This window comes from Chromohalobacter sp. 48-RD10 (genome assembly GCF_029889785.1).
Taxonomy (GTDB): domain Bacteria; phylum Pseudomonadota; class Gammaproteobacteria; order Pseudomonadales; family Halomonadaceae; genus Chromohalobacter.
The window spans coordinates 1-56798 of record NZ_JARANX010000005.1 but is presented as its reverse complement, the minus strand read 5'-3'; the positions used below and the strand labels follow the sequence as shown (position 1 = coordinate 56798).

Genomic DNA, 56798 nt, shown 5'->3' with positions numbered 1-56798 from the left:
AGCAGGTACGCTTCACCGAGCCCTACGCCATGTCACCCAAAGTGTGGGTCGCACGACGTGGCAGCGACATCGACATCGACGATAGGGAGACATTAAAAGGATTGTCCGTCGGCGTGCAGCGCGGAACGACACAAGATAACTATGTCACCGAGCGCTACGCAGATACTCTTGATATCCAGCGATATGCCACGGCGGCAGATGTGGCACTCGACCTGCAGTCGCAGCGCCTCGAGCTAGCATTCATCAACTATCCGGTCGCGCTGGATACGTTGGAAGTCGATAACGCTGACAGCGATTTTGTCCAACTCGGGCCGCGTATCAATAGCCCCGAGTCGATCTTCGGCAAGGGCAACGCCATCGCCGTTCAATCACGCGACAAGGAACTAGCCAACACCTTCAATCAAGCGCTGGATAGCGTCTACGCCGACGGCACTTTCGTCGAACTGATGGAAAAGTATTTCGACTACGATCTACGGCCCGCATCGCGGAGATGAAAAAACGCCGCCGGAGAGCCCCCGGCGGCGTTTTAGTGTTCCATTTACTGGCAATCAAATGCTGACAATCAGAACTCCAGGCAGATCTTGCCGAAGTGACGCCCCGCTTCCTGGTGACGAAACGCGTCGGCGATCTCATCGAGGTCAAAACGCCGGTCGATGATTGGGTGCAGGTCGCTGGCGTCGATGGCACGAATCATCTCGATCTGATCGCGCCGGCTACCCACGATCAAGCCCTGCAGGCGTGCCTGCTTGGCCATCAGCTTGGCGGTGGGGATCTCGCCGCCGCGTCCGGTGAGAACACCGATCAATGAGATGTGTCCGCCGATGCGCACGGCATCGATGGATTGCGGCAGTGTGCCAGGGCCACCCACTTCGATGACGTGATCCACGCCCCGGCCATCGGTGAGCGCCTTGACGCGCTTGCCCCATTCCGGCTCGGTCTTGTAGTTGAGCGTGTGATCGGCGCCCAGCTCCTTCAGCCGGGCGATCTTCTCGTCCGAGGACGAGGTCGCGATCACCGTGGCGCCCATCAACTTGGCGAACTGCAAGGCGAAGATCGAGACGCCGCCGGTGCCCAGCACCAGCACCGTGTCACCCGCCTTGAGATTGCCGTCCACCACCAGCGCGCGCCAGGCGGTCAACCCGGCCGTGGTCAAGGTAGCGGCTTCGGCATGGTCATAATCGCGCGGCGCATGGGTAAACCATGTCGTCGGACGCACGACCTGCTCGCGGGCGTAGCCATCGACGCCATCACCAGGCGTGGTGGTGAAGTCACCGATCCGCGCCGGCCCTTCAAGCCACTCGGGGAAAAACGTCGAGACCACGCGGTCACCCACGGTGAATTCCTCGACGCCTTCCCCCACGGCTTCGACGACACCGGCCCCATCCGACATGGGAATGCGACCGTCCTCGGTCGGCATGGCGCCGGCGACGACACCGTAGTCATGATAATTGAGCGAGCTGGCATGCACGCGCACGCGCACCTCGCCCGGCCCCGGTTCACCCGGCGCTTCGCATTCGTGAACATCGAGCTTATCCAGCCCGCCCGGACTACGTAATGTAACGACGTTCATCGTACTCTCCTGTGCTGTCATCCTATGCCTGCGAAGCGCGTCCAACATGACGCGCCCCTCAAGCATCCTCCCTAGATGATGGTGACGAATCGACGCGAGGCAAGGAGCGCTTACTCCAGCACGACCAGACGATTGGGAAGTTCGTTGCGCTCGTGCGTGGCGGGCACGTGCTCTCGAAGATGCTCGCCGCATGCTTCGATACAGGAGAGAAAGCCCTGCAGCGTCTGGCCTTGCTTCACCTGCTGGGTGAAGGTCGAGACGATACCCTGCCAGGTCTCGTCATCGAGCCGGCTGGAAATCCCGCGATCGACCAGGATCTCCACGTAGCGCTCAGCCTCGGAGACGAAGATCAGCATGCCGGTGCCAGCTTGGGTGTGATGCAGGTTCTGTTCGAGAAACTGCCGCCTTGCCAGATTCGCGGCCCGCCAGAAGCGAACGCGACGCGGGATCAGCCGCGTCGTCACTGACGGCAGCCGAAACACGATTGCGAGCACCGCGAAACACGCCCACTGCACGATCAAAAGCTCCGAGGCCCCCAGCCATTGGGGGAAATAATTGATCGCCCCCGGAATCAGCAGGGACAGAATCCCTGCCCAAAGCAACGGGATGTAGGTGTAATCGTCGGCCTGCGGCGCGAGTACGGTCACCAGTTCGGCGTCGGTATCGCGCTCGATGTGCGTGATTGCATCGCGCACCTGCTGCTGCTCGCTGTCGCTCAATAATGCCATGGTGATGTCCCTTGCGTTGATCTACCAGCCACCGGAGGCGCCGCCCCCGCCGAAACCACCACCGCCGCCGCCGAAGCCGCCGCCTCCGAGGCCGCCACCGCCGCCTCCGAAACCGCCGCCCATGGCGCCGCCGAGCAGGATACCGCCGAGCAAGCCGCCACCGCGTCCGCGACGACGCCCACCGCGTCCGCCACCACCGATACCGCGTACGATGCCCATGACGATCATCAGCATGACGAAGAACGCCACCGATGCGCCGCCGACATCGCGCGATTTATCGTGCCCGGACGCCGATCCGGCAGGAGGCGCATCAGCCATCGGGTCGCCACCCAGGACCTGGATGATCGCTTCGGTGCCTTGGGTAATCCCGGTCGCGTAATCGCCCTCACGAAACGCCGGAGCGATCTTCTGCGTGATGATCGCCGAGGACTGTGCGTCGGTCAGGCGACCCTCGAGGCCATAGCCGACCTCAATGCGGATGGCCTGCTCTTCCATGGAGACGATCAACAAGGCGCCGTTATCTTCGCCTTCCTGACCGATACCCCAATGGCGCCCCAGCTGGTAGCCGTATTTCTCTATCGGCGCCCCCTGTAAATCGGGCAGCGTGACGACCACGACCTGCTCGCCGGTATCTTCCTCGTGCGCCGCGAGCATGCCGCTCAGCTCATCTCGCGTCGACGCATCCAGCAGATCGGCCTGATCGACCACGCGCCCGGTCAGCTCGGGAAACTCGATATCCTGGTTCTGGTCTTGGGCCTGAACGCTGAGGGCACAGGCCCACAGCAACAGCAAGCATGTCAGACGGATGCAATGCCTCATTAGAACTCCACCTCAGGCGCCTGATCGGCGTTCTCGGCTGTCGCTTCGAAGTTTTCGCGAATCGGCATGTCACTATACAAAAGGCCATGCCAGAGTCGCCCGGGGAAAGTACGAATCTCGGTATTGTATTGCTCGACCGCCTGGATGAAGTCGCGGCGCGCCACGGCGATGCGATTCTCGGTGCCTTCCAGTTGCGATTGCAGCGCCAGGAAATTCTGGTTCGACTTCAGCTCTGGATAGCGCTCGGACACCGCCATCAGGCGGCTAAGCGCCCCGGTCAGCTGGCCCTGAGCCTGCTGGAATTGCTTCAGCTTCTCGGGATTGTCCAGCGAGTCGGCGTCGATGTTGATCGAAGTCGCCTTGGAGCGCGCTTCGATCACGGCCGTCAGCGTTTCCTGTTCCTGATCTGCGAAGCCTTTGACGGTTTCCACCAAATTGGGTACCAGGTCCGCGCGCCGCTGATATTGATTCTCGACCTGCGACCAGGCCGACTTCACTTTCTCGTCCAGCGTGGGAATATTGTTGATGCCGCAGCCCGTCAGCAAGACGGCAAGACACAGCCACAGCATGACGTGCCAGACGGAGCGAGCTGTAAACGGCATTGGCATGGATCGCATCGACATACGCATTTCCGATGAAGGTGGGGAAATAGAGACTCCCTAAGCTACAGGTGAGCGCGCATTAAGCATAGCGTCGACTGAAGGGAACGGCGTATCGTCGAAGATCAAACGCCAGCAGCGCAAAATTAAACCTGCCTCGACCGACGATGTTGCGTAGAATCTTGTGCGTTGCGAACTATTTGATAGGGCATGACATGGGTAGGGCTTTTCCAGAACCGCAAGGAATCCATGGCCAAGACGGCCGACGCCAAGACCAAGCAGGCACGCGCCGAGGCCTTCGGTGAGCTCAAGTTCGAGGCCGACGAGGTCCAGCTCCTGCCGCAGACCACGACCCCCGTCGCCGGCGATGACGTGGTCATGCTCGACAAGTTGCTCGCCACCCTCAACGACCTCGACGATGTGCAGAACATCTACCGTAGCGCCGAGCCGCAGGACTGACCCGGCCCGACCGACGATGCACTCGCCGAAGATGCACTCGCCGACGACATACTTACCGATCAGGTGAGCGCCGGCCACGACATGCCGGCGCATGCCTATACTGATCGGCCCATTCTCCACGGGAGCCCGGTATCGCATGAGTCATGACACCGCAGACGCCACTGCCACCGACACTCGCCCCGCCGCGCGCGCCCACACCTTGCAAGCCACGCTCTCGGTGATCGACGTTCGGGGGCTGACCAAGCGTTATGCCTCGGGCTTCGAGGCGCTCAAACGCATTGATCTGGATATCCAGCGTGGCGAAATCTTCGCGCTGCTGGGCCCCAATGGCGCCGGTAAGACCACCTTGATCAGCATCATCTGCGGGCTGGTCAACGCCAGCGACGGTCAGGTCCGTGTCAATGACCATGACATCGTCACCGACTACCGTGCCGCGCGCAAACAAATCGGCCTCGTCCCGCAGGAATTGACCAGTGACGCCTTTGCCACGGTCTGGAACACGGTCAGCTTCAGCCGTGGCCTGTTCGGCAAGCGCGCCGACGCTGCGCACATCGAGCGTGTGCTCAGGTCATTGTCGCTGTGGGACAAGCGTCGCAACAAGATGATTACGCTCTCGGGCGGCATGAAACGCCGGGTACTGATCGCCAAGGCGCTGGCGCACGAGCCGCAGGTCCTGTTTCTCGACGAGCCTACCGCCGGGGTCGATGTCGAGCTGCGCCGCGACATGTGGGACGTGGTGCGGTCGCTACGCGATCAAGGCGTCACCGTCATACTGACCACGCACTACATCGAAGAGGCCGAGGAGATGGCCGACCGCATCGGCGTGATCAACGATGGGGAAATCGTGCTCGTCGAAGAGAAAGCCGCCCTGATGCGCCAGTTGGGCCGTAAGCGACTCCGCCTCGATCTGCAGACGCCACTCGCGGCCATTCCCGAGACGCTGGCGCACTATCCGCTGAGTCTCGCCGACGACGGTCATGTACTGGTGTATACCTACGCTGCGTCATCTGACGAGCACTCGACGCCAGCCAGCATCAGTGCCCTGCTCAACGATATCGAAGCGGCAGGCGTTCGTTTCAAAGACCTCCATACCGAGCAAAGCTCACTGGAGGAAATTTTCGTCAACCTGGTGAGGAAGGACGCATGAATTTCCGCGCGGTCGGCACCATTTACCATTTCGAATTAGCACGCGCGTGGCGTACGTTGCTGCAAAGCCTGGTCTCGCCGGTGATCTCCACCTCGCTGTATTTCGTGGTCTTCGGCGCTGCCATCGGCTCGCGCATTCAGGAGGTCGAAGGCGTCAGCTACGGCGCTTTCATCGTGCCGGGACTGGTCATGTTGATGCTACTCACCCAAAGCGTCTCCAACGCCTCGTTCGGGATCTTCTTCCCCAAGTTCACCGGCACCATCTACGAAGTACTCTCGGCGCCAGTCTCTTATCTCGAAATCGTCCTCGGGTATGTGGGCGCGGCCGCCACCAAATCACTTATCCTGGGATTTATCATTCTGGCCACCGCCAGTTTCTTCGTGCCCTTGCGCATCGATCATCCGGTCTGGATGGTGCTGTTCCTAGCGCTCACCGCCATCACCTTCAGCCTGCTGGGCTTTATCATAGGAATCTGGGCGGAAGGCTTCGAGAAGTTGCAGATCGTGCCGCTGTTGATCATTACGCCGCTGACCTTCCTGGGGGGCAGCTTCTACTCCATCGACATGCTGCCCCCTGTGTGGCAAACGGTGACGCTGTTCAATCCGGTGGTGTATCTGGTCAGTGGCTTTCGCTGGAGCTTCTACGGCATCAGTGATGTGAGTGTCGGCGCCAGCCTGCTAATGATTCTGATATTTCTGGGCCTGTGTCTGGCCCTGGTCGGCTGGATCTTCAAGACCGGCTACAACATCAAGCCCTAGGCCTTAGAAGCCAGCCCATACTGCGCGTTACTATGCTCATTTTCGTTTTCACCAAGATGTCGCCATGCCGATTCTGACCAGTACCATCCACCGCATCGACAAGCCCGATACCGAGACACCCGCCACGCTGACCTGCGCCGAGCATGCACAGTCATCGACGGTATCTCTCGAGGCGCTGCTGGCGAGCGTCAATGACAGCTTTCATGCCAAGCCCAAGGCGTGGGGTCATTTCGGTGAGACCGGTAGCAGCGCCTTCGCCGCAGGACTCTCCGAATATCTTGCCGGAACGATCGATTTCGTCACCTGGAGTGCGCGGATGGCGGAGCGCGTCAATGCCTTGATCGACGCCCACCTCTCGGTGGGCGGCCACCTGCTGTTCGTACATTATCAGCGCGGCGAAGCGCAGTACGTCAGCGTGGCACTCCTCCATCATCGCCAGGGCTTCGCCATCGACAATGCCCTCGAAGTGACCGAATCGCCGCAGCTCAATCTCGGTCAATTGATGCTCGCCGTGCGTATCGACCTCGACCAATGGCAGGGCGGCAATTCGCAGCAGTATGTGTCGTTTATCAAGGATCGCGGCGGCAAGAAGTTCGCCGAAGGCTTCCGCGAACTGCTCGGCGTCGAGGAAGGCGTGGATGCCAACGGTGAAACCCGGACCTTGCTCAAGGCATTCAGCGACTATGTCGAGCGCGAGGACTTGCCCGACGACGAGAGCCGCGAGAAGACCGATGCCGTGATCGACTACGCCAGCAACCAGGCCAAGAATGGCGAAAAGGTGACCCTCGACGAACTGTCCGAACTCATCGACGAACAGCAGCCCCAAGCGTTCTATGACTACATTCGCCATCAGGATTACGGGCTCTCCGAGGAGATTCCGCCGGACAAGCGAGCGCTCAATCAATTCCGGCGCTTCGCTGGGCGCGCCAGTGGCGTCTCGATCAGCTTCGACTCTCACCTGCTCGGCAACAGCATCGAATTCGACGCGGAGCGCGATCGCCTGATCATCAAGCAGGTGCCCGGCCCCCTGAAGGAACAGCTCAAGCAGCGCCGGGACTAGGTATTAGCGGAACGCACTTGAAAATCAGCGCTCCAGATAGCGCGGTTTGATGATCCCTTCGAGCGCCTGGGCAGGAATACGTAGCTCCGGTTGCCCATAGGAGTACGGCGCGATGTCATAGGCGTTGTAGCGTACCCGCCATTCGTCGGCAAACGGTGCCACGTTGCGGCTCATGCTCAGTGGCCAGGATTCAGCGAAGTCGGCACCCGCCTGCTGTTCTTCCAGCCAACGTCGATGCGCGCGCGACAGCGCCTCGCGATAGGCCGGCGTCTGCCCCTCGCGCAGCATGTCATCGAGTGTCACCACGCGTCGCTCGCGTTCGTCGATGACCATGAATTCCGTCAGCGGCATACCGTGTGCCCCACCGGTGAACACATAGCTATCGAGTTTGACGGTGGTTAGATCGGCATGCCGGTCATAGACCTCCGCCTTGAAGACCGCCTGGTAACCGGGCAATTCAGGTACGCGCTCCCGCGTCGCCTTGGCCTCGTCGAAAAACGTCTTCGCGTATGTCTCCCAGGAGGACGCCATCGTTTCGCTTTTGCCATTGGTAATACCCGAGCCCATGCTCAGCAACTCGTCTCGTAGCTGCTCGCTAAGCCCTGGTGCGCCGGGAAAACGCAGCGAGTCGACCTCGACGGTCGCGCAACGCTCTGCCGGGCAATCACGCTCGACGAAGCTTTTCTCCACGCGCTCGGCATCCAGCCTTTCAGGCGACGATGACAATGCTTGGCAACCTCCCAACATCGCCAGGGCACCCAACATGACGCCACCGCCCGCCAGACGGCATGCGATCGTTACATTAGCCTCACAGAACAAGATTCTTCCTCCCTGATACGCCGGGGCCGGCCCGGCTATTACTCCTGACACGGTTCCACCGCGTTGCGCATGCCCCACTATAGACGATATCCAGTGATGAAGGCGTGAGTCCGCACTGGCCCTGCTTGCCATACTGCCCCCCTTTGCCATCCATTGGGCGGGAAGACGCAACGAAAGCGCTGACGAGCTGACGAGCTGACGAGCTGACGAGCTGACGAGCTGACGAGCTGACGAGCTGACAACAGGATCGGGCATGAACTCGACAGAATCGCGCATTTTGTCTGTAATTATAGGGTCCATACTGAAAAGAGGCCGGGCGGTTACCTGCGAGGGTCGATTTCATCACCGTCAGGAGTGTTTCATGCGTTATCAACCATTCGGCAATACCGGTTTGTTCGTCTCAGAACTGTGCCTCGGCACCATGACCTTCGGAGGCCAGGGCGAGCGCTGGAGCCAGATCGGCGATCTACAGCAAAGCGACGCCGAGCGCCTGATCGGTCGCGCGCTGGATGCCGGCATCAACTTCATCGACACCGCCGATGTATATTCCCAAGGCCAGTCCGAGATCATCACCGGCCAGGCAATCAAGAACCTGGATGTCCCGCGCGACGAGCTCGTCGTCGCCTCCAAGGTGTTCGGCGAAACCGGCCATGGCGGCGTCAACGCCCGTGGCATGTCGCGCTACCACATCATGGAGGGCATCAAGGCCAGCCTGAAACGGCTGCAGCTCGATCATCTCGACGTCTACCAGATACACGGCTTCGATCCCGCCACGCCCATCGAAGAAGCCGTCCGTGCACTCGACACCCTCGTACAACATGGTCATGTACGCTACGTCGGGGTCTCCAACTGGGCAGCCTGGCAGATCATGAAGGCACTGGGTATCGCCGAGCGTCACGGCTTGGCGCGTTTCGAGTCACTACAAGCCTATTACACCCTTGCCGGGCGCGATCTCGAGCGCGAGTTGATCCCCATGCTGCAGAGCGAAAATCTCGGACTGATGGTCTGGAGCCCGCTCGCGGGTGGCTTCTTGAGCGGCAAGTACACGCGCGACAGTCAGGGCGAAGAGGGCAGCCGTCGCCTCACCTTCGACTTCCCACCAGTCGATAAAGAGCGTGCCTTTGACTGCATTGATGTGATGGGCAAGATCGCCAAGGCACACGGCGTTTCCGTAGCCCAGGTCGCACTGGCTTGGTTGCTGCATCAGTCGGCGGTAACGAGTGTCATCGTCGGGGCCAAACGCGTCGATCAGCTCGACGACAATATTGCCGCCACACAGGTCGCGCTGAGCCACGAGGAACTCGCCGAACTCGACGCCGTCAGCGCGCTCCCCGCCGAGTATCCCGGCTGGATGTTCGAACGCCAGGGCGACTATCGTCGCCAGCAACTGGCCGACGCCAAGCGCTGAACCGACGCCTGCGCACGCCCATGACGAGCAACCCCCGCCACTAACGATGACCTTGCAAAAAGCACGGTCCGCTTCCCTGAAAGGAAGCGGACCGTGTAGTGATAAAGTAAGTAGGTAAAGGCTAAAGTGGGCCGTGCGTTACAGTCCCTTGTTTGCCTTCACGCCTTCTTCGATACGCCGACCGATCTCGGCATCGATGTTCTTCCAGTACTCGAATACGCGTGACAGCACCGGCTCCTCGACACCATCGGAGGCATGCCCGACCACGTTGTTGACCAGGCGATCCCGCGCGGCATCGTCCATGACCTTGTTGATCAGTTCATTGGCCTGACTGTAGTCATCGTCGTCCTTGCGCAGGGCGTAGGGCGCGCGCACCATCTGGCCGTTGGATTCCCAAGTGGAGTCAGTGGGATAACGCTCGCCATCCGCTGCCGGACCACCCTTGGAGTTGGGTGCGTAGACCGGATCGGAAACCTTGTTGACGCGCATCGACCCGTCCTTGCTATAGCTGTGCACGGGGGCCTTGGGCGCGTTGACCGGGATCTGCTTGTAGTTGACCCCGAGGCGCGCACGGTGCGCATCGGCGTAGGAGAACACACGCCCGACGAGCATCTTGTCCGGGCTGATACCAATGCCGGGCACGAGATTGTTGGGCTCGAAGGCCGCCTGCTCGATCTCGGCATGGTTATCGGTCGGGTTACGGTTCAGCTGCAGCTTGCCGACCTTGATCAGCGGATAGTCGTCATGCGGCCAGACCTTGGTCAAATCGAACGGATTGATGCGGTACGTATCGGCATCCGCGAACGGCATGACCTGCATGTAGAGCGTCCAGCTCGGGTAGTCGCCTTGCTGGATGGCGTCATACAAATCGCGGGTATGGTAGTCACCGTCCTCACCGGCCAACTGGTCGGCTTCTTCCTGGGTCAAGCATTCGATGCCCTGGTCGGTCTTGAAGTGGTACTTGACCCAGAACTTCTCGCCCTGAGCGTTGGCCCACATATAAGTATGGCTGGAATAGCCGTTCATGTGGCGCCAAGTCTTGGGAATTCCGCGATCCCCCATCAGCCAGGTCACCTGATGCGCGGATTCCGGCGACAGCGTCCAAAAATCCCACTGCATATCGTGGTCGCGCAGATTGTTGTCGGCGCGACGTTTCTGGCTGCGGATGAAATGCTGGAATTTCATCGGGTCGCGGATGAAGAACACCGGCGTGTTGTTCCCCACCATGTCGTAGTTGCCTTCACTGGTGTAGAACTTGATCGAAAACCCGCGCGGATCGCGCCACGTATCAGGGCTACCGCGTTCGCCGGCTACCGTGGAGAAGCGAATCAGTACGTCCGTCTTGGTGCCAGGCTGGAAGACGGCCGCCTTGGTGTACTTGCTGACGTCCTCGGTCACTTCGAAATGACCGAATGCCCCGCTGCCCTTGGCATGCGGTTGACGCTCAGGAATCCGCTCGCGGTTGAAATTCGCCATCTGCTCGATGAGATAGTGATCGTGCATTACGATCGGACCGTCAGGCCCCACTGACAGCGAATGCTCATCACTGGCCACCGGAATTCCGGCATCTGTCGTTGTCGGCTTGCGATTGTCTTGCGTCACGATAATATCTCCCCATCATTTTCGTATGTGGCACAGCATGCCGCCACGCCCTTTCCCTGGGATCGAACCGCTGGCCTTGGGATCGAACCGCTGGCGCGATAGTGCAATCTGGCGGGGGATCTCCCGTCTCCCCACTCAATGTATAGGAAATAATCGCAGGAACTGTCTACCTATATACAGTTGCCCAGGCGGCCAGAAAGGCCATTACCAGCCTCTCCCCGACCACCGTCGATGAGGCACAGAAGCCCGCCAAGCCCCGCATGACAAGGAGTCACCATGAACCAAAATCAATCAAAGCGATCCTCTCGATAGTATTAAGCAACCTTTCTCATCAAGAAGTTTCATAGCACGTGACACGCGGCGTGTTAATGGATAACGCAAGCCTCACCGCGTCGAGCATCACGCCACCGAGGAAAAACTCATCGCCATGGGCTGCGACATGGGGCAAGGCTTTCTTTACAGCCCCGCCTTACCCCTCGGTGAAGCTTTGGACTGGGCGACGTACTACGCGCGCCCCTGACCTCGCTTAGCTGTCATCACCCTGCGTGGTAAAGCGCCATACCGTGCGCGACTCATACGCTTCGCCAGGCTTGAGGATCGTCGACGGGAAATCCGCCTGGTTGGGAGAATCCGGAAAGTGCTGAGTTTCCAGTGCGAACCCGCCGCGCTTTTCGTAAGAATCACCCCCCTTGCCGGTTAGCGTGCCATCGAGAAAATTCCCCGAGTAGAATTGAACCCCAGGCTCGGTCGTGGCGATCTCCAGCACGCGACCACTGTCCGGTGCGACAACGCGGGCAGCTTGTATCAGTTCGTCTGCGTCGGCGTCATCACGCGCCAGCACGAAATTGTGATCGTAGCCCTGACTGTACTCGAGCTGGGTATTGTCATCGCCGATGCGTGAACCGATCGCCGTGGCCTCGCGGAAATCGAACGGCGTACCCGCTACTCGACGGATCTCACCCGTCGGAATCAATGTTTCCCCGACCGGCGTGAAAGCATCGGCATTGAGCATCAAACGGTGGTCGGTGATCGGGCCGCTGCCTTCGCCCTCGAGATTGAAGTAACTGTGTTGCGTCAAATTGAGCGGCGTCGCCTTGTCGGTGGTAGCGTGATAGTCGATGATCATTTTATCGTCAGTGGTCAGCGTATACCGCACGCGGGTTTCCAACGTGCCGGGATAGCCTTCCTCTCCATCTTCGCTGGTATAGCGCAACTCGACACCGACGCCGGTGTCGTTCTCGAAGGAATGCGCCTGCCAGAGCCGCTTATCGAACCCTTTATCGCCCCCGTGGAGATGATTGGGGCCATCGTTGGTCGCCAGCTCATAGGTCGTGCCATCGAGCGTGAAACGCCCCTCGTCGATACGGTTGCCATAACGCCCGATCAGGGCACCGAAATAAGGATTGGACTTGCGATATGCCTCGGAACGATAGTCTTCCAGGGAATCGAAGCCCAGCACGATGTCGTCGACGTTACCCTGCGCATCCGGCGTGCGCAGGGACGTAATGATGCCGCCATAGGTAATCACCTGCATGTCGATGCCATGGCCGTTGCGCAGGTGGTATGCCTCGACTTCTCGGCCATCGGGAAGTTGGCCGAAGCTATGCTTTTCAACGGAAGGAGTTTGTGTGGTCATCTCGTCTGCCTGTGCCGCATTCAACGCTAAGCACGACATTCCCATGCCCAACGCCAAGCGCGGAATCGTCTGAAATCGTGTCATCCCCGGTCTCCCGATAACGCATCTGCAAGCACGTCGCCCCATGCGACGCCTCATATTTCACGCTAGTCGGGCAGTCTTTTCTTCACCAATAACCGAGTGACGACATCCTCATGTCCTAATGGATATCGCCGCAACACAAGCCACGTCGTTGGCAGCGATCTCGCTACCGACCACTGCGTGCCATGCTAGACCAACGTCGGTTCATCGTTCGCCCTCTCTGTTTTGATGGCCTACTGCAAATGCACTGCCTTGAAGCGCGCGAGTTCCTGGTCTTGCGCATCCAAAAGCGTCAAGTGCTCGCCCTCGACTCGCCAGGCCGCTACAGCATTCAACACTTCGAGAAAGCGTTGCTCGGTTCGGGCGCCCTGCTGGCACGCCATCCGTGTGCTGGCCAACGCCTCAAAACGCAGTTCGTCTCCATTGACGTGGTAGTTGCCCATCATCCGGTTACACCCCGTCGCTCCCATGACGCGTGCCGGGTCGGCATGCAAGACGAAATGCGGCTCACGCTGATTGGCAACGACCGTGACCGGGGCGCTGTCCAGATACGTCAGCTTCCAGTACGTATTCACCAATGACTCATCCGGCTTGGCGGGGGCCGGTTCTTGCTGCATGGCGCAACCGGCCATGACGCAGAAGGCGAGCAACACACTCAAGCCGGCAACGATCCGTTTCATGGAATATCCTTGATTGGCAGACATCAGTGACAGCCTATCAAAACGCTGCCATGAAATGCCCCTTGCGTCGGGTCCTCTTCATGCCCATTTCATGAATACATGCACACTCATCCAAGTGTGCAGCATTACACATGCCTGTCATTACCGCGGGAGACATCATGGAATCACGTTACTTCACCATTCATTCCCATCCTCAGGGCCTACCATCCAAAGAGTTTTTCGCGCTGGAGTCGCAGACGCTCCCCGACTTGGCAGCAGGCGAGGTTCGCGTGCAAAACCTTTGGCTGTCGGTCGACCCCTACATGCGCGGGCGAATGGACGGCGTCACGACCTATGTCCCGCCCTTCACCTTGGGCGAACCGCTTGAAGGCGCCGCCATCGGCGAGATACTCGAATCGCGCGACGAACGCTTCGCCCCCGGCGACCGTGTCGTCCATATGGGCGGCTGGCGTGATATCGCGCAGCTTTCCGGCGACAGCCTGCAGGCATTGCCCGATCTCGACGTGCCACCGCAGACCTTCCTCGGCGTGCTCGGCATGCCAGGCATGACCGCCTGGACCGGGCTCAACCGCATTGCCCAGCTCAAGGAAGGCGAGCGCGTACTGGTTAGCGCGGCGAGCGGTGCCGTCGGTTCGCTGGCCGTGCAGTTGGCCAAGGCCAAGGGCTGCCATGTCGTGGGAATCGCCGGCGCGCCGGAAAAACTCGAGTGGCTGGAATCGCTCGGCGTGAGCGCGGTCAGCTATCGCGGTAAAGATGCGCAACAGCTCAGCGCCGATCTCAAGGCCGCCAGCCCCGATGGGTTCGATGTCTACTATGAAAACGTCGGCGGCGATTGTCTCGAAGCCGCGCTCGACAACATTCGCGTCGGCGCGCGCATCGCAGTATGTGGCTTGATCGACACCTATAACGCAGAGACACCCACGCCCGGCCCCAGCAACATGTCCCGAGTACTGATCCGCCGCGCGCGGATGGAAGGCTTCATCATCCTCGACGCCGAAAATTGGGAACACTACCCCGAGTTTCTGCAAGAGATCGGCCCACTCGTCACGCGTGGCGAGATCGACTACCGGGAAACCATCGAAGAAGGCCTCGAACGCACGCCCGACGCCTTCCTCAAGCTCTTCGAAGGCGGCAACACCGGCAAGATGCTCGTCCGGCTGTAACTATCCGCGTTTAAACCCCACCCAACGTCTCGGCGATCCGCTCGCCGAGGCATCGTCCGTTCTCCAGGCAATCCCCCACCGCGATACCATCGCGCCAGTTGCCCATCAGCGAGAGCCCCGAATGACGCTCGAGTGCTGTCTCGAGGGCGGCGATACGTTCTAGATGCCCCAGTTCATATTGCGGAATCGCCTGCGGCCAGCGACTCACGCTCTGCCATACAGGGTCGCCGCTAATCCCCAGCAGATCACGGAGATCGTCGACGACCTGCGCCACCTGGGCATCGTCATCGCTGGTGGCAGCCTCGGGCTGGCGACGGCCACCGAGAAACGCGGTGAGCAATACATGCTCGGAAGGCGCGCGCCCGGGAAAAAGCGTCGAGGAAAATAGTGCGCCCAGGGTCTGGCGATGCTCGACACCAGGAATCAGCATGCCGAAACCATCCAGTGGATGAGCGATATCGGCACGACGAAAGCCTACCGACACGGCGTTGACCGGCGGATAAGCGATCGCCTCGAGAGGCGCGGCCAAGTCCGGATCGAGCGGTGCCAGTAGCGCGCCAGCCGTAGGCGCCGGCACTGCCAACACCAGCTCTCGCGCACGAAAATCCTGCCCCGATGCCGTCTTCACACGCCAGTATTCACCCTCGCGATACACGGCGCTCACCTCGCACTCGCAGTGGATCGACGCGTCGGGCTGCGCGGTGATGTCCTCGGCCAGACGCTCGGCGAGGCGCTGCAGACCACCCGGAAAGCTTACCAACTGGCCACGCCACTCACGCGGCAAGGAAGGCGGCGCGCGCCGTGCCTGACGCAATCGTACCAGTCCCCCGCGAACCAGCGAGCCATACTCGCGCTCCAATGCCACCAATCGAGGCATCGCCGCCTGCGCCGAGAGCCGCTCGGGATCGCCGGCGTAGACGCCGGACACGAACGGATCGACCAGGTGATCGAGCGCACGGCGTCCCAGGCGCCGCGTGACGAAATCGGCCAGGCTTTCCTCAACCTGCGGCGCACGCCGTTGGAACGGTTCGCACAGCAACGCACCCACTCCACGCGGGCCGATCAGCGAATTGACCGGCGCCTTGAGCCAATGGGATGGAAGCGCCACCGGTGCTCCCCGATAGGCAATGTAACGTCGCCGCGCGCTCGGGTTAGCGGGCTGCGCCTCGTCGAGCAGGCCGAGCTCATCGAGCAACGCATGCAGCGGCGGTTTCATCACCAGGGTGTTAGGCCCCTGCTCAATCTGCCAATCACCATCGCGGTGGGTGCGCAGATTACCGCCGACTTGCGGCGTGCGTTCCAGCAAGGCCACGCGCAGCCCACGCCGGGCTGCCGCGCGTGCGGCCGTCAAGCCACTGGCCCCGCCACCGACGACGGCCACGTCGTGTGTCTCGGGATCGGTATGCCGATCCGCCGCGTCGGGTTGTGCTTCACACTGCATGACATCTCCCGTGACAGGGTGCGCCGGCGCGTACCATCCGGTCAGGCGCGGCGGGGGCATTCAGGTGCCCAGCATAGCGGGCAATGCCATCGCCACGCGCTTTCACGAGCGCGACGCATCGACGCATGCGTCGCGCTGTTCGTCTTCTTCGCTGCGAGCGATGATCGAAGCGCCGACCATGTCGCCGGTCACATTGAGCGCCGTACAACCCATGCCCACCAAGGCATCGATGGCGGTCAGCAACGCCACCGTCTCGATGGGTAGGCCCACCTGTGCGAACACCGTGGCGATCATGATGATGCCTGCGCCCGGTACACCCGCTGTACCGATGGACACCAGCGTGCCAATCAGCACGATTTCCAGCATGCTGGAAAAATCCAGCGGCGCGCCGATCACGTTGGCCGCGAACACCGCAGAAATCGCGATGCGAATCGCCGCGCCATCCATGTTGATGGTCGCTCCCAACGGCAGGCTGAAGCCGTAGGTGCTCCGTGACAGCCCCATGCGCCGCGCGGCGTCCAGTGTCAGGGGCAACGTGCCGGCACTACTCTGGGTCGCGAAGGCGGTCGCCATCGGCGTGCGCGCCTCACGGAAAAACCGCCGCAGCTTGACGCCAAAGGCCCCCATCAAGACGCAATAGAGCAGCAGATGCACGCCCAGCGCGATATAAAGCACCAGTACCATGTCGCCCAGCGACAGCAATGTCTCCATCCCTTGCTCGGCCACCGTACCGGCAACGATGGCGAACACGCCGATCGGCACATAATGCAGCACGCCCGACATCACCTTGAGCGTAAGCTCGTTGAGCGCCTCGATCACACGGTAGAGTTGCTCGGCCAGCGCTCCGTGCGACTCCGACGTGCGCAGCTTCAACAGGGCGATACCGAAGACGATGGCGGTAAAGATGATCCCCAGCAGGTTCAACTCGGCGAATGCTCCGATGATGTTATCCGGCACCACACCAAGCAGCACCTGAGCGATACCGGGATTTTCCGGCACCGAGACCTCGGCGCTACTATCCAGCGTCATCCCGCTGCCCGGGGAAAAAAGCGAGGCTACCGTCAGCCCCACGGCAATCGCCAGCGCCGAAGTGCCGACATAGTAGACGAACACCTTGCGCCCGACACGGCCCATACTGCCGGCGCTGCCTTGATTGATGCCCACCATCAGCGTGAACAACACGATGGGCACGATCAGAAACTTCAACAGCCGCAGTAACAAATCCCCCAGAGGCGCCAGCCAATCCGCGACATCCTGGCCGCCGACCAGACCCACGATGACGCCGAGCACCAGCGCAATCGTGACCCGCAGGATCAACGAGCTCTTCGTATAGGCCTGCCACAATGCTTTCACCGCTTCCTCTCCTTCTCGTTTGGTCGACACCGTATTTTCGCCTCGTGCCAGGCAAAATGCCCGATGCGAAGGCTGCGGCGGCGCTACATTACCATTATGCTGGTCGCATCGATTCAGCAACAGGACACAAAAGCGATGAGCGAACGCGCGATCGACTGCTGGTTAACGGACATGGATGGCGTACTGATCGGCGAAGACCGGGCCCTGCCCGGTGCGGTCGAGCTGATCGATCAATGGCGCGCCAACGGCACGCCTTTTCTCGTGCTCACCAATAACTCCATCTACACGCCGCGCGATCTCAGCGCCCGGCTGACGCGCCTGGGTATCGATGTCCCCGAAGACCGGCTGTGGACATCCGCCCTGGCGACTGCAGCCTTCCTGCGCGACCAGGCACCCGGCGGCTCAGCTTTCGTGATCGGCGAAGCCGGCCTGACCACGGCCCTTCATGAAGCGGGCTTCGTGATGACCGATATCGCGCCCGACTTCGTGGTACTCGGCGAAACGCGCAGCTATTCGTTCGAAGCGATTACCCGCGCGATCCGTCTGATCAACGGCGGCGCGCGTTTTATCGCCACCAACCCCGATGTCACCGGCCCCAGCCCCGAAGGGCCGTTGCCCGCCACCGGGGCGATTGCAGCCTTGATCACCGCCGCTACCAAGCGCGAGCCTTACTACGTCGGCAAACCCAACCCTATGATGTTTCGCTCAGCCATGAACAAACTCGGCACGCATTCCGAGCGTACCGGCATGATCGGCGACCGCATGGATACCGACGTCATCGCCGGCATCGAGGCCGGCCTGCACACGGTGCTGGTGATGAGCGGCATCGCCACGCAGGAGGAAATCGAACGCTACCCCTTCCGCCCCCGCGAAGTACTCAACTCGGTTGCGGAACTGCTAGAGAAGTAGCGCTCGTTAACGACGCGAGCGTTATGCCTAAGCTCTTCTGAAAAGTCGGCGAGCGATAGCCAGACAAGGCAAAAATTGGCGAAAAAACGGACTGGGCTCGCACGCGAGTTTACGAGGTGTAAATGAGTATTTTGATCGGACTCGCGCCCGAGCCAAATTTTTAACGCCGTATGGCTGAGCGCAGACACTTGTCAGGCAGAGCTTAACGCTTGTCCTCGGTCCGAGTCTCGAAATCACGAACATCGTGGCGCTCGTGGAGCTGGAGTTCCGGCTCCCCGAAGGTGCGATTGACCATCCGCCCACGCAGCACTGCGGGGCGCGCGTCGATTTCCTCGGCCCAGCGCACTACATGGGTGTATTCCTGCACTTGTAGGAACTCGGCAGCATCGTAGAGACGCCCCAGCACCAACTGCCCATACCATGCCCAAGTGGCGATATCGGCGATGCTGTACGCGTCGCCCGCCAGATAGCGGTTCTCCGCCAGGTGACGATTCAACACATCGAGCTGACGCTTGGCCTCCATCGCATAGCGGTCAATGGCGTACTCGAGCTTGACCGGCGCATAGCTGTAGAAATGCCCGAAGCCGCCGCCCAGAAATGGCGCACTGCCCATCTGCCAAAATAGCCAGTTGAGCGCCTCGGTGCGCGCCACATGCTCCTTGGGCAGGAACTCTCCGAACTTTTCGGCGAGATACAGCAGGATCGAGCCGGATTCGAACACACGTATCGGCGTGTCGCTGCTGTGGTCCATTAGCGCCGGAATCTTCGAATTGGGGTTGGCCTCGACGAAGCCGCTACCGAACTGATCACCCTCCCCGATGTTGATCAACCATGCATCGTATTCGGCACCCTGATGGCCCAGCGCCAGCAGCTCCTCGAACATGATCCCCGCCTTGACGCCATTGGGCGTGGCCAGCGAGTAAAGCTGGAACGGATGCTCGCCCACCGGCAGCTCTTTCTCGTGGGTCGACCCCGCGATCGGGCGGTTGATGCTGGCGAACTTGCCGCCGCTTTCGCTCTTCCAGGTCCACACACGGGGTGGGGTGTACTCGGTTTCTTGGCTCATGAAGCCTCCTGGTCTGTGCGTCGGATCACGCCTCACCAAGCGGCGGGACGTATCCAGTCGCCTGAAAAGGTAGTCTGATAATCCTTGGGACGCGAGACGAGTGGTTCAAGCCGGCAGGCGCACGCATGTGCTAGCCGGCCAAAAGCACAAGACGCTTTTACAAGCGCTCGACCGCCACGGCCAACGCGGGCGCCAGCGGTAGACGCGGCAGCAAGGTGGCTTGATAGGCGTGATAAAGGTCGGGTTTGACGTCGCCCTGCTCCGGGTCGATGGCGAGGCGATGATCCAGTTCCTGGTACCAGCCGCCACGCGCCCGATCGATGAAAGTCGTGTCGATGAAGTCCCACACATGGCGATACCAGTGCTCGTAGTGCGCCTCGCCGGTGCGCTGCAGCAACGCACCGGCAGCTGCCAGCGCTTCGGCATGTGTCCAGTGGCGCCGCCGCCGGGAACTGGGCTGGCCCTGCCAATCCACGGTGTACACCAACCCGGGCGCGCCGTCGCTGGCCCAGCCATCACGTAGGCTTGCCTCGAACAGTGCGGCGGCGTCCACGAACAACCAGGCAGGCGCCTCACAGTCACGTGCTTGAAGCGCCGCCTCCAGGTGCAGCATCAGCCGCGACCATTCAAAGCCATGTCCCGGCGTCGCGCCATACGGGTAGAAATCGTGATGCGGCTGCTCGGCGTTGTACGTCGGCCATTCGGACCAGTCGCCATGAAAGTGTTCGAGTATGCGATGGTCGCGCGGCGCCGCGTGTTGATGGATCAAGCGCTCGACGACAGCCAGCGCCCGATCCAGCCAATGCGGCTCATCGCGCACATCGGCCAACGCCAGGCATAGCTCCACGCCATGCATGTTGCTGTTGCCGCCACGATAGTCCGCCAGCTCACGCCAGCCTTGTGTGTAGCTCTCGACGAAGGCCTGCTCCGCTGGCGACCAGAAGCGCGTCTCGATGACCTCGACCACTTCATCGAGCAGCCGCGCCGCACCGGGGATGCCCGCCTGGGTCGCTGTCGCGGCCCCTAGGGCGACGAAGTGATGCAAATAGCACTGCTTGGTGCGATCCTCCGTCGAAGCGGGATCGCTCGCCAGCCAGCCGCCGTCCTGCTCGTCGCGCAGCAATCCGCTCAAGGCACGTATGGCATGCTCGGCCAGCGACGCCGCGCCCGGCACGCCCTGCATCGCCGCCAATCCATAGCTATGCGCCATGCGACCGGTGATCATCGTATCGGCGCCGGCACCTTCAGGAATCCGCCCATCACCGTCCAGCGGCGCAAAACCGCCGCTCGGCAGGCGTGCCTGACGATGGAAATCGAGCAGCTTCAAGCCCTCTCGCGTCAGCCAATAGTGATGCGTCTCGGTTTCCAGCCAGCGCCGTGATAGTGCGTGATTGTGATCTGTCATGTCGTACACGCCTTGAGTTCTGGATAAGTAAAGCCAACGGAATTCACTTATGCGTCGCCAGCACGCGCTGATATTCCTCCCGCCACGCCTGAGCATGCAAGGAGTTATCGGCGGGAAAACGCCCCAGTTCGACGGCTAGCTCGAAGAAGCCGCGTGCTGGCATGTGAGGCGCGCGGCGGCTGACGACCAGCGCCGCGATGAAAGGTCGGGCCTGTGCGGCATCTTCGCGCATCGTATCTTCCAACGCCTGAGCGACACGCTGGATGGTGCGCGGCGGCTGCAGGCCAAGCGTGTCGGCAACGTCCTGGTAGGTCATCGGCAACTTCTCTCGCGGCGCTGCTTCAAGCGTTTCGCGTACGGCGGCGGCAGGCGCTAGCGGACTATCGGACATGGGCTGGCTCAGGCACTCGGGGGTGAATGGTTTAACTTCGCGAATATCGAATCGGGGCGTTTCCACCATGGTCTGAATCATGCGTGAGGCCAGGCCGTGGTACAACGGCCATTAAAGGATTAAAACCGCCAACCGATCTTTCCAACTGATCCGAGATGTTCATGCACTGCAACTCGACTTATAGCGCTTACGTCATCGACCAACCACCACGCACGAAATGAGCGATACCCGCCTCTTTCGCTCGCTACGTTTTTACAATTACCGAGTGTGGGCCATCGGCGCCCTGGTCTCCAATATCGGCACCTGGATGCAGCGCATCGCTCAGGACTGGCTGGTTCTGACCGTACTCACCGACCACGATGCCAGCGCCGTAGGCATCACCATCGCCTTACAGTTCGGCCCACAGTTGCTGCTGCTTCCTCTGACCGGCTATGCCGCCGACCATTTCGACCGCCGCCGACTGATCCTTCTCACTCAGGCATTGCTTGGGTTAATGGCAGTAGGGCTGGGGCTGGTTACTCTCACCGGCGTGGTGACACTTTGGCAGGTCTATGCCTTCGCCCTGGGGCTTGGCTGTGTCACGGCCTTCGATGCCCCCGCACGACAGACCTTCGTCAACGATCTGGTCGGCGAAAAGCATCTTTCCAACGCGGTGGCCCTCAACTCGACCTCCTTCAATGCCGCACGGATGATCGGTCCCGCCGTTGCCGGGCTGTTGATCGCCGCCGTCGGCAGCGGTTGGGTTTTCATGATCAACGCGGCTTCTTTCGCCGCCGTGCTCGGGTCGCTATGTTTACTACGGCGCGAGGAACTGCTCCCCGTCACCCGGCCAAGACATAATGCCGGCGGACTGACGGAAGGCTTCCGTTATGTCTGGCAGCGCCCCGAGTTGAAAGCCATCTTGCTGATGCTCTTCATGATCGGCACCTTCGGCTTCAACTTCGCGGTCTATATTTCCACCATGTCGGTGCGCGTCTTCCATGGCGAGGCGGGGCAGTACGGCCTGCTGACCTCATCCTTGGCCGTCGGCTCGGTCGCGGGTGCACTATTGGCAGCCAAGCGCGAGCGCCCGCAGATACGGCTGTTGTGCTTCTCCACTTTGGGATTCGGTGTCTGCTGCGGTCTGGCGGCGCTCGCTCCCAACGAATATCTCTTCGCCGCCGCCCTGATGCTGACGGGTCTGGCCGCGCTGACCTTCATGACCGCCTCCAATGCGCTGATTCAGCTCTCGACGACGCCGATGATGCGTGGCCGCGTAATGGCCTTGCGCATGGCGATCACCATGGGGGGCACCCCTCTCGGCGCCCCCATCGTCGGCTGGCTGGCCGATCACGCCGGACCACGCTGGGCGATGAGCGTCGGGGCCAGTGCCGGCGTCATGGCCGCCCTGATCGGAGCACGCTTGCTGGTTCAACAGCGTCGAGGACGCTTGTATCCTTGGCCACAGGGGCCCCATCGCCAAAGCAAGTCGTGAAGGGAGCCGATCTCGCTATTGACTGCGAGATTGCCAGTCGATCCCCATTTGCCAAAAGTCGATCTCCAGGCGGGTCGCATCTCGAAAAACTCCCACGAGTTCTTCAAAGCGCTGTTCAGTCACGCCGGACAACCGTTCGTTCAGCCATTCGATTTCGCTGTGCATAGCGCTCTGGAACTCTCGACTTTCGTACATGGCGATCCAGGCATCGTAGGGGTTGGCGGCGCGTACCGTTGTCGGCTCGCTGTTGAGAACATTGGCGATTTCGCCGTAGCCCACCAGGCACGGGGCAAGCGCCACATGCATATCGAGTAAATCGCCCCGATTACCGGTATCGAGCACGTAACGTGTATAGGCTATGGTGGCCCGATCTTCTGATAACCGAGCCAGTTCATGATCGGTGACCCCCCATTCCCGGCAATAGTCGACATGCAGCGTCAGCTCGGTATCGATGATGGCCTTGAGACCGTCAAAGGCTTGGCGCAAATCCGCCATATTACGGCTTTTATAGATCGCCAGCGCATACGCTCGCGCGAAATTCTGAAGGAACAGGTAATCCTGCTGGAGATAATAGCGAAATGCGCCCGGCTCGAGCGTACCGGCGCCTAGTCGGCGCACGAAATCGTGCTGGATATAAGCCTGCCAGTCAGTCGCGCACGCGTTTTTTAGATCGTTGAAGCTATAGCCCATGATTGTCTCCGGTCGTTACCAAGCAAGATCCGGAGACCACGAGGGACAGGCAGATGTGTTGTCATAAGCCCGCTTGATTCCCTACGCCAGTACCCGCCTGCATACGCAAGCATTCGCCGGATCAGGTTCAACGGGTCGATGCGCTATGCATCTCTCAGCCGGATCGCCCGGCACCCCGTCAAGCACGGTCAATACATTAGCCAACCGATGGCCGTTTCTTCAACAGCTGCGCTGAGCTTGCTGTTCGCTGTTTACAAAAAGCGATGGTGTGATGCGGAGGTTAAAGCTTTAATTATTTCGTCCTCCCCGACATGGAGGCCATCGGCGTCGAGTGCATAAAGCGCATCGACAAAATTCACTATGAAAGAACCGGGGCCGCTGACTTCCTTTGCTGCATCGATCCCAGCAACGGCAAACGTGGTCAGGGCAGCAACGGTGGCATCGAATGGTGCATCCGGTGCAACAGCAGTAAAAGCACCGACAACACAAGTCAATGCACATCCCATGGCCGTTACCCTAGACATCCAGAATGAGCCGCCGGCAATACGTACCGCGCGCGTGCCATCGGTCACAAAATCTGTTGCGCCTGTCACGGCGACGATAGCATCTTGCGCCTTTGCGAGGGCTCTGGCGCCCTCTTCGGCTCGCTCGACCGAATCGCCGCTATCGACGCCCTGTCCAGCACTATGTCCGTCGCCAAGCGATATGATCTCGGAGGCATTGCCGCGAATCACGGTCGGCCGCAATGCAAGCAGATCAGCGACGGCCTGCCGTCGGAAGGCCGTCGCAAAATGCGCAACCGGATCGAGTATCCAGGGAACAGCGGCCTGATTGGCGCTTTGTGCGGCGACTTTCATGCCCTCTAACGAAGTGGGCGACAACGTGCCGATATTGATAGTGAGTGCCCCCGCATTCGCGGCAAACTCACCGGATTCTTCAGGCGCATGAACCATGGCGGGGGAAGCTCCTGCCGCCAGTAGCACATTAGCCGAAAAATTCACCGCCACATGATTGGTGATGCATTGGACGAGTGGCGTCGCCTCTCTCATGCTGGCTAAAAGCAGTGAAGGTACCAGCTTGGTATAGTCGGTCATTTTCGAGCGTCAGTGTTCAGGTTTGATCTAAGTGCTTGATAATACGTTTTCGTGCATCTCTGTCGGCTCAACAGGACCTCCTTGATGCCTTCAGTATAGATCCTTGGGGGGTCTACGAAATCCAAGGCGTTGCGGGATTAGCCAGCGAGCACCCCGCGTGCAAAATTTCTGGACTTTATCACCGTGCTTTATGCAGCGCGTTTCGCTGCCGGTGGAACGCGATCACATCGGCACGATCCAGTTATTTCGAAATTACCGCTCAGTAATTATAGGGCTGAAAGTCACGATATATGGCACTAGAATTACCGAACGGTAATTCTAGACTTGGCACACACATGGCTGACCTCACCCCACTCAAAGCGCTCAGCACCGTGGCGAGTCTTCATCAAGAAGTCCCATCGCCGTGACCAGACGCACGCCCCGACCTTTCACCGAGCGCCACATCATGTTCGCTGATAGCCGTCACCTCACGCGGCCACCACTCGGGGTGGTTGTCCCGAATGAAGGCCATCAATTTCTCCCGCACATTCATTTCAGCGACCCAGCCGGCGAAAGGATCCGACGTCATCAGGTAGCAAACGACCGTCTGCGCCCTCTCTGTCTGCCCCGTCACGTAACAAGAAAGCTTGTGGTGTTCGATGACGTTATCTTCTTCCTGAGCGTAATCCAGAAACTTCTCCCTGAGGCATTGAATATCAGCGCTCAAGTGGAGAATCAGTTCCAGGCTTCTGAACTCCTTGGTACTCTTGACCGACAGGTTTTCGAAGGGCCTGGAGACGAAGTACGTGACCGGCACGATCAAGCGCCGGTCGTTCCAGACCCTCAAGCGAATGTAGGTATAGAAAATACCCTCCACATAGCACCATTGGTCTTCGAAGACCACCAGGTCGCCGATGCGTATGGGCTTGGCCAACGAGAGCTGAAACGAAGAAAGTATATTGCCGAGTACAGTCTGGCCGGCAATACCCACCAGCACCGCCAAGACACTGGCCGACGCCATCAGGGATAGCCCCAGCGTTTCGAATAGCTGGATCTGACTCAGTACATAGATCGAAACAGCGGTGACCGTGATCAGGATGATGATGCGTCGCAACGCGTAGAGTGTCGTCAGGAACTTACGTGCGTCCTGGGGCTTGGTGTCATCGATCTGCCCCATGAGATGCCGGGTTATATTCAGCATGAGGGTATCGACGAGACGTAGCGCGATCGTACCGCCACCCCAGGCCAGAATGGCGATCAACAGCACCCGGAAGGACGTCGTCGCCACGGCCGAGAAAGACACCGCATAGTCGAGCAACGCTTGGGTGACTAATGACATGACGACGAGTGCTACAGGCACCTTGATTCGACCGGCGAAGATGCTTGGCGCGCCGGAAGGCAACCAGCGTGTTGTCACCCCGACCAGATGATGGACCCACCGCCCCATCAGACCCACCAGCAACAGAAAAACCGGAATGGCGATCCACTCCCAGATTCTGAGCACCCCAAACGAGGCCTTGAAGCGCTCGGGGATATAAGCCTCAAACATCAAGGGGCCGTATTCCTCGTAAAGCAGCGGCACCGACGACACACTATCCGGCATGATTAACCAGACTGGCGCCTCATCGCCTACTCGATATCGGCCCAGACGGATGTCATAGGTTTCACCCTGGGCCGTGAGCGATGCCAGTTTGAGATTCCGTCGAGGCTCTCCTGCCTGAGGATGCTGGCCCGTGGAATCCTCGATGGCGGCATCCTGGCGCCCAGGGAGGCCGGAAATATTAATCCATTCGCCACGTTTGAGAACCTCGGCCAGTTGCCTGGCCAACTGGCCCCCTCGTTCTCGCTGCTCCGTCGGGGTCAGCTCGGAGAGATCGAGGATATGCGCAGCCGCCGCGAAGTCCTCATTCTCGGTCAGTGTCAAAAAGCTACGAATCGCCTCCCGTGGCGTCATGCGTTTGACCGCCTTGGGAACCTCGCCCAGCCCCGCGTTTAGCGAATCGACGGAGAACCAGCGCGTATCACCGCTTTCGTCGTCCGGCGTTTGCGCCATACATAGGCTGGAAAAGATGAAAGCTACTGCAGCCACCAGCCACAGTCGCCATACGCCATGTTTCTTCATACGTCCCTTACCGATTCAGTGAGCCATCCATGCATTCCACCTGCACTGGCTCGATCCCGACCCAGCCGAGCCTTGATCCATAAAAAGCCACCAAGTTCGTGGTTGCTTGCAGTACAGCCCACCGGCAAATGCCGCGTCCAGTCTTCATTGTCCGGCGTCCCGTTTCGGGATTGAACCAGCGTGTCATGGGCGAGCAAGGAGAACCGACGGAACGTCTATTTTGATGGGGCCTGAATGAGCAGACTACACTGCAGCCGAAGACATCTTACGCCCGTCATTAGCCCAGCCGTGCCGACGAGTTGCCTTCCATTGATCCGCAAAAGGAGTTTGCCGTGATTGCCACCGCCGAACGACCGGTCCGCTTCGGGCCGAACCCACTTCATGGAATGTTGCTTGCGGGCGCCTTCCCTCTCTTCCTGGGCGCCGCGTTGAGCGACTACGCCTATTCCAACACTTACCAAATCCAGTGGAGTCACTTCGCCTCCTGGCTGATCGCCGGTGGCCTGGTGTTCTGCGGCCTGGCGCTGATCTGCGCACTGATTGGGGTATTCCGCCCCGCCAACAGTCGCGGCCTTGCCATCCTATACTTTCTGCTATTGCTGGTGACCTGGATCCTTGCCTTCGTCAATACGCTGGTTCACGCCAGGGATGCCTGGGCGATGATGCCGACGGGCTTGATGCTCTCCGTCATCATTGCCGTGCTCTCCTTCGTCGCTATCTGGCTCGGGTTCACCAGCCGCAAGAGCGGAGGTCAGTCATGAAGTTCGCACACAAGTACGCTGGCATGCGTTATGCCGCACCGCTCTCGATCCTGCTGCTCGCCGGTGGCGCCTACGCCGCCGATTCGGGCCAGCAGTACGGCCCTAACCCGGAGCTTCCCGAGCCACAGCGAGGCCTTCTGCCCAACATGACGGTGCCCGAGCAGGCACAGTGGGGCGACATGAAACCCACGGTGCCCGATGGCTACACGATCACTGCCATCGCCACCGATCTAAAAGTTCCACGCCAGACGCTGGTGCTGCCAAATGGCGACATTCTGGTGGCGGAAGGCAAAGGCGGCGGTAACGCGCCCAAATCGCGACCGAAAGATTTCATCGCTGGCTTGATCCAGTCGCAAGGTACCACCTCGGTTTCCGGCGGCGATCGCCTGACGCTACTGCGCGATGAAGACGGTGACGGCACCTACGAAGAACAAAGCGTCTTCGCCGAAAACCTCAACGCGCCCTACGGCCTCGCCCTGGTGGACGACGATCTCTACGTGGCCAATCAAGACGCGCTCGTTCGCTTCGACTATCAAGAAGGTCAGACCGAAGCCAGCGGCCCACCGGAGGTGATCACACCGCTGCCCTCGAAGATCAATCACCACTGGACCAAATCACTGACCGCCAGCGCGGACGGCGAATCTCTCTACGTCGGCATCGGTTCCAACAGCAACATCACCGAGCGCGGCATGGCGGCGGAAGTCGACCGCGCGGAAATCTGGGAGATCGACCCAGAAACCGGCGCACACAGCGCCTATGCCACCGGCGTGCGCAACCCGACTGCACTGACGATTCAGCCGGGCACGGATGACCTCTGGGCCGTCGCCAACGAGCGCGACGAACTTGGGCCGCATCTGGTGCCGGACTATTTGACGTCCATTCAGGACGGCGGCTTCTACGGCTGGCCCTACAGCTACTGGGGGCAACACGTCGACCCGCGTGTGAAGCCGGAGAATCCAGAGCTGGTGGAGTCGGCAATCTCCCCCGACTACAGCCTCGGCTCCCACCGGGCCCCGCTGGGCGTCGACTTCTCCAACGCGGCAGTGGGCGAGCAGTTCGCCAACGGCGCCTTCGTCGGCGAACACGGCAGTTGGAACCGCGCCGACCCCGTTGGCTATCAGGTCGTCTTCATCCCATTCGAGGATGGGCAGCCTGCTGGCGACCCCGTCGATTTCGTCTCCGGCTTTCTGACCGATAACGGCAAGACACGTGGCCGCCCCGTCGGCGTCACCGTCAGCCCGGATGGCTCGGTGATCATCGCCGACGACATGACCAATGCGATCTGGCGAGTGACGCGAGATGATGCGAACGCACAGCCCGCAGAAAGCAACGCGTCAGAGGGCGAGTCGGCACCACCCAACGAGGCATCCACAACGCCTGAAGACGAGCACGAGATGCCCGAGGACGGATACGCCGGGGAGGGATGAACGCCTCGCCTGTTCATAATGAAGTAACGCCATACTGCATCGGCGCGCCAACCGAGTGGCTCGCATCACCCCTTCTTCTCGCGGCGACACCGCGCCGAGCAGTAGACGACATTCTCCCAGTCCCGCGCCCACTTCTTGCGCCAGGCAAAGGGGCGCTGGCACACCGGGCAGATCTTGGTGGGGAGGTGAGGTTTGCGATGCGGCATCAAGGCGTCTACCGAAGCCCACCACATATCAACGAGGCGAATGCTTTTACCGCTTCGTCTTCACTGCAATGGCCGCGCACCATCGCCGCCGAGAGTGCGTCACCCGCACCGACCAAGCCGACACAGCGGCGTTCGAGTTCAGTAACCTCAAACGTACAATAGGGCTTCAACACAGCCGCGAAAAGCTGGATGTAGCCATCGAGCAATTCCTGATAGACCGCCTCCTTCTCTTCGCTTCCCGTCAGCGCGGCGCCAATGGCATGCCATTCGCCACTGGTGTCGGCATGACAGTGCACGTGGGCGGCCGCGAGCAGTGACGCGATTTCCTCGAAGCTACGGCCCTCGGTCGTCAGCGTTTCGCGAAGCGCCTCCGATTGCTGGCGATCGATCAGCCTGTATAGCGCGATCAGAAGTTGCGAGCGCGTTCCGAAATGATCGTAAGCGACCGGCTTGGAGACGCCAGCACACGCTGCCAGATAGCCCAACGTCAGTCGATCCGCGCCCTCTTCCCGCACGATCTGCAACGCCGTATCGAGTAATTGACGCCGCCTCTCGGGCCCGGTGAGCCGCCGGATTCTCGCTTTCTCTCCTGTCTCGTCTGCGTTGCGCTTCACGTTCTCTCCTCTCTCTTCCAACTCTTCCAGGCTCTCCGGCAAATTGAAAACCTACCACGAGTAAGTTATGGTTCAAAAACCTACCTTTAGTAGGTTAACTCTCGATCTGGAGAAACAAGCATGACACTCGACCCCATCCTGCTCATTGGAGGCGCCGGTATCGTCGGCCGCCAGGCGGCACGTTTTCTACGTGAAATGTATCCGGAACTTCCTCTGCTGATCGGCGGACGCGATCTCGCCAGAGCCCAGCAAGCGGCCGCCGGTATCGGCAACGCCGAAGGCGTGGCGGTGGACCTCACCGCACAAGATCTCGACCTCGGCGAACGCCCGGTCAGCGCCATCGCGATTTTTTTCACCGACACCACTACTGCCGCGCTTCAATTCGCGCAACGTCGGGGCGTGCCCTATCTCAGCGTATCCCCCGCCATGACCGAGGTTGGCCCCGAAATCGCCGCCCATATGCACCGACCAAACGCGTCCGCAGTGGTGCTTGGCACCGAATGGCTGGTGGGAGCGACGACGATTCCCGCGCTCGAGTTCGCCAAGACATTCCATCGCATCGACACGCTTCGCATCGGCGCCTTGCTGGACGAGCAGGACGAAGGCGGTCCAGCTTCCTACGACGACCTGGAACGTCAGACGCAGGCCCTTCCCGCCGTCCAGGTACGTCGCAACGGTGCCTGGGTCTGGCGCAGCGGCGACGCTCTCGAGACCAGCTTCCGCGCAGCCGATGGGACGATGCTGCAAGCGACCGGGCTATCGCCTCACGATGTGTTCGGCCTCGCCACCGTGACCGGTGCATCCAACGTCGAATTCAACCTGGCCATTGGTGTCAGCTCGAGCCGCCGCCGTGGCGAGCCGATGTCGACCGAGATCATCATCGAACTTGAGGGCGAGGATCAGGCAGCGCAGCCGCTACGCTCACGCCACGCGGTGATTCATCCCGAAGGGCAGATGCCGCTGACAGGGCTCGGGATTGCGCTACTCCTCGAAAGGCTCATTGGTCTCGACGGCAAACCGGCGGTTCGCGCGGGGCTCTACTTTCCATATCAACTGCTGGACCCCGCGGTCTACTTTGAGCGCTTCGCATGGACTGGCGGGAAAATTTCAGCGCTAAAACCTTAAAGCTTCTTGCAAACCCCGACAAATTAAGAGGATTTCAGTGATTAAGGCGTCAACGACATGGTTACGGGACGGATCAGTCGTTAACAGAACGGAATCTAGAAGCGCTCAAGTGATGACGCCGCGAATACGATGAGCAATGCCAGAAGCCCCAGTATCCCGAAGGCGTAGTGCAGTGTGACAAAATGTGCGGTAAAGCCAATCAACGGCGGCCCAAGCAGCATCCAGCCATAGCCCAGGGTCGCCACACTAGCGATGGCCACCCCCGGGGAGTATCAGGGTCGTTGGCTGCACGCGAAAAGGCCAGCGGTATGATGAGTGCGTAACCGATACCGAGGAAGAAGACGCCAATCAGCCACGCACGCAAGTAGTGACCATCGATACTGCGAGCCGAATGAAGGAACAACATACGCCGCCCTTCAGGCAAGGTTACAATTCAAGGTATTTCGGAAATCCTCGAAAACTGGCGTGTCGTAACCTTTTCGCCAGGCCAGTTTCGTAGTGACGTTGCAAAGTGGGATACACTTCAGGTTATTGGGAGGGTGCAGCGTTTGATAGACACTCTCCGGCAAGACCGTTGCATACCTACCTGTGCATGCCAAAGCAACCATCACATGATACGACGGCGACTCCTGAACCTCCCACTCCTCTCGCTCGGGAACCCCTAGATATTCCTCGGCGATTCTCCTATAGGTACATCCCAGCGGAAATGCTGCCAATTTTTTTACCGAGACATCATCCAGACCAGGATTTTCAATTCCTATGTCCGGATGCAGCAAGACAAGAGACTCTTCCCAAGCATCACGAAACTCCAATCCGAGAACATCCATTTTTTCCGCAAGTGGACTCTCGATAAAGGAAGGTGGAATGGCCAGAAAGGCACCATCGATCTTACCAGACCGAACATCATCTAGAAGCCGTATCGATGGGCTCGTTGTCAGATCTACGCCATGTTCGGGAAAAGACATGTGAAAAGCAGCCAGAAGTTCCGGCAGACGGCTCGCAGCCGTTGCCTCCATACTTCCAATCCTGATCGACCCGGGAGAACGTCCCCCCGAAACGACATGCATCGTCTCAGCTCGAAGACTAAGCATACGCTCAGCGTAATCAAGAAAGACCTCACCGGCAGCCGATAAGGAAAAGCTTTTCCCCATCCTCACCAGAAGCTCGGTGCCGATGCTCGCCTCCAACTTTTGAAGTCTCGTGGTCACGTTCGATGGGCTCTTTCCCAATCGCCGAGCTGCCCCCGTCACACTGAGCTCATTCGCGACGCAGACGAACACCCTGAGGGATTCAAAATCCTCCATTACGCCAACCTCCCTGTGCAAGAAATTCCGCTAATAAAGCACTCCACAGCATCTAGGTAACTCTTCCTATATAACTGACTATACGTCACAGCTCACCAGTAACGAACTGGGCTTCTCCAAGACCAAAACTCCAGTCCGACCCTGAGTTTTCTATCACCGAGACAACCAGGTCACTGGGTTTTATCCCACAATACGTTTCCAAGCGACTGGCCAAAGAGCGATAAAGCTCGACCTTCATCTCCTCCGGCCGTGATTTACTGATCACGGTCATGACAACGGCAGCCTCGGTCCTTTTCATGCCCAGCCCTGTATCGGAAAGAATCATCTCACTGGGCTTGTGGCTATAGACTATTTGGTAGCGATCCGAATCGGGTACCTGAAAGCTTTCAACAACGGCTTGATGCGCCGCATCAAGCAACGCCTTCAACTCGCATTCCTTCCTACCTTCCACAACATCAAACTTAACAAGGGGCATAAAGAATCCTGAACAGAACAGTTCAGCCCTCAATATTAGAGAAAAAATTCATCGACACTCACCCTAGGAGCAAGGCATTTCTGATGTCACCAATGGACACCTCCATTCGCATCTTAAGTGTCGTCGGCTCAAGTTCTTTTTCAGACAAGCAATTCAACCAGGCCTTTCTCGGCTCGGCGCAATAGAATCGCTTGACGCCCTCTTCGAGAAAGTTTTCCAGCTCGACGCTTTCGCCCGGATAGAGTATCCCGAAGGCCTTGCGGGCCTCATCTGGACCAGACACCTCTCGGGCCACACATTGCAGATAAAGACACATCAGGTTATTGGTCCCTCTTGCTCGCATCGAATCGTAAAAGGTCATGAAGACCCAACCATTGGCGGCAATGTTTCGGGAATGCTCCGCCTGCGTCCAAGACGACCAATAGAAGTTTAGGTCGGAGTCCGGAAGCGCGGTGACAGGTGTATTCCAAGGCACGTCGTCGCGCGACGTCGCGATATTAGCATAGAGACATTTTTTAAGAATTTCGGCCGAGCGACTCGCCAAGTTTACATCACCCATAAAAACCTCTCTTAGTTAACAGCAGTCATCATTTCATCAAACACTTTCAAAAAAAGCCTCCCAACCAAGTTTCGAACAGAAACGTGTGAGACGACTAGTAACATTTGGCGCCTTCAAACGTTAACATCTACGACTATCCTTCCTTTGAGCCTACCGGCCAGCATGTCCGGTGCTCGTTCAGAAACCTCATCAAGACCAATAGTCGTGATCATTTGCTGTAAAGCCGTCCGTTCTAAATATTTCGCGAGAAGGTCCCAAGCTTGAAACCTACGTTCCTTGTTGCAATAAACGCTATCTATGCCCACGAGAGTTATGCCGCGCAAAATAAAAGGTGCAACGGTAGCCGGAAAGTCCAATCCCTGGGCTAGACCACAGGCCGTGACCACACCACCGTATCGAGTACTCGCACATGCGCTGGCAAGCGTATGGCTACCGACTGTATCCACCACGCCACTCCAACGTTCCGGGGTCAGTGGTCTGCTTGATGAGCTAAGTTCCGTCCGATCGATGACGTCCGCTGCACCTTGACGTTTTAACCAATCGACTTCGCTGGACTTACCTGTGGATGCCACAACGCGATAGCCAAGGTTAGATAGTAGATTCATCGCAATACTACCAACGCCCCCCGAGGCGCCAGTGACCAAGACATCACCGTCAGCTGGCATGACATTGTGTTGCTGCAATGCAAGTACACACAATGCCGCTGTATAACCTGCCGTCCCGATAGCCATGGCCTCTTTAGTAGAAAAAGGCTCAGGTAGAGGGAGCAACCACTCGCCTCTCACGGCAGCGCGTTGGGACATCCCTCCCCACTTTGATTCGCCAACCCCCCATCCATTAAGCAGCACAGCATCTCCCACTTTAAACTTGGGGTCTTCGCTTTTAGTGACGAGGCCAGCGAGATCAATCCCGGGGACAAGAGGGAAGTGGCGTACAATGGACGACTCGCCCGTGATTGCCAGTGCGTCCTTGTAATTTAGCGTTGAGTACTCGACAGCAACTTCTATCGGCTCTTTAGGTAGCTGCTCGGTTGGAAGTGATGTAATTCGTGCTTGGTATCCCTCGTCATCTTTTGACACAAGGATCGCTTTAAAAGACGTCATATCGTGAGTTCCTTAAGCCGGAATCGCAATAAACCAGGGTTCTAGACGACGGTGGCACCCGCCTATCCCCCAAGCCTCATCATTCTCATATTGAGAACGATACTTGACTATCATTCTTTTTTCAAGAAAATGTGAGAGACGGATACGCCCCAGCCCACCACCCAGGGCGACGGGGTGCGAATACAGCGTGGTCCGGGAGTCCTGCGGCAGCCTTCATCGTGGTTTTGACCCACCTCGGTTACCACAGCCCAGAAGCACATCCTGCCCCCACATTTAGGAGCTATAGGAATGAGTCAAAAAATGGGAAAACTCAGCGCATTCGACGAGCTGATGGGCATCCGGGCTGGTCAGCAGCTTGCGCCCAATGAGGTGAGCTTTACTGGAGACGACCCTCTGTTTATATCTCCTTTTCGTATCGGGCAAACGTTGGCCCACGCACTGGCGGCACGCAGTGTGGCGGCAAACGATTTATGGCAACTGAAGACCGGACGCAGGCAATCCATCAGTATTGATGTCAAGGCAGCAGCAGCGACTGCGTTGGGCGGCGAAGACATGACACTGGTCCGCGATCATTCCGGGCACTACCGCCCCGCGCCAATTTCGGAAGATGTCGAGCATATGATGGCGCTCACCCAGCCGTGGCTGACGGCGGATGATCGATGGTTCGTACCCCATTTCAACTTGCCGCATCTCGAACGCCGAGTACTCGATGTTTTGCAATGCAAAAATACGCCTGATTCGGTTGCCGAGGCCGTACGACGCTGGAAAGCCGATGAACTTGAGGAGACTATCGCAGCAGCAGGCGCATGTGGCGGGAAGGTTCGTACGCCAAAGGAATGGCTTGCCCATCCCCACGGTGATTATCTCGCATCACGGCCAGTCGTTGAAATCACCAAGGTTGCCGATGGTGCACCACAGCCACTCCCCGAAGGTTCCCAGCCGGCATCAGGTATCAGGGTTCTTGATCTAACCCGTATTCTTGCAGGTCCAACGGCGGGCATTGGTATGGCCGAACATGGCGCTGATGTTCTGATGGTCACCGCACCCCACTTGCCCCAGGTCGCGCCTTTTGTACGCGATACTAGCCATGGAAAGCGTAGCTGCTTCCTTGATTACAACGACGCCTCGGACGCTGCTCGGCTCAGGAAGTTAGTTAGTGATTCGGATGTATTCATTGAAGGATATCGTCCCCATCGTCTTGAGGCTCACGGGTTCGGTATTGAGGAACTAGCAAAGCTTCGCCCTGGCTTGGTATACGTCAGTGTGAACTGCTACGGATCGGGTGGGCCCTTCGCATCACGGGCTGGTTGGGATCAGGTAGCACAGGCCGTAACCGGCATTTGTGATCTTCAGGGGCAAGCGACGAAGGCAGGCAAGCCCATGCTGACACCAGTTTATCTATGCGACTTCCTGACTGGCTACCTAGCTTCCTTTGGCGCCATGGTGGCACTGGCTCGACGTGCTCAGGAAGGCGGCACATATCACGTACAAGTCTCTTTGTGTCAGTCAGCCATGTTTCTTCAGCGCCAGGGGCTGCTTGAGCAGTTCGAGAATGCGCCGGGACGACTGTCGCCTGAAGAATTTGAAGCCTACGCCGTACATGACGACCACACTTCCTATGGTGACCTGAAAAGCCTTGGGCCTGTAATTCGCATGTCCGAGACGTCACCTCGATGGGAGAGAACGACACCTTCACTCGGTAGCGATACGCCAGAGTGGTTGTCGCGCTGAGATAGCGCCCGTCACGGTTGCTATCTAACCAATCTAGCACTGGGAACGTACACCGGAAAGATTATAGCCGCGCCATGCCTCATGACGCGCACTACTTCGAGCGCTTCGCGCAGGCCGGTGGGCGGATCGTGGAGCTCGACGTGCGCTAACGCCCCCACAAGATATGCGATGCCTGGCCAAGTCGTGCATGCTGATGGGCAAGGAGACAACGGCGTCTCTGAACCTTTGAGAGATCAATCATGAAATCATCAACTGGCGGCTGTCTGTGCGGCGAAGTCCGAGTCACCGCTCATGGCGAGCCACTTCGGGTCGGCATCTGCCACTGCATGGACTGCCGCAAGCATCACGGCGCGCTCTTCTATGCCGCCGCCGACTACCTCACGGAAGCGGTGACCATCGAAGGCGAACCGCGCGAATACCAAGGGCGCTACTTTTGCTCCATCTGCGGCTCATCGGTCTTCTCGATGAGCGACGGCGAGATCGAAGTGCACTTGGGTACGTTCGATGCACCCGATCGATTCATGCCGACCTATGAGCTATGGACCATTCGGCGTGAGCACTGGCTGCCGCCGTTTCCACTCGAAGATCGGTATGACCGAGATCGGGAGGGCTAAGATCAATTGAGCAATGCATTCCTTCCGGCACTTTCTTTAGGTTTGCCGCTCTACCAGCACCTGCAACGCTGCGACGGGACTCTTTTCAAAGACAACGTCCAAACCGTGCCCAGTTGCCACCAATGGTTTGCAAACTGCGAAACTTGACCACTCAAAGTGAGCATAATGCCCGATTTTTAAACTGCGGACGCGACCACGCCCGAGGCTCGTTCACACATCTGGATATCTATCGTGCATCGCTGAATCACCCCAACAGCAGGTCGCCCTCGATGGGTATGAACTGGCTCGCGGCGTTGATAAGGGAATTGGCGGTGAGTTGGGGCACGCCGTAAACCTCGACGCGCTTGCCATGCACCTCGCGGATCTTCTGCGCCAGCAGATCGAAGTCGCCATCGCCGGAGACCAGCACGATGACGTCCGCCCTCGCGGCGAACTCGATGGCATCCAGCGTGATGCCCACGTCCCAGTCGCCCTTGGCAGAGCCATCCGCGCGCTGGATGAATGGCTTGAGCCTGACCTCGAAGCCGATCGAGCGGAGGATGTTCTGGAACTCGCGCTGCTTGGTGTCGCCCTTATCGGTGGCATAGCAGCGGGCGGCCAGCACCTCCCGGTTCGCCGTCACCCTCGCCCAGAACCGGCGGTAGTCGAAGTGTTTGCCGTAGACTTCGCGCACGGTGTAGTAGACGTTCTGGGTATCCACGAAGATAGCGACGCTGGTCATGGAAAAGAGCTCCTCGGCAGGCATTGAAGCGCCAGCCCAATAGGCGAGCGTTGGCTTGTGAGTGCTTGGTCCGTGCGCCCGATGCGCTCAATAAGTGGACGCTAAGCAAGGTGCGGCCCCGTGCTCTCTCGTACCACCAGCTCGAAGGGCATGATGCGATGCTTGTCCGCTGCGTCATCTCGATCATCGATGATATCGAGCAGCAGGGCCACGGCTTCGCGACCGAAATCCTCGGCGGGCTGGGCGATGGTCGTCAGAGGAGGATCGCAGAAGGAAGCGAAGGCGATATCGTCGAATCCCGCCACCGAGATGTCCTCGGGTATCCGCAGCCCCGCCTCCTTGATGCGTCGCATGGCGCCCATGGCCATTTCGTCGCTCTCGCAGAAGATCGCCGTGGGTGGATTGGTTCGCGACAGCAGGTCGCCAGCCGCCCGATGTCCAGAAGATGGTGTGAAGTCACCGGGACACACGAGGCTGTCGTCGGGCATCAGGTCGGCGACGGCCAGCGCATCCTGAAAGCCAAGTAGACGATCTCGGGTCAAGGGGCTGTTGCGTGGCCCCTTGATCATGCCGATACGGCGGTGCCCCAGCGTCAGCAGGTGCTCGGTCACCGCCCGGGCAGCGGCTCGGTTGTCGAGCTTGACGGTGGGACACGGCGCCTCGTCGAGCACCTCACAGGCGTTGACCATCGGCGAGCGCGTCTTGCCATGCGACGCCGTGAAGGGGTCATAGGCACGCAACTGGATGAGACCGTCGGCCTGACGGGTCGACACCATGCTGGCATAGGCCCGTTCAGTGCATTCATCGCCCAGGGTGTTGCACAGCAGAATGCCGTATCCCCGCTGCTGCGCCGCTTCCTGGATGCCGCCGATCACCCGAGAAAAGAAGGTATTGGCAATGGTCGGCACCAGCACCACCAGGTTACGGGTTCGTTGCGACCGGAACTGCACCGCCGTGAGATTCGGTCGATAGCCGGCCTGCTCGACGGCGACCAGCACTCTATCGCGCGTTCCCGGCGACACGACGTCGGGCGTCTTCAAGGCGCGCGACACCGTCGCCACCGACACACCGGCCAATTCGGCTACCTTGCGAATATTGGTCATGCCTGGATTTATACCTCCCCTCGTCGCCTACCTCGACATCATCATGCGGGCCAGTCTACTGCATCATTGCTCCTGGCTCACCGGTGCTCCCGTCCGCGCCCCTGCGACCTAGGTCTCATTGAACCCATACGATTCACGAGCTAGTTTTCAGCAAAATGTAACCGGTTACACTTACATAAAAGACCGGCCGAGCCAGTCCAGCAAAACCCTGTGGAGGACGAATGACAACAGCGAAACGACGCGTGCGAATGGGCATGATCGGGGGTGGTGAAGGCGCCTTCATCGGCCGGGTGCATCGCCTGGCCGCCGCTCTGGACGGCGAGCTGGAACTGGCCTGCGCCAGCTTCAGCCGCGACCCTGACAACAATGCACGCACAGGTGAGGCCTGCGGCCTATCGGCACAGCGCCTCTACCCCGACTGGCAGTCACTGATCGACGGCGAACGCCGGCTCCCCGATGATCAGCGCATGGACGTCCTGGTCGTGGTCACGCCCAACCATCTGCACGTGCCCATCAGCCAGGCGGCGCTCGAGGCGGGCTTCCATGTCTTCTGCGAGAAGCCGGCGGCGACCACCCTGGCGGAAGCACGCCGGCTCGCCGCCACCCTTGAGGCGGGTCAGGGCCTCTATGGCCTCGCCCACACCTATCTCGGTTACCCCATGGTCTGGCAGGCACGCCGCCTGGTTAGTGATGGCGAGCTCGGCACCCTGCGCAAGATCCACGTCGAATATCCCCAGGGCTGGCTCGGCACCAACCTCGAAGGAACCGGCAACAAGCAGGCGGGATGGCGCACCGACCCCGCCATCGCCGGTGCCAGCGGGTGCATGGCCGACATCGGCACGCACGCCTTCGGCCTCGCCGAGTTCATCTCGGGACATCGCGTCACCGAGCTCTGCGCCGCGCTCGGCACCCACAGCGAACAACGACGCCTGGACGACGACGGCGACGCCCTGTTCCGCACCGCCGAAGGCGCCAGCGGCACCCTGATGGCCAGCCAGGTCTGCACCGGCGAGGAGAACGCCCTGAAGATCCGCCTGTATGGCGATCGCGGCGCGCTGGAGTGGCAACAGATGGAACCCAACACCCTGGTCCACCGGCGCCTCGACGCGCCCATGCGCGTGCTGCGCGCGGGGATCGACCAGCCCGGCCTGGCGCCGGAAGCCCTGGAACGCCTGCGACTGCCCGGTGGCCATCCCGAGGGCTATCTGGAGGCCCTGGCCAACCTCTATCGCGACTTCGCCGATGCCGTTCGGCGTGGCGAGCGCGGCGACGCTGCGGGCGTCCCCGGCATGGAAGACGGCCTGCGGGGCATGGCCTTTATCGAGGCCCTGCTGAAAAGCCAGGCCAGCACCGCCAAGTGGACGTCCCTCGATGACACTTCCCAGCGGCATGACGCGGAGACAACGACATGACAGGCACTCACGACAAGGGCATCAAGGGCCCGGGGCTCTTTCTCGCCCAGTTCCTCGACGACCACCCGCCATTCAACGATCTCGACACCATCACCCGCTGGGCCGCCTCGCTCGGCTATCGCGGCGTCCAGATGCCGACGACCGATCCACGCCTGATCGATCTCGAACTCGCCGCCGACAGCCAGGATTACTGCGACGAACTGACCGGACGCTGCGCCGAGGCCGGTGTCGCGATCAGCGAGCTCTCCACCCACCTGCAAGGCCAGTTGGTGGCGGTACACCCTGCCTTCGACGAACTGTTCGACGGCTTCGCCCCCGCGCACCTGCATGGGCGACCCGACGAACGTCGGCACTGGGCCGAGGAGCAACTCAAGCTCGCCGCCCGCGCCAGCCGCCGCCTGGGGCTGACAGCACACGGCACCTTCTCCGGTGCGCTGCTGTGGCCCTACGTCTATCCCTGGCCGCAGCGACCGTCGGGGCTGATCGAGGAAGGCTTCGCCGAACTGGCCCGTCGCTGGCGGCCGATCCTGGATGTCTTCGACGAGCAAGGCGTCGACCTGTGCTTCGAGATTCACCCCGGGGAAGATCTGCACGACGGCGCCACCTTCGAGCGCTTCCTCGACGCCGTGGACGGCCACCCCCGGGCGAAGATCCTCTTTGATCCCAGCCACATGGTGCTGCAGCAACTCGACTACCTGGGCTTCATCGATCGCTACCACGAGCGAATCGGCATGTTCCACGTCAAGGATGCGGAGTTCACGCCCAGCGCCCGCAGCGGGGTCTACGGCGGCTATCAAGGCTGGGTCGACCGCCCCGGCCGTTTCCGCTCGCTGGGCGATGGCCAGGTCGACTTCAAGGGGATCTTCTCGCGGCTCACCCAGTACGGCTACGACGGCTGGGCGGTACTCGAGTGGGAATGCTGCCTCAAGGACGCCGCCCAGGGCGCCGCCGAGGGCGCGCCCTTCATCGCTCGCCACCTGATCCAGCGCGCCGACAAGGCCTTCGACGACTTCGCCGATACCGGCTCGGACCCGAAGCGCAACCGACGCCTGCTGGGGCTCGACGAGACGAACTGACACCCACCACACAATAACGAGGGTTCGCCATGCTACGCACACGGCTCGGCATCATGATGTTTCTGCAGTTCTTCATCTGGGGCGGCTGGTTCGTCACCCTGGGGACGTTTCTTTCCCAGAACCTGGGCGCCAGCGGAGGCCAGATCGGCATGGCCTTCTCGACCCAGTCATGGGGCGCGATCATCGCGCCCTTCATCATCGGCCTGATCGCCGATCGCTACTTCAACGCCGAGCGCATCCTCGGCGTGCTGCATCTGGCCGGTGCCGCCCTGATGTTCGGCCTGTACCGCTCCCAGGACTTTGCTTCCTTCTATCCGCTGGTGCTGGTCTACATGATCCTCTACATGCCCACCCTGGCGCTGGTGAACTCGGTTTCCTTCCGCCAGATGCGCGACCCCTCGCAGGAGTTCGCCAAGATTCGGGTATGGGGTAGCATCGGCTGGATCATTGCCGGACTGGCGATCAGTTATCTGTTCTCCTGGGACAGCGCCGAGGCCATCGCCGGCGGCGCCCTGCGCCATACCTTTCTGATGTGTGCCATCGCCTCGCTGGTACTGGGCATCTATTGCTTTAGCCTTCCGGCCACTCCGCCCAAGGCGGACAACCGCAAGAGCGGGCTCAAGGAGATCCTGGGGCTCGATGCCCTGAAGCTGCTCAACGATCGCAACTACGCGATCTTCTTCATCGCCTCGGTGCTGATCTGCATCCCACTGGCCTTCTACTACCAGAACGCCAACCCCTTCCTGGCGGACATCGGCGTGGCCAACCCCACCGGCAAGATGACTCTGGGGCAGATCTCGGAAGTCCTGTTCATGCTGCTGTTGCCGATCTTCATCCACCGCTTCGGCATCAAGCTCACGCTGATCATCGGCATGCTGGCCTGGGCCGTGCGTTATGCCCTCTTCGCCTTCGGCGATGCCGGTGAAGGCGTCTACATGCTGTTGATCGGTATCGCCCTGCACGGCGTCTGCTACGACTTCTTCTTCGTCTCGGGGCAGATCTACACCGATGCACGCGCCGGCGAACGCATCCAGAGTGCCGCCCAAGGCATGATCACACTGGCTACCTACGGGGTCGGTATGCTGATCGGCTTCTGGGTCGCCGGCCTGGTCACCGACCACTACGCCACCGCCGACGGGCATGACTGGCAAGGCATCTGGCTGTTCCCCGCATGCTTCGCCATCGCCGTGCTGATACTCTTCCTGGTCGCCTTCAAGGACAAGAAGCGCGCCAAAGGGGGGACCGAGACGGAACAGACCTGAAAGAACCTCGGTCAGTTCGCCGGCATCGTGCCGGCGAACTGACCGGCACTTCACGAATCGACACTTCACGAATCGGCCCTGCTGTCCACGCTATATACCACCCAGGAAAGGTAGTGCCCGAGTTCTGGGGGAGCGCATCTCATCCGACGCTGACCGCCGTCGGTGTCACCTGGCTCTATGGATTCAACTTTGAAATCAAGGTAATCGCGAAGCTGCCGGAATCAACGTCCGGTTGGTCGAAACACCGTTGGGCCAGCCGGATAGTGGGTTCGGCTGGCCGCCTCACCCCAGCAGCAGATCGAAGTCGCCATCGCCGGAGACCAATCATTCGGCCAGCACCACCTGAACCGAAACAGCACCGTCAAAGCGCTACACGCCCTCCCTGACACACCAAAAAAGGAACCCGCCAGCGGGCGAGTTCCTATGATGTTCATCTCAAGGTGAGCTAGCGCGATGGACCCTCAGCGCTGATTCTTCGCCTGCTCAAGGACGCGCTTTTGACGAGCAATGGCATTGTCGATGACTTTCTTGCGCATCGCCTGCTTCTGCTCAGCGGTCGTATGGCGCGCAAACTGCGTCAACGGGGTCGATTTCGCAATTCGATCTTTCATGTTTCATCCTCTCGGGATATGGCGCCCTTCAACCTTTTCGCGGCTGCAAACGAACTGCCACGCTAATCGAGGATGTTGATAGACATATGAATATCTGCACATCCCGAGCTTTCTGCAACGAACGAGCGATGTTCTTGCTAGCGATATCGAAGCTCGCAAGAGTGCCGTCCAGAATGAACGACTGCCGCTGCTTCAGCATAAGGTCGTGAATTTTCTCCACCATAATCGACACGGCGCCCTGGAACAGCCAAGAGTTGTTGCCGGTATAGCCTGGCATTTCCTCCCGCAAGTCATCCGGGTCTATCCGCAGTATATTACCGAGGCCGTCGACCCCTTCCGCCTTTAGCTCATCGAGCGCCGCAACATATTCCTTGGCGATCTCGGTCTTTCCCGCTCCGGGTGAGCCCGCCATGAAGATCGAGATAGGCCGCTCTTCAGGTTCGTATCGTCTTGGGTCCGTTCGTTCACGTGCGATCCGCTTCTTATTACGCCTGGCAAACGCTACCGCATTGGCTATGATCTTTTCTTCGTCGTCCATGCACGTCTCCGAAAGTGCGAGGCATACCTCTTATCGGCAAAAAGGCCACCCGACTTCTCGGCTAGCCGTCACCTTCAACCAGAACCGGCGGTAATCGAAGTGTTTGCCGTAGGCTTCGCGCACGGTGTAGTAGACGTTCTAGGTATCCACGAAGATGGCAACGCGTGTCATGGCAAGGAGATCCCCGGCAGGCAGTGTAGCGCCAGCCCCATCAGGCGGGCGACGTGTCATCGGCGAGCATGTTCATGATCAGTCGGATCATCGTCTCTTTGTTGGCGGGGTCGGACTCCGCCACCAGCAGCGTCAGCGCGGCCAAGCCGACATCGTTGATCACGAAATAGAGCAGGTACGCAGCTTTCGACTTGATACTCGGATAGGCCGGCTCGCCGAAGACGGACTGATCGAGATTGCCGACGGAAATGATGGCATCGAGGTTGTAGTGTTGGATTTTACGGCGCACCTGTCGATGCCCTTCCTGTCGAACTACTAAGAAATCCTTAGTAGTTGCCTCCTCGGCCAACTCCTCGTCGCTGAAGATGTTCTTGAGGTGCATCAACACGTTCTCGGGCGTGGTCTCGAATACCTCGCCCATCTGCCGCTGCGTCAGCCATACGGTCTCGCGCCCTTCGTCCAGACGTACGTCGACTGCCTTCTCGGCATCCTCGTAAATCAGGATTTGTGATTGTTCGCTCATGTCGGCCAGGTCCCGGTGCGTTTACCAGCATTGAACATAGCACGGACGCGTAAGCGATTCTTGTCGCGCGAATGGGGTCGCGGTGGCTTCTCGTGCGGCACGGGACCCGTACCTATTCGGCCTTCGCCTTCCTGGAGGGCATGAAGTGCAGCACGCCCACGACGACCGAGCCCACCAGGAAGCCGATCACCGCAGAGCACAACGTATTGAAGCTCCAACCCAGCACGCCGCCCAAGCCACCGGTTGCCTCGCCGATGCCTTGCTCAAGATGGTGTACCCACGCATAAGGCGCGTTGAGCCAGCCCGTGCCATCGGCACCCAGGTTGACCAGCAGGATATGCCCGCCCACCCAGAGCATGGCGACAGTTCCTACGACCGAGATGGCCGTTAGCACCTTGGGCATGGCCGTCACCAGGCTACGGCCCAGCAACTGAATGCCCGAGCCATCCCGCTGGGCAAGCTTCAGGCCGAGATCGTCCATCCTGATCAACAGCGCCACCACGCCATACACCAAAAGGGTGATGAAAAACGCGACCACCACCAGGCTCGCCAGCTGCGACCAGAACCCCTGATGGGAGACGGCGGAAAGCGCGATCACCATGATCTCGGCGGACAGAATCAGGTCGGTTCGAACGGCACTGCTGACGATCTTTTTCTCCGCCGCCGGCCCCTTTTCGACCGTCGGCTTGCCGTCATCCTGCTCGCCGGAGAGCTTGTGCCAGACCTTCTCCGCACCTTCAAAGGCCAGGTAGGTTCCCCCCACCATCAGGATGATCGGCAATAGCCCGGGTAAGAAGTGATTCAGCAGCAAGGCCACCGGCAGAATAAAAATCAGCTTGTTACGGATCGACCCCAGCGCGATCTTCTTCACGATCGAGAGTTCACGCTCCGCCGTCACCCCTTGCAAGTACTGCGGGGTCACCGCCGTATCATCGACCACTACCCCGGCCGCCTTCGTCGTCGCACGCCCAGCGGCGGCACTCACATCATCCAGTGATGCTGCGGACAACTTCGCCAATGCGGCGATGTCGTCCAGTAGTCCTATCAAGCCGCCGATCATGGAAGCCGCCTCCATCAATAAAAGGTAAAGATAGTAAAGCACATTGCTGCTGCATGGCGGGCGGTCATGAAGTCGATGGTCTCGACGGCTCGTTCCAGGTCGAACGCCGCGCGCCGCAAACTCGCCTTTGCGCATGACTGGCTTCGCCGGGAATCTCAGGGACGTTAATACCGCATGGGCCTGGCGTCAGGGGAGAAAGTTCATAATGCACGGTGGAAGATGGGTGAGGCAGGCAGTGAATATTGATGCTGAAGATTCAACATCAGGCGAAATCTCACGCTTCTTGCACACAAAAACACCAAAGCCCGCCGAAGCGGGCTTTGGTGCTCGAAGCCTTGCGGCTCGACAGCGCAGGCTAACCGGGAGTTAGTGAGCCTTTACGTTTGAAGCCTGAAGGCCTTTCTTGCCCTGAGTCACGTCAAACGAAACTTCTTGACCATCCTGCAGGGATTTAAAGCCTTCAGCTTGAATTTCGGAGAAATGAACGAACAGATCGTCACCACCTTCGGCGGGAGAAATGAAGCCAAAACCTTTAGCGTCGTTAAACCACTTAACTGTGCCAGTTGCCATTTTCGAATTCCTTAGCGCGAAGCGCTTTTACTACGATTGCCGGGTACTACCCCAGATGAAATGGGTAAAACAAGGGGATATAACCAGGCTACCGAATGCTTCGAGTACAACTGACATATGCGACTTGCTACCAACTAAAAGCATCGTTTCATGCTGACGAGGGGGCGTCAATGGGGTTGTCGCTATAAAGCCCAGCGAGGCGGTATGGCGAGCGGCACCGTGCTCGACGAGCACTCGGTGACACCCTATCTGTGGCCGGCGGGATTCCCCCTCGCCACCTTTTTAGCCGAGTAACTGCGCGCGTGCGGCCTCGAAGCCATCCCGTACCGTGCTATGCGCGGCGCGCGTCTGCGCAAGGTGTCGCCTTTGCTGAATCGCCACACAACCATTCATCCACGCCACCAACAGCGTCAGCGCGGCCAAACCGACATCGTTGATCACGAAATAGAGCAGGTACGCAGCTTTCGACTTGATACTCGGATAGGCCGGCTCGCCGAAGACGGACTGATCGAGATTGCCGACGGAGATGATGGCATCGAGGTTGTAGTGCAGCCTCGCACGCTTGATCTTTCTGCCCCCGTCCACCTGAACTTGTAAGAATTCCTTACAAGTTCACTCCTCCACCAACTCTTCCTCAGCGTAGATATTTTTCAAGTGGATCGTGATGTTCTGCGGCTTGACGTCGAACACCTCAGCCATCTGCCGCTGCGTCAGCCATACGGTCTCATGAAGGCGAGGCTCAGTGCATGATGACCATCACCGCCAGCACTACCGTCAGTAGTAAAAGGTACACCCCGGCATGAATGCGGTCGGGAATGCGTCCGATCCATCGCGACGCCAGGCGAATACCGAGCCATGATCCCACCGCCAGCGCTAGCCAAGCGCGCAGATCCACATACCCCGCGTACCAGGCGCCCAGGGCGGTATCGCTGGCCGACAGCAACACATAAGTCGCGGTGCCACTCACCGCCATCGGCAACGACAACGGATTGGCCATCGCCGTGGCTGTCGTCATGCTGGCGCCTCTGCGGCGCATCAGCGGTACGGTCATCACGCTGCCGCCAACACCCAGCAAAGCGGCGACTGTGCCGATGAACGTGCCTGTCATCGCTGTTCCCAGACGACCCATGGGACGTACATCCCCGCTCGCCTGACGCAGGAAACCGGGCCGCAGGATGGCATCCGCAATCGTTATCCCCAGATAGCCGATGAACGCCCAGCGCACCCAGTCTCCACTCAACGCCACTGCTGCTGCCGCACCGAGCACGGCACCGATGGCGATATAACCCACCATCGGACGCACCAGATGCCATTGCACGTTCCGCCGTCGGTGGTGACGCCATGTCGATAGAGACGCAGCGAAGATCATCAGTGCGGTCGAAGTGGCTACCGCGATATGCATAGCCGCCTGCCCGGCCACGCTATCCGACCCATGGACGGCAATCAGCAAGGTATACATCAAGGGAACCACGACGAAGCCACCACCGAAACCGAACAGCACGGTAGTCACTCCGGCCAACCCTCCGCAGAAAAACAAAACGCTATACACCGGAACTCTCCTGATGGAACTCAACGACAGGAACGATATTCCGATAAGGGGTGGCCGACATTCGCCAGTTAGCCAATAATCATTTTATTTCGGCCATACTGACTCTAAATGCGCAATATTCCTCTGACGGACGTGGATCATGTCGTGCGGCCCATCGTGGCCATCGGCGCCGACTACCGCCCCGGCACCCTGCTCGACTTTCACAGCCATCGCCGTACCCAGTTTCTCTACGGCATGACGGGCTTGATGGAAGTCGACACCGATGACGGCACCTGGATGGTACCGCCCTACAGCGGTGTCTGGTTGCCGGCGGGCAAGCGCCACCGGGTGCGGATGAACGGCGTCAGTACCCGCAGCCTGTATATCGAACCCGTTGCGGCGCCACGCCATTCCCCCAGTTGCGAAGTACTGGTCGTGTCGCCGCTGCTGCATCATCTGCTGCTGGCCTCCGCCAACATGCCCGCGCTCTATGACGAGAGCGGTCGCGATGGTGCCCTCGCTCAACTCCTGCTGTATGAGCTGCAACTGGCGCCGTCGCTGCCGCTGTTTGCTCCTCTGCCCCACGATCCCCAACTGGCCAGCCTGTGTAGAGACTTCCTCGCCCAGCCGAGTATCCGTAGCCTGCCCGCGGAGTGGGCGCGGCAACTGCACCGCAGCCAGCGCACCTTCAATCGCCTGTTCCGTCAGCAGACCGGCATGTCATTCGGCGAATGGCGCCAGCAGGCCTGCCTGATGGCCGCCGTTCCCAGACTGCTATCGGGAAGCTCCGTTACCCGAACCGCGCTGGAACTCGGCTACGACAGCCCCGGCGCCTTCTCCAGCATGTTTCGCAAGGTGCTTGGCCAATCCCCGACCGCCTTTGCCCGCGCAGCTGCTCGCCAGGAGGAGCCGCCCAACCGTTGCTGATGCGGGATTATAGACGGGAACCAGATGATCGCGGACATGCGGAATCTAACGAGAGCCGAACTATCCGAGAACTCCAGATAGTGGGCATTGCTTCAGTTCCTAAAACCGCAATAGCGTCTGACGACGACTCGCCGACGTGATGCCATAGCAGCTCATCGATCCAGCAGCAGATCGCCTTAGATAGGTATGAGAAGCACCAGCCCTGGAAGGCGGCGCCGGTTTAAACACATGATACGCACTTCTAGGCTCGCACCTATTGGGAATGCACCTTCCTGGAGGAGATGAGGTACAGCACACCTACGATCACTACCCCGGCCGCCTTCGCCGTCGTACGCCCAGCGGCGGCACTTACATTATCCAGTGATGCTGCGAACAACTTCGCCAATGCGGCGATGTCATCCAGTAGTCCTATCAAGCCGCCGATCATGGAAGCCGCCTGCATCAATAAAAGATAAAGATAGTAAAGCACACGACGGCTATCCCCCGAGAATCATACGAGCGACGTGTCCGGGTCACCGGATTGAGACAGGAGAATTCACGAGGCCGCTTGCGCTCACCGAGCGCTGCAATAGCCTGCAAGGCAAAAAAAGCAAAACCCCGGCTCGTTAACCGCCTTGCATCGGTTGGTATCCAACCTTCAGAGGCAGCTCACGAGCCGGGGTCAGCGTGGCAGCGGCGTGGTATTCATGGTCTGACGGGTGTCTGGAATACCCAACGATTTACGACGAACCGAACCAGTACTTCACGGGGCCAAGCATCCACCTTCAGCATACTATAGGTCAGCTAACGGCCAAGAGCGGCCGTTGTTCAGCGGATATGTCTTGCATTACTGCACAGCTAAGTGTTTTCCTTTTCGCCTATCTTTTCAGTTTTTCTACTTCAGTTCTCTAAGCATCCTTACTTGACTCTTTTTTAGCTTTTAGAACCGTATATAAAACACAATAGTTGGATGGCTATGACAGCAGTCGATGATCTCTCGCCAATCCGTGAAGGTGGCTTCCAATCCGCAATCGACAACGTGGAAGACCTGTTGGCACAGGGCCGTCGCGTTTTTCTAGCTGGAGCGGGATGTGGTAAGCCCGCTGGCTTACCGCTGACCTTCGAACTGACAGACAAAGTGCTCGCTAGTGAGCAGCTGTCAGAAGAATCCCGAAAACTACTTTTTACGATTCGAGATAGCTTTGCAGGAGCGCATGACGCGAATATTGAGGATTATTTAAGCGAACTCGTTGATCTATTGGCGATTGCTGATCGGCGGTCTGGCAGAGGCGTAGACTGTAACGCAATACAAATAGGCGACGATACATATGACCGAGACGCCCTTCGAATAGCGGCCGACGAGATAAAAGAAGCAATCTCTGAGACTATCTTCATCGATGTTGACCCATCGGTGCATCAGCGTCTGGTTAGAACACTCCATCAACCGCTTAGGCCAGGCAAATCTGGCTCTGAGAGACAAGTTGATTACTTAGTACTTAACTACGACACAATTTTCGAAGATGCTCTAGCCTTAGAATGCGTTAACTTCACGGATGGAATGAGCGGGGGAGCAACAGGATGGTGGCAACCTTCGCTTCTAGATCAAACAGACCTTCATGCGAAAGTTTTGAAACTTCACGGCTCAATCGACTGGTGTCAATTACCAAGGGACCGTTATCCGCGACGTATTAGTTCCAAGCTCTCCTTAGGTGAGGGAGACCGGACGCAGATCGTTATCTGGCCCGCAGCCACTAAATATCGAGAGGCACAACTAGATCCTTACGCTGACCTTCTTAGGCGCGCACGCTCTTGCCTCAATCCGCCGGGAAACGATCAAAGGGTTCTATTAACATGCGGTTACAGCTTCGGCGATAGCCACATTAATATTGAACTTGACCGAGCGCTTAGGGCGTCTCGCGGCAACCTAACCATTGCAGCGTTTTGTCCCGATGATAGTCCTACTGGAATTCTCAAAGAATGGCATGACGATCCCAACTTGACCGAGCAGATTCTTATTTTCTGCAGTGGAGGATTTTTTCACGGGAATAGTTCTATCAAGTCAGACCAAATTCTGCCTTGGTGGAAGTTTGAAAACCTTGTTCGGCTGTTGGAGGGAGAACGGTGAGCAATTCAACTACCGCTGCCATAGCTCCGATTCAGAATCTTTCGATAGGGAAGGTCATAGAAGTGGACGGCGCGCGGGTCATAGCGGAGCTCGACTCTGAAATTACTGATTTATCTAGGATTTACGCCGGAGAAACTTACCCGATAGGTCAGTTTGGCTCGATTATCCGTATCCATTTCGGACGTCGCGTGATTTACGGAATGGTTGGCCGGCTACGAATGAAGGCGGAATACGAGGCGGAGATGGGCCTTGCGCCTCATGCATCTTCAGATGAACGCGTCGTGGAAGCCGAGCTATTCGGCGAGGCAAGCCGGGGTGTAGACGAAAGCGGAGCGGCGAAACTTGTTTTTGAGCGCGGTGTCTCTACTTATCCGCTTCCCCAGCAAACTGTCTACTTAACGCCGAAAGATGAGTTGCGAGATATATACAGTGGCACTGGACGGCCGGCAATTGAGCTGGGAACGCATGTAGGCACTAGCGATGCACCGTGTTACGCAGACTTGAATGAATTGTTGGGCAAACATACTGCGATTCTCGGTTCTACAGGGTCTGGCAAATCGGGTGCTGTAGCAGCACTTTTACATGGCATCGTCAACCATGGTAAAAAAAACGGTTATCAGGCCTGGAACCCAAGAATTGTCATTCTTGATCCGCATAACGAATACGGTTCGGCATTCGCGGATCATAAAAGGTTGTCTACGGATGAAGATTCATTAGCTTTACCGTACTGGATGCTGAATCTGGAAGAGACCGTCGGACTACTAGTAGGCAAGGCTGAGCATGCTGCAACGTCGCAAGCGAACATCGTGAAGAATGCGCTATTGGAGGTAAGGTCTCAGGCTGCGCGTGAGTTAGATTTCGATGACGAAAGAATCACAGTCGATGCTCCAATTCCATATATTCTGGGAGATCCTCGTGGATTAGATGAGTTTGGTGCTCGAGATGGAGAAAGGAGTACCGAAGGATTGGTCGGTGCTATCAACGCCCAACGCCCCGACAATAGGGATCGTAGACAGCATCAGGATTACGCGAAAGTTCTCAGTAAGCTTGAGTCATTGGTCAACGATGATCGACTCAACTTCATGATGCGTCCGTGGACCAGTAATGCGGATGAGTTGCCCCAGACGCTGGCACAGTTGGTAGGAGAGGGCTCAATGGTGAGAGTCATTGATCTCTCAGGTGTTCCGAACGAGGTGTCCGGTATTACCACGTCCGTGGTCAGCAGAATGTTGTTCTCGATGAAGGTATGGCAAACCTCTAGTGAGCGCGAGTCGAGTCCAGTGGTGCTCGTTTGCGAAGAAGCGCATAGGTATGTTCCGAATAAAGGCGAAGCGCAGTACGAAGAGGCGCAAAGTGCTATCCGGCGTATAGCGAAGGAGGGCAGGAAGTACGGTCTAAGTCTCCTGCTTGTATCTCAAAGGCCTAGCGAGGTGGAAGCTACCGTGCTGTCGCAGTGCAACTCTTGGTTAGTTCTGCGGACTACAAATGACGCGGATAGAGAACACGTAAGGGGTGTACTGCCAGATTCGATGACAGGGCTTTCTAGAATGCTTCCGGGATTGCGACGCCGTGAAGCGATCTTTGTTGGGCAAGCCGCCGCCCTACCGTCGCGAATAATCATTCGCAAATTGCGCGCTGATGAGACCCCTAAGTCGAGTGATGTGGATTTCGATAGTGGCTGGCAGTCTGAGCCCTTGGGTGACGAAAAACTGACTGAAGTCGCGCGCCGTTGGCGGTATCAAGAACGGTAAAACCTTCAGTGCGGAGAAAGCCTAAGCGCTTATTGATTGCCGAAGCGAATAAAGGAATGGCGGCTTTGGGTCGTCGGGTGCCGAAAAAGCACCTTCAGCATAGTCTTAAATTCAGCATCCGTCCAAAAGCGGTCGTTGATACTTCGCTGTTATTAACGCCCGCATTTGCGGCTGGTTTGGAGCGCAGCGGAAAACCAGTCCGACAATATGCGCTTGTTATGTTTGTAGTACAAAAATTGGTATTTCACCGTCCCAAAGCTCTCCATTGCCCCACTCTAACTCTACATGTGCTTTGAATCGGCTATGTGTTAATTCAGCGCTGGATATTTGAATACTAAGAAAACGTTTCACAAAATGCAGAGAAGGTGTTTTTCCTTTCTTGCTTCTACGTTCCATAGGTATCAAGGATAAACGGATAAGCTCCAACAGGATAAGCCTGCCAAATATTTCTAAATCATATTTATATTCGTTGTAATATTGTGTTGCTAAGGAACCTAACTCTTTTTCATCATCCATTTCACCTTTGATAGTACCCATGCAAATAGAGATCATTTGTTCAGCGTTATCTATTCCTTTAACCATTGCTAAACTTCCGTTACGAATAAAAATATCTCCTTCGTCATCAATTTCCATACTCATGCCTAAATCATGAGGGTTGGTTGCTACGGGTTTCTTATCTACATTGATGAATAAAAGATATTTACCTTCGGGTGAAACTTCTATTTTTATATCTAGGATTTTTCTCGCATCTCCCTGTGACTCAACAACAACGTATATTTCTGCCTCAGGCAAGGATCTAGATTCTAAAACATATTGATTCAGTGACTCCGCATCTCCTATTAATGGGGCTATTAATTCAAAACTCCATTCTCGGGAATGAACTGCATTCCAGTTTGCGAAGTAAACAATTCCACTCCCAAGCTGAATTAGAGTTGCGTGCTTGCTTGAATATTCTTGCGTAGGTAATTTAAGACTGTCTGCGGCTCTTTTTTCAGCTTGCTCTTTCCAGTCGTACAGTGTTCTTGCTGAATATTCAGTGTAATCAGCGTCGATCAAGTTTCCATGATATCTGCACATCCAAACTCCATTTGTGATATGCCTCCTTTCATCAGAAGTCATTTTAGAATTGTACCTAGGCCCCCCAGAAGCCGCGGCATGTATGTGTGCAGCAATACCATTATTAATCTTTTTTGTTGGATCATCAGAGTTGGGGCCAACTGTATTTCTACCACATCCTGGGAATGAGCATTTCCAGCTAACGCGTTCAGCCATTGTCTTTTTGTCACTTGGGGTAAAATCATCCCGATCATTACTACTCATAACTCTCCGTTCACGATGAGAATATAACCGCATATTAGACAGCGCGTTCTATGATTGAATGAACGTGCTGGCACTTCTTTCCGAAAATGCAGCCTGCCAGATTTTCCCAAGCCTATGATCCTTTGAGCTATTAATTTCCACTAGGCCGTAAAGCCAAAAATGACCGCTTTGGGTCGAAAACGGACTTCCACCTTACCCGCCCAGCTTTAAACACTCTTACCACCCGGCACGCCCCAGCCTCGTGATCACCCAATGCAATACATACCCAGCCACACTACCGCCCGGGGATATCATACTTTCCCTGTGACCCGCTAAGCGTTGTTCTCCTTGTACTTCCTATCAGCCGCTAGCCTTGGCTTTAACCCAACTTAGCCTTGCTCGGTAACATTTTGCAATGGGACTTATCGGTAGGTTCGGGAAGTCGGCCATGACCCGACACAGCTCGGCGTCGGTGAACAGCATCCAGAGTAGATTACGATACTCAGCTGGTTGACGGTCGAAGCCGAATACCCGCGCCGCCGCGTCGTTCCACGCCAGCACGTCCCAACGCAGGTTCAGTACGTAGCTGGGACGTGTCGTCAGGTCGTCCATCAGGCGCTTTACCAGAGGCGGCACCTGACACCAGGTCTTGCCCGGCTCGACGCGCGTGCTGGCCGCCATCGCCAGCCTGGGCATGTATACCTTTATCGCGCCGCTGATCGGCGCCCACGGCGAGCGCTCGGTGACGCCCTATCTGTGGGTGTGGGGCGTGGGTGGGGTGCTCGGCAGCTTCTTGATCGGCACTCTGGCCGACCGCTTCTCAGGCCCCAGGCTCACCTTCGCCATCATGCTGCTATTAGGTATCGCGTTGATCACCCTGCCACTGCTGCTTGGCATCAGCCCTTGGCTGGCGCTGATCCCGATTGCGCTGTGGGGCGCAGTGGGCTGGGCACTGCAGGTGCCCCAGAACAACGAGTTGATGAAAGCCCGCGAATCCCAGGGCGACGGCAATCTCGTGGTGGCCCTGAACGAATCCGCCCTCTATCTCGGCAGTGCCTTCGGCGCCTCGCTCGGTGGGCTCGCCCTGGCGCTGCGGATGCCTGTCGACACGCTCTCCATCGTCGCCGGGCTCGTGGCGCTATCGGGCATGGGCGTACAGGCATGGCTGCTGACGCAGGACCATGCAGAGCCTCGCCGCCTTTACCGGCGCTGACTACCAGTCACCGGGTGCGTTGGACTACGTCAACTTCCTCCGGGCAACTCAGCTGTGTACCAACGATGTGCAGCAAATAGCTTTCGCCTTCGAGCGTGCCGTCTTCAATGCCATTTTCAATAACCGGGACGATCATCCGCCTACCTGATGTCGCCTACGGGCCTATGGCAGCTGGCGCCGGCGTATGAGCTTTGGAGCATTCGACGTGAATATTGGCTGCTGCCCTTCCCTGGCGTGGAGCGATATGATCGAGATAGGGAAGATTGAGCATGCTCGTAACACTGCGATGTAAACGCATCATTACCGCTAACAACATCAAATCATGTGGCGAGAACCGCTCTGCTGAGTAACCTCACTCAACCAATGTCGGCCAACCTGATTCAGCACCTACCGCTTAGGCCAAAAATAATGCCAGGAAGCGCTGTTGCGATAGTCACCATCCCCTTAAGGTTTCGCTGTTTTTTTGGCGAGCGGCCCAAAGCCAGGGTATCGCTAGGCGTGATGACCACCCTACCCGCCATCTGGTTAACCGCGGACGGGGGTAAGCCAAGCAAAGCGCGGATGAGTAGCGGCACCAAAACGAGCCAGCTATTTGGTTTAAGCGCAAGCTTTGGGTTTGCCATGCAGCTTCACGTTCTTGGCCAGGTGCCCAACCACGTTGCTTTTTAGGCATCGCACTCCGTATGTTAAGCGGCGCCGTATGTTGTCTGCCCTTTTATCAATACGCAGGCTCGGCACGAAAGCGCTTTCCACTGTTGGCAACTGCAGCGGGAGGTATCAGTGCATGGGGGCTAACGCTATATGCGTTAGCGGGGGGGAAGGCCAGCTTGCCATCATCAGCATCGTGATTGTATCGATGTACCCACTGATACCGGTCGTGTGTGGCTCGCTGCTGAGCAGGGAAAAGATGATTGTCACCAATATGGTAGGTATACGCCTGCTATGTTTCCTGGTCACTTTAGGGTATATAAGATTCAGTTCGGAAAGCGTAGATTGGGCAAAGTCTTTAAACTCTAACCACCCTAGCAGCGCCTCAAATTTAACTCGTTGCGACGGCATGATGTGGAAGATCTTATTAAGCCAGTGACGCTAATCCATGGAAAGTGCGCATCAAACACCTAAAACGAAAAAATCTTGCGTAAAAGGCCTTAAAAAATAGTCATTTTTGATAGTGAATTATAGGAAAATAAAGCCCGAGCGAGCTAATTTTTCCAAACAGGTGCGGGTTAAAAATGAACACTACGATTGGAGTCACATTGAATGTGATAGCATCTTTCTTATTTGCATCCATGTTTGCCTACACTTCTCTTCTTACCAATCTTAATGGGGAAGAAATTTTTGGGTGGCGTATGCTTTTAACATTTCCTTGTTTGACTGTATTTATCATAGCAAGGGGATACTGGGGGCAAATTGTGACGATATGTCAAAGGCTCACTCAGAGCATAATGTTTGTTGTAACAAGGATTTTTTCAGCAGCAATGTTGAGCTTCCAACTCTGGCTATTCGTTTGGGCCCCTGGAAACGGTCATGGCCTATCAGTATCCCTTGGCTATTTTATAATGCCGTTAACAATGGTTCTGATAGGAAAAATAGCTTTTCAAGATAGAATGACGGGGTATCAGAAAGTAGCATGCTTTTCCGCGTTGCTTGGCATACTTTATCAAATAGGGTTTTCTGAAAATATTGCCTGGCCGACCTTGGCTGTAGGGTTGGGATATCCAGTGTATTTCTGGCTAAGAAGAAAAACAGACACGAATAACATTGGGGGCTTGTGGGTGGACATGGTTTTGAGCTTACCAATAAGTATAATCTTTATTTATTCTGGCGGAGAAATAACATCAGACATCTTGGGTAATATAGATACACTGTGGCTAGTAATAGGACTTGGAGTGTTGAGTGCCTCTGCCCTCACATTTCAAGCTTTATCAGGCCCTCACCTTAACTTGACACTTTTTGGACTACTAGTATATGTAGAGCCAGCTTTACTTTTAGTAGTCGCCTTAATACTTGGGGAAGAAATCAAAGCTTCAGAATGGCCTACCTACTTGGCAATATGGTTTTCCGTATTTCTTCTTATAGCAGAAGGCGTCACTAGGCTTGGCATTAACAATAAGTTTAGAAGAAGAAAAAACATGCACATCTAAATATTAAAACCCTACTCTAAGCCTTAGTGCCAGTGAGTCAAAATTGTCATTAATTCACTGACAGTGCGATATTCCGGTATTGGTGATTTACTAATATTGGATTTCTATGAATTGTAGTCAAGAAATTGTTCGTGTCTCACCTAAACATTTTACCAGCCTCTCAGATACTCCCCCCGATTTGATTAACAAATTAATGGGGCACGCCGGCGTCACTTTGCGAAGATCCCTTGAGTTGGATACAGCTAAACGTATTTTCGAGAAAACGCAGGCTTGAGGCACGAACAAACGCCTCACCCTTATTTGGGCTCTTCGTCGTTGGGTGTGGAATTCGCCCCCTGAGCTAGGTCAGGATATGACCTCCACTTGGACAGGAGGCATGGCATGGACGGCACCCAGATTTTGACCCTCGGCCT

The 56798-nt window shown here is 58.1% G+C and carries 56 protein-coding genes, 2 pseudogenes and 1 riboswitch (1 of these 59 running past the window's edge); of the genes and pseudogenes, 23 read left to right on the top strand and 35 right to left on the bottom strand.

Going from position 1 to position 56798, the window contains the following annotated elements; all coding sequences use genetic code 11:
• On the top strand, positions 1-494 hold the 3' portion of the coding sequence (locus OP496_RS07610) for a transporter substrate-binding domain-containing protein (protein ID WP_280562937.1). It extends 364 nt beyond the left edge of the window; only the last 494 of its 858 coding nucleotides appear in the window; its start codon lies off the left edge, out of view; its stop codon occupies positions 492-494.
• Between the two features lie 68 nt (positions 495-562).
• Here the strand turns inward: OP496_RS07610 and OP496_RS07605 are convergent, their stop codons facing one another.
• The 4 genes from OP496_RS07605 to OP496_RS07590 form a co-directional block, all read right to left on the bottom strand.
• Positions 563-1570, bottom strand: coding sequence for an NAD(P)-dependent alcohol dehydrogenase (locus OP496_RS07605; RefSeq protein WP_280562936.1), 1008 nt, complete (start codon positions 1568-1570; stop codon positions 563-565).
• 110 nt (positions 1571-1680) lie between these two features.
• Positions 1681-2298: a TPM domain-containing protein gene (locus OP496_RS07600; RefSeq protein WP_280562935.1), complete on the bottom strand. Its 618-nt coding sequence runs from the start codon at positions 2296-2298 to the stop codon at positions 1681-1683.
• A gap of 21 nt (positions 2299-2319) precedes the next feature.
• The gene (locus OP496_RS07595; protein WP_280562933.1) at positions 2320-3117 is read right to left on the bottom strand and encodes a TPM domain-containing protein; all 798 of its coding nucleotides are present in this window, start codon (positions 3115-3117) and stop codon (positions 2320-2322) included.
• Positions 3117-3719 (bottom strand): LemA family protein, encoded by a 603-nt coding sequence (locus OP496_RS07590; RefSeq protein WP_348521304.1) that lies wholly within the window; start codon positions 3717-3719, stop codon positions 3117-3119. Before OP496_RS07590 ends, OP496_RS07595 begins: the two co-directional genes overlap by 1 nt.
• Before the next feature lie 264 nt (positions 3720-3983).
• Between OP496_RS07590 and OP496_RS07585 the strand changes: the two are divergent.
• The 4 genes and pseudogenes from OP496_RS07585 to yejK form a co-directional block, all read left to right on the top strand.
• Positions 3984-4175 (top strand): annotated as a pseudogene (locus OP496_RS07585) (YebC/PmpR family DNA-binding transcriptional regulator); the annotation flags it as partial.
• A gap of 136 nt (positions 4176-4311) precedes the next feature.
• Positions 4312-5322 carry an ABC transporter ATP-binding protein gene (locus OP496_RS07580; RefSeq protein WP_280562931.1) on the top strand — a complete coding sequence of 337 codons (1011 nt, stop codon included), beginning with the start codon at positions 4312-4314 and terminating at the stop codon, positions 5320-5322.
• Positions 5319-6080, top strand: a complete 762-nt coding sequence (locus OP496_RS07575; protein WP_280562930.1) for an ABC transporter permease — start codon at positions 5319-5321, stop codon at positions 6078-6080. Before OP496_RS07580 ends, OP496_RS07575 begins: the two co-directional genes overlap by 4 nt.
• Positions 6081-6144: 64 nt before the next feature.
• Positions 6145-7140: a nucleoid-associated protein YejK gene (gene yejK, locus OP496_RS07570; protein WP_280562929.1), complete on the top strand. Its 996-nt coding sequence runs from the start codon at positions 6145-6147 to the stop codon at positions 7138-7140.
• Between the two features lie 24 nt (positions 7141-7164).
• On the opposite strand, the gene OP496_RS07565 is transcribed toward yejK, so the two are convergent.
• Positions 7165-7905 carry an RsiV family protein gene (locus OP496_RS07565; protein WP_280562928.1) on the bottom strand — a complete coding sequence of 247 codons (741 nt, stop codon included), beginning with the start codon at positions 7903-7905 and terminating at the stop codon, positions 7165-7167.
• Positions 7906-8320: 415 nt separating this feature from the next.
• Here OP496_RS07565 and OP496_RS07560 point away from each other — a divergent pair, with 415 nt between their 5' ends.
• Entirely contained in the window at positions 8321-9367 is a 1047-nt protein-coding gene (locus tag OP496_RS07560) for an aldo/keto reductase (protein ID WP_280562927.1), read from the top strand.
• A 138-nt stretch (positions 9368-9505) separates the two neighbouring features.
• On the opposite strand, the gene OP496_RS07555 is transcribed toward OP496_RS07560, so the two are convergent.
• From OP496_RS07555 to OP496_RS07545, 3 genes are all read right to left on the bottom strand, one after another.
• Positions 9506-10969 carry a catalase gene (locus OP496_RS07555; protein WP_280562926.1) on the bottom strand — a complete coding sequence of 488 codons (1464 nt, stop codon included), beginning with the start codon at positions 10967-10969 and terminating at the stop codon, positions 9506-9508.
• A 526-nt stretch (positions 10970-11495) separates the two neighbouring features.
• Positions 11496-12689, bottom strand: coding sequence for an aldose epimerase family protein (locus OP496_RS07550; protein ID WP_280562925.1), 1194 nt, complete (start codon positions 12687-12689; stop codon positions 11496-11498).
• A 230-nt stretch (positions 12690-12919) separates the two neighbouring features.
• Positions 12920-13366 carry an META domain-containing protein gene (locus OP496_RS07545; RefSeq protein WP_280562924.1) on the bottom strand — a complete coding sequence of 149 codons (447 nt, stop codon included), beginning with the start codon at positions 13364-13366 and terminating at the stop codon, positions 12920-12922.
• 158 nt (positions 13367-13524) lie between these two features.
• On the opposite strand from OP496_RS07545, the gene OP496_RS07540 reads away from it, so the two are divergent.
• The gene (locus tag OP496_RS07540; protein ID WP_280562923.1) at positions 13525-14529 is read left to right on the top strand and encodes an NADP-dependent oxidoreductase; all 1005 of its coding nucleotides are present in this window, start codon (positions 13525-13527) and stop codon (positions 14527-14529) included.
• A gap of 10 nt (positions 14530-14539) precedes the next feature.
• Here the strand turns inward: OP496_RS07540 and hemG are convergent, their stop codons facing one another.
• Together hemG and OP496_RS07530 are read right to left on the bottom strand one after the other, a co-directional pair.
• The gene (gene hemG / locus OP496_RS07535) at positions 14540-15970 is read right to left on the bottom strand and encodes a protoporphyrinogen oxidase (protein ID WP_280562922.1); all 1431 of its coding nucleotides are present in this window, start codon (positions 15968-15970) and stop codon (positions 14540-14542) included.
• Between the two features lie 102 nt (positions 15971-16072).
• Positions 16073-17323 carry a dicarboxylate/amino acid:cation symporter gene (locus OP496_RS07530; protein WP_280563132.1) on the bottom strand — a complete coding sequence of 417 codons (1251 nt, stop codon included), beginning with the start codon at positions 17321-17323 and terminating at the stop codon, positions 16073-16075.
• 135 nt (positions 17324-17458) lie between these two features.
• On the opposite strand from OP496_RS07530, the gene OP496_RS07525 reads away from it, so the two are divergent.
• Positions 17459-18232 (top strand): HAD-IIA family hydrolase, encoded by a 774-nt coding sequence (locus OP496_RS07525; protein WP_280562921.1) that lies wholly within the window; start codon positions 17459-17461, stop codon positions 18230-18232.
• A gap of 202 nt (positions 18233-18434) precedes the next feature.
• On the opposite strand, the gene yghU is transcribed toward OP496_RS07525, so the two are convergent.
• From yghU to OP496_RS07510, 3 genes are all read right to left on the bottom strand, one after another.
• A complete protein-coding gene (gene yghU / locus OP496_RS07520; protein ID WP_280562920.1) occupies positions 18435-19298 on the bottom strand; it encodes a glutathione-dependent disulfide-bond oxidoreductase in 864 nt (287 codons plus the stop codon).
• Between the two features lie 157 nt (positions 19299-19455).
• Positions 19456-20703 carry an AGE family epimerase/isomerase gene (locus tag OP496_RS07515; protein WP_280562919.1) on the bottom strand — a complete coding sequence of 416 codons (1248 nt, stop codon included), beginning with the start codon at positions 20701-20703 and terminating at the stop codon, positions 19456-19458.
• A gap of 43 nt (positions 20704-20746) precedes the next feature.
• Complete coding sequence (locus OP496_RS07510) at positions 20747-21094, bottom strand: hypothetical protein (RefSeq protein WP_280563131.1); 348 nt, start codon at positions 21092-21094, stop codon at positions 20747-20749.
• A gap of 217 nt (positions 21095-21311) precedes the next feature.
• On the opposite strand from OP496_RS07510, the gene OP496_RS07505 reads away from it, so the two are divergent.
• Positions 21312-22568, top strand: coding sequence for an MFS transporter (locus OP496_RS07505; RefSeq protein WP_280562918.1), 1257 nt, complete (start codon positions 21312-21314; stop codon positions 22566-22568).
• A gap of 15 nt (positions 22569-22583) precedes the next feature.
• Here OP496_RS07505 and tenA read toward each other — a convergent pair whose 3' ends face one another.
• From tenA to OP496_RS07490, 3 genes are all read right to left on the bottom strand, one after another.
• On the bottom strand, positions 22584-23258 hold the full coding sequence (gene tenA / locus OP496_RS07500; RefSeq protein ID WP_280562917.1) for a thiaminase II: 675 nt from the start codon (positions 23256-23258) through the stop codon (positions 22584-22586).
• Between the two features lie 80 nt (positions 23259-23338).
• Positions 23339-23446, bottom strand: a riboswitch (TPP riboswitch).
• Between the two features lie 63 nt (positions 23447-23509).
• Positions 23510-24352, bottom strand: coding sequence for a hydroxyethylthiazole kinase (gene thiM / locus OP496_RS07495; protein WP_280562916.1), 843 nt, complete (start codon positions 24350-24352; stop codon positions 23510-23512).
• A 385-nt stretch (positions 24353-24737) separates the two neighbouring features.
• Positions 24738-26453: a mechanosensitive ion channel domain-containing protein gene (locus tag OP496_RS07490; protein WP_280562915.1), complete on the bottom strand. Its 1716-nt coding sequence runs from the start codon at positions 26451-26453 to the stop codon at positions 24738-24740.
• A gap of 332 nt (positions 26454-26785) precedes the next feature.
• Between OP496_RS07490 and OP496_RS07485 the strand changes: the two genes are divergently transcribed.
• Both OP496_RS07485 and OP496_RS07480 read left to right on the top strand, forming a co-directional pair.
• A complete protein-coding gene (locus OP496_RS07485) occupies positions 26786-27214 on the top strand; it encodes a DUF2231 domain-containing protein (RefSeq protein ID WP_280562914.1) in 429 nt (142 codons plus the stop codon).
• Complete coding sequence (locus OP496_RS07480; protein WP_280562913.1) at positions 27211-28641, top strand: sorbosone dehydrogenase family protein; 1431 nt, start codon at positions 27211-27213, stop codon at positions 28639-28641. Before OP496_RS07485 ends, OP496_RS07480 begins: the two co-directional genes overlap by 4 nt.
• A gap of 65 nt (positions 28642-28706) precedes the next feature.
• On the opposite strand, the gene OP496_RS07475 is transcribed toward OP496_RS07480, so the two are convergent.
• Both OP496_RS07475 and OP496_RS07470 read right to left on the bottom strand, forming a co-directional pair.
• The gene (locus tag OP496_RS07475) at positions 28707-28847 is read right to left on the bottom strand and encodes a DUF2256 domain-containing protein (protein WP_280562912.1); all 141 of its coding nucleotides are present in this window, start codon (positions 28845-28847) and stop codon (positions 28707-28709) included.
• Between the two features lie 8 nt (positions 28848-28855).
• Positions 28856-29461, bottom strand: a complete 606-nt coding sequence (locus tag OP496_RS07470; protein WP_280562911.1) for a TetR/AcrR family transcriptional regulator — start codon at positions 29459-29461, stop codon at positions 28856-28858.
• A 120-nt stretch (positions 29462-29581) separates the two neighbouring features.
• Between OP496_RS07470 and OP496_RS07465 the strand changes: the two genes are divergently transcribed.
• Positions 29582-30586: an NAD(P)-dependent oxidoreductase gene (locus tag OP496_RS07465; RefSeq protein ID WP_280562910.1), complete on the top strand. Its 1005-nt coding sequence runs from the start codon at positions 29582-29584 to the stop codon at positions 30584-30586.
• A gap of 95 nt (positions 30587-30681) precedes the next feature.
• Here the strand turns inward: OP496_RS07465 and OP496_RS07460 are convergent, their stop codons facing one another.
• From OP496_RS07460 to OP496_RS07440, 5 genes are all read right to left on the bottom strand, one after another.
• Complete coding sequence (locus OP496_RS07460) at positions 30682-30846, bottom strand: hypothetical protein (RefSeq protein ID WP_280562909.1); 165 nt, start codon at positions 30844-30846, stop codon at positions 30682-30684.
• A 156-nt stretch (positions 30847-31002) separates the two neighbouring features.
• Positions 31003-31890, bottom strand: a complete 888-nt coding sequence (locus OP496_RS07455; protein WP_280562908.1) for a LysR family transcriptional regulator — start codon at positions 31888-31890, stop codon at positions 31003-31005.
• An 85-nt stretch (positions 31891-31975) separates the two neighbouring features.
• Positions 31976-32365, bottom strand: a complete 390-nt coding sequence (locus OP496_RS07450; protein ID WP_280562907.1) for a tautomerase family protein — start codon at positions 32363-32365, stop codon at positions 31976-31978.
• Between the two features lie 58 nt (positions 32366-32423).
• Positions 32424-32924 (bottom strand): pyridoxamine 5'-phosphate oxidase family protein, encoded by a 501-nt coding sequence (locus tag OP496_RS07445; RefSeq protein WP_280562906.1) that lies wholly within the window; start codon positions 32922-32924, stop codon positions 32424-32426.
• Between the two features lie 113 nt (positions 32925-33037).
• Positions 33038-34027, bottom strand: coding sequence for an MDR family oxidoreductase (locus OP496_RS07440; protein ID WP_280562904.1), 990 nt, complete (start codon positions 34025-34027; stop codon positions 33038-33040).
• A 288-nt stretch (positions 34028-34315) separates the two neighbouring features.
• Here OP496_RS07440 and OP496_RS07435 point away from each other — a divergent pair, with 288 nt between their 5' ends.
• Both OP496_RS07435 and OP496_RS07430 read left to right on the top strand, forming a co-directional pair.
• Positions 34316-35758 (top strand): CoA transferase, encoded by a 1443-nt coding sequence (locus OP496_RS07435; RefSeq protein ID WP_280562902.1) that lies wholly within the window; start codon positions 34316-34318, stop codon positions 35756-35758.
• 239 nt (positions 35759-35997) lie between these two features.
• On the top strand, positions 35998-36372 hold the full coding sequence (locus OP496_RS07430) for a GFA family protein (protein ID WP_280562901.1): 375 nt from the start codon (positions 35998-36000) through the stop codon (positions 36370-36372).
• A 244-nt stretch (positions 36373-36616) separates the two neighbouring features.
• Here OP496_RS07430 and OP496_RS07425 read toward each other — a convergent pair whose 3' ends face one another.
• Complete coding sequence (locus tag OP496_RS07425; RefSeq protein ID WP_280562899.1) at positions 36617-37093, bottom strand: NYN domain-containing protein; 477 nt, start codon at positions 37091-37093, stop codon at positions 36617-36619.
• A gap of 101 nt (positions 37094-37194) precedes the next feature.
• On the bottom strand, positions 37195-38196 hold the full coding sequence (locus OP496_RS07420; protein ID WP_280562897.1) for a LacI family DNA-binding transcriptional regulator: 1002 nt from the start codon (positions 38194-38196) through the stop codon (positions 37195-37197).
• Between the two features lie 221 nt (positions 38197-38417).
• Here OP496_RS07420 and OP496_RS07415 point away from each other — a divergent pair, with 221 nt between their 5' ends.
• From OP496_RS07415 to OP496_RS07405, 3 genes are read left to right on the top strand one after another with little or no spacing between them, the layout of a single operon-like run.
• The gene (locus OP496_RS07415) at positions 38418-39608 is read left to right on the top strand and encodes a Gfo/Idh/MocA family oxidoreductase (RefSeq protein ID WP_280562896.1); all 1191 of its coding nucleotides are present in this window, start codon (positions 38418-38420) and stop codon (positions 39606-39608) included.
• Complete coding sequence (locus OP496_RS07410) at positions 39605-40684, top strand: sugar phosphate isomerase/epimerase family protein (RefSeq protein WP_280562895.1); 1080 nt, start codon at positions 39605-39607, stop codon at positions 40682-40684. The genes OP496_RS07415 and OP496_RS07410 overlap by 4 nt, the downstream gene beginning before the upstream one ends.
• A 29-nt stretch (positions 40685-40713) precedes the next feature.
• The gene (locus tag OP496_RS07405) at positions 40714-41946 is read left to right on the top strand and encodes a nucleoside permease (protein WP_280562893.1); all 1233 of its coding nucleotides are present in this window, start codon (positions 40714-40716) and stop codon (positions 41944-41946) included.
• Positions 41947-42407: 461 nt separating this feature from the next.
• Here the strand turns inward: OP496_RS07405 and OP496_RS07400 are convergent, their stop codons facing one another.
• The 7 genes from OP496_RS07400 to OP496_RS07365 all read right to left on the bottom strand — a co-directional run bounded on the left by OP496_RS07400 (position 42408) and on the right by OP496_RS07365 (position 46968).
• Complete coding sequence (locus tag OP496_RS07400; protein ID WP_280562891.1) at positions 42408-42557, bottom strand: hypothetical protein; 150 nt, start codon at positions 42555-42557, stop codon at positions 42408-42410.
• A 28-nt stretch (positions 42558-42585) separates the two neighbouring features.
• Positions 42586-43095, bottom strand: a complete 510-nt coding sequence (locus OP496_RS07395) for a zeta toxin family protein (RefSeq protein WP_280562889.1) — start codon at positions 43093-43095, stop codon at positions 42586-42588.
• Positions 43096-43306: 211 nt separating this feature from the next.
• Complete coding sequence (locus OP496_RS07385) at positions 43307-43789, bottom strand: hypothetical protein (RefSeq protein ID WP_280562888.1); 483 nt, start codon at positions 43787-43789, stop codon at positions 43307-43309.
• A 112-nt stretch (positions 43790-43901) separates the two neighbouring features.
• Positions 43902-44984, bottom strand: coding sequence for a DUF808 domain-containing protein (locus tag OP496_RS07380; RefSeq protein WP_280562887.1), 1083 nt, complete (start codon positions 44982-44984; stop codon positions 43902-43904).
• A 231-nt stretch (positions 44985-45215) separates the two neighbouring features.
• Positions 45216-45419, bottom strand: coding sequence for a cold-shock protein (locus tag OP496_RS07375; RefSeq protein ID WP_011506055.1), 204 nt, complete (start codon positions 45417-45419; stop codon positions 45216-45218).
• 282 nt (positions 45420-45701) lie between these two features.
• Positions 45702-46004 (bottom strand): hypothetical protein, encoded by a 303-nt coding sequence (locus tag OP496_RS07370; protein ID WP_280562886.1) that lies wholly within the window; start codon positions 46002-46004, stop codon positions 45702-45704.
• Positions 46005-46158: 154 nt separating this feature from the next.
• A complete protein-coding gene (locus OP496_RS07365; protein WP_280562885.1) occupies positions 46159-46968 on the bottom strand; it encodes a sulfite exporter TauE/SafE family protein in 810 nt (269 codons plus the stop codon).
• 108 nt (positions 46969-47076) lie between these two features.
• Between OP496_RS07365 and OP496_RS07360 the strand changes: the two genes are divergently transcribed.
• Positions 47077-47874, top strand: a complete 798-nt coding sequence (locus OP496_RS07360) for a helix-turn-helix transcriptional regulator (RefSeq protein ID WP_280562883.1) — start codon at positions 47077-47079, stop codon at positions 47872-47874.
• Between the two features lie 253 nt (positions 47875-48127).
• On the opposite strand, the gene OP496_RS07355 is transcribed toward OP496_RS07360, so the two are convergent.
• Positions 48128-48301 carry a DUF808 family protein gene (locus tag OP496_RS07355; RefSeq protein WP_280563130.1) on the bottom strand — a complete coding sequence of 58 codons (174 nt, stop codon included), beginning with the start codon at positions 48299-48301 and terminating at the stop codon, positions 48128-48130.
• A gap of 528 nt (positions 48302-48829) precedes the next feature.
• On the opposite strand from OP496_RS07355, the gene OP496_RS07350 reads away from it, so the two are divergent.
• Together OP496_RS07350 and OP496_RS07345 are read left to right on the top strand one after the other, a co-directional pair.
• On the top strand, positions 48830-49978 hold the full coding sequence (locus OP496_RS07350) for an SIR2 family protein (protein ID WP_280562881.1): 1149 nt from the start codon (positions 48830-48832) through the stop codon (positions 49976-49978).
• Complete coding sequence (locus tag OP496_RS07345) at positions 49975-51729, top strand: DUF87 domain-containing protein (protein WP_280562880.1); 1755 nt, start codon at positions 49975-49977, stop codon at positions 51727-51729. Before OP496_RS07350 ends, OP496_RS07345 begins: the two co-directional genes overlap by 4 nt.
• 216 nt (positions 51730-51945) lie before the next feature.
• Here OP496_RS07345 and OP496_RS07340 read toward each other — a convergent pair whose 3' ends face one another.
• Positions 51946-53049, bottom strand: coding sequence for a hypothetical protein (locus OP496_RS07340; protein WP_280562879.1), 1104 nt, complete (start codon positions 53047-53049; stop codon positions 51946-51948).
• Between the two features lie 417 nt (positions 53050-53466).
• Positions 53467-53691, bottom strand: a pseudogene (locus OP496_RS07335) (transcriptional regulator); the annotation flags it as partial.
• Positions 53692-53695: 4 nt separating this feature from the next.
• On the opposite strand from OP496_RS07335, the gene OP496_RS07330 reads away from it, so the two are divergent.
• The 3 genes from OP496_RS07330 to rarD all read left to right on the top strand — a co-directional run bounded on the left by OP496_RS07330 (position 53696) and on the right by rarD (position 56385).
• A complete protein-coding gene (locus tag OP496_RS07330; protein ID WP_280562878.1) occupies positions 53696-54241 on the top strand; it encodes a hypothetical protein in 546 nt (181 codons plus the stop codon).
• A complete protein-coding gene (locus OP496_RS07325; RefSeq protein ID WP_280562876.1) occupies positions 54210-54389 on the top strand; it encodes a hypothetical protein in 180 nt (59 codons plus the stop codon). The genes OP496_RS07330 and OP496_RS07325 overlap by 32 nt, the downstream gene beginning before the upstream one ends.
• Before the next feature lie 1084 nt (positions 54390-55473).
• Positions 55474-56385, top strand: a complete 912-nt coding sequence (rarD, locus tag OP496_RS07320; RefSeq protein ID WP_280562874.1) for an EamA family transporter RarD — start codon at positions 55474-55476, stop codon at positions 56383-56385.
• Positions 56386-56798: the final 413 nt, after the last annotated feature.

Coding starts and splice junctions, on each gene's coding strand:
- OP496_RS07605 (WP_280562936.1), bottom strand. CDS start 1,570: ATGAACGTCGTTACATTACGTAGTCCGGGCGGGCTGGATAAGCTCGAT.
- OP496_RS07600 (WP_280562935.1), bottom strand. CDS start 2,298: ATGGCATTATTGAGCGACAGCGAGCAGCAGCAGGTGCGCGATGCAATC.
- OP496_RS07595 (WP_280562933.1), bottom strand. CDS start 3,117: ATGAGGCATTGCATCCGTCTGACATGCTTGCTGTTGCTGTGGGCCTGT.
- OP496_RS07590 (WP_348521304.1), bottom strand. CDS start 3,719: ATGCCGTTTACAGCTCGCTCCGTCTGGCACGTCATGCTGTGGCTGTGT.
- OP496_RS07580 (WP_280562931.1), top strand. CDS start 4,312: ATGAGTCATGACACCGCAGACGCCACTGCCACCGACACTCGCCCCGCC.
- OP496_RS07575 (WP_280562930.1), top strand. CDS start 5,319: ATGAATTTCCGCGCGGTCGGCACCATTTACCATTTCGAATTAGCACGC.
- yejK (WP_280562929.1), top strand. CDS start 6,145: ATGCCGATTCTGACCAGTACCATCCACCGCATCGACAAGCCCGATACC.
- OP496_RS07565 (WP_280562928.1), bottom strand. CDS start 7,905: ATGTTGGGTGCCCTGGCGATGTTGGGAGGTTGCCAAGCATTGTCATCG.
- OP496_RS07560 (WP_280562927.1), top strand. CDS start 8,321: ATGCGTTATCAACCATTCGGCAATACCGGTTTGTTCGTCTCAGAACTG.
- OP496_RS07550 (WP_280562925.1), bottom strand. CDS start 12,689: ATGACACGATTTCAGACGATTCCGCGCTTGGCGTTGGGCATGGGAATG.
- OP496_RS07545 (WP_280562924.1), bottom strand. CDS start 13,366: ATGAAACGGATCGTTGCCGGCTTGAGTGTGTTGCTCGCCTTCTGCGTC.
- OP496_RS07540 (WP_280562923.1), top strand. CDS start 13,525: ATGGAATCACGTTACTTCACCATTCATTCCCATCCTCAGGGCCTACCA.
- hemG (WP_280562922.1), bottom strand. CDS start 15,970: ATGCAGTGTGAAGCACAACCCGACGCGGCGGATCGGCATACCGATCCC.
- OP496_RS07525 (WP_280562921.1), top strand. CDS start 17,459: ATGAGCGAACGCGCGATCGACTGCTGGTTAACGGACATGGATGGCGTA.
- yghU (WP_280562920.1), bottom strand. CDS start 19,298: ATGAGCCAAGAAACCGAGTACACCCCACCCCGTGTGTGGACCTGGAAG.
- OP496_RS07515 (WP_280562919.1), bottom strand. CDS start 20,703: ATGACAGATCACAATCACGCACTATCACGGCGCTGGCTGGAAACCGAG.
- OP496_RS07510 (WP_280563131.1), bottom strand. CDS start 21,094: ATGTCCGATAGTCCGCTAGCGCCTGCCGCCGCCGTACGCGAAACGCTT.
- OP496_RS07505 (WP_280562918.1), top strand. CDS start 21,312: ATGAGCGATACCCGCCTCTTTCGCTCGCTACGTTTTTACAATTACCGA.
- tenA (WP_280562917.1), bottom strand. CDS start 23,258: ATGGGCTATAGCTTCAACGATCTAAAAAACGCGTGCGCGACTGACTGG.
- thiM (WP_280562916.1), bottom strand. CDS start 24,352: ATGACCGACTATACCAAGCTGGTACCTTCACTGCTTTTAGCCAGCATG.
- OP496_RS07490 (WP_280562915.1), bottom strand. CDS start 26,453: ATGAAGAAACATGGCGTATGGCGACTGTGGCTGGTGGCTGCAGTAGCT.
- OP496_RS07480 (WP_280562913.1), top strand. CDS start 27,211: ATGAAGTTCGCACACAAGTACGCTGGCATGCGTTATGCCGCACCGCTC.
- OP496_RS07475 (WP_280562912.1), bottom strand. CDS start 28,847: ATGCCGCATCGCAAACCTCACCTCCCCACCAAGATCTGCCCGGTGTGC.
- OP496_RS07465 (WP_280562910.1), top strand. CDS start 29,582: ATGACACTCGACCCCATCCTGCTCATTGGAGGCGCCGGTATCGTCGGC.
- OP496_RS07455 (WP_280562908.1), bottom strand. CDS start 31,890: ATGGAGGATTTTGAATCCCTCAGGGTGTTCGTCTGCGTCGCGAATGAG.
- OP496_RS07450 (WP_280562907.1), bottom strand. CDS start 32,365: ATGCCCCTTGTTAAGTTTGATGTTGTGGAAGGTAGGAAGGAATGCGAG.
- OP496_RS07445 (WP_280562906.1), bottom strand. CDS start 32,924: ATGGGTGATGTAAACTTGGCGAGTCGCTCGGCCGAAATTCTTAAAAAA.
- OP496_RS07440 (WP_280562904.1), bottom strand. CDS start 34,027: ATGACGTCTTTTAAAGCGATCCTTGTGTCAAAAGATGACGAGGGATAC.
- OP496_RS07435 (WP_280562902.1), top strand. CDS start 34,316: ATGAGTCAAAAAATGGGAAAACTCAGCGCATTCGACGAGCTGATGGGC.
- OP496_RS07430 (WP_280562901.1), top strand. CDS start 35,998: ATGAAATCATCAACTGGCGGCTGTCTGTGCGGCGAAGTCCGAGTCACC.
- OP496_RS07425 (WP_280562899.1), bottom strand. CDS start 37,093: ATGACCAGCGTCGCTATCTTCGTGGATACCCAGAACGTCTACTACACC.
- OP496_RS07420 (WP_280562897.1), bottom strand. CDS start 38,196: ATGACCAATATTCGCAAGGTAGCCGAATTGGCCGGTGTGTCGGTGGCG.
- OP496_RS07415 (WP_280562896.1), top strand. CDS start 38,418: ATGACAACAGCGAAACGACGCGTGCGAATGGGCATGATCGGGGGTGGT.
- OP496_RS07410 (WP_280562895.1), top strand. CDS start 39,605: ATGACAGGCACTCACGACAAGGGCATCAAGGGCCCGGGGCTCTTTCTC.
- OP496_RS07405 (WP_280562893.1), top strand. CDS start 40,714: ATGCTACGCACACGGCTCGGCATCATGATGTTTCTGCAGTTCTTCATC.
- OP496_RS07400 (WP_280562891.1), bottom strand. CDS start 42,557: ATGAAAGATCGAATTGCGAAATCGACCCCGTTGACGCAGTTTGCGCGC.
- OP496_RS07395 (WP_280562889.1), bottom strand. CDS start 43,095: ATGGACGACGAAGAAAAGATCATAGCCAATGCGGTAGCGTTTGCCAGG.
- OP496_RS07385 (WP_280562888.1), bottom strand. CDS start 43,789: ATGAGCGAACAATCACAAATCCTGATTTACGAGGATGCCGAGAAGGCA.
- OP496_RS07380 (WP_280562887.1), bottom strand. CDS start 44,984: ATGCGCAAAGGCGAGTTTGCGGCGCGCGGCGTTCGACCTGGAACGAGC.
- OP496_RS07375 (WP_011506055.1), bottom strand. CDS start 45,419: ATGGCAACTGGCACAGTTAAGTGGTTTAACGACGCTAAAGGTTTTGGC.
- OP496_RS07360 (WP_280562883.1), top strand. CDS start 47,077: ATGCGCAATATTCCTCTGACGGACGTGGATCATGTCGTGCGGCCCATC.
- OP496_RS07355 (WP_280563130.1), bottom strand. CDS start 48,301: ATGATCGGCGGCTTGATAGGACTACTGGATGACATCGCCGCATTGGCG.
- OP496_RS07350 (WP_280562881.1), top strand. CDS start 48,830: ATGACAGCAGTCGATGATCTCTCGCCAATCCGTGAAGGTGGCTTCCAA.
- OP496_RS07340 (WP_280562879.1), bottom strand. CDS start 53,049: ATGAGTAGTAATGATCGGGATGATTTTACCCCAAGTGACAAAAAGACA.
- OP496_RS07325 (WP_280562876.1), top strand. CDS start 54,210: ATGCAGAGCCTCGCCGCCTTTACCGGCGCTGACTACCAGTCACCGGGT.
- rarD (WP_280562874.1), top strand. CDS start 55,474: ATGAACACTACGATTGGAGTCACATTGAATGTGATAGCATCTTTCTTA.